This window comes from Microcella pacifica, from assembly GCF_009371975.2.
Lineage (GTDB): Bacteria > Actinomycetota > Actinomycetes > Actinomycetales > Microbacteriaceae > Microcella > Microcella pacifica.
In genome coordinates, this window is the sequence record NZ_VIKT02000005.1 from 1 (window position 1) to 56,530 (window position 56,530).

At 69.9% G+C, this 56,530-nt stretch carries 54 protein-coding genes and 2 pseudogenes (1 of these 56 cut by a window edge); 40 read left to right on the forward strand and 16 right to left on the reverse strand.

Features of this window, described 5'->3' with window-relative positions; all coding sequences use genetic code 11:
• The first annotated feature begins 395 nt into the window (after positions 1-395).
• The 6 genes from FK219_RS03945 to FK219_RS03970 all read left to right on the forward strand — a co-directional run bounded on the left by FK219_RS03945 (position 396) and on the right by FK219_RS03970 (position 7,920).
• Positions 396-1,421, forward strand: coding sequence for a LacI family DNA-binding transcriptional regulator (locus FK219_RS03945; protein WP_152583140.1), 1,026 nt, complete (start codon positions 396-398; stop codon positions 1,419-1,421).
• Positions 1,414-2,946: a sugar ABC transporter ATP-binding protein gene (locus FK219_RS03950; protein WP_152583141.1), complete on the forward strand. Its 1,533-nt coding sequence runs from the start codon at positions 1,414-1,416 to the stop codon at positions 2,944-2,946. The genes FK219_RS03945 and FK219_RS03950 overlap by 8 nt, the downstream gene beginning before the upstream one ends.
• Positions 2,947-3,108: 162 nt before the next feature.
• Positions 3,109-4,095: a substrate-binding domain-containing protein gene (locus FK219_RS03955; RefSeq protein ID WP_152583142.1), complete on the forward strand. Its 987-nt coding sequence runs from the start codon at positions 3,109-3,111 to the stop codon at positions 4,093-4,095.
• Between the two features lie 173 nt (positions 4,096-4,268).
• On the forward strand, positions 4,269-5,807 hold the full coding sequence (locus FK219_RS03960) for a sugar ABC transporter ATP-binding protein (RefSeq protein WP_152583143.1): 1,539 nt from the start codon (positions 4,269-4,271) through the stop codon (positions 5,805-5,807).
• Positions 5,804-6,871: an ABC transporter permease gene (locus FK219_RS03965; protein WP_152583144.1), complete on the forward strand. Its 1,068-nt coding sequence runs from the start codon at positions 5,804-5,806 to the stop codon at positions 6,869-6,871. Before FK219_RS03960 ends, FK219_RS03965 begins: the two co-directional genes overlap by 4 nt.
• Positions 6,868-7,920: an ABC transporter permease gene (locus FK219_RS03970; RefSeq protein ID WP_152583145.1), complete on the forward strand. Its 1,053-nt coding sequence runs from the start codon at positions 6,868-6,870 to the stop codon at positions 7,918-7,920. Before FK219_RS03965 ends, FK219_RS03970 begins: the two co-directional genes overlap by 4 nt.
• Before the next feature lie 504 nt (positions 7,921-8,424).
• Here FK219_RS03970 and heR read toward each other — a convergent pair.
• The gene (gene heR / locus FK219_RS03975) at positions 8,425-9,228 is read right to left on the reverse strand and encodes a heliorhodopsin HeR (RefSeq protein WP_152583146.1); all 804 of its coding nucleotides are present in this window, start codon (positions 9,226-9,228) and stop codon (positions 8,425-8,427) included.
• Between the two features lie 80 nt (positions 9,229-9,308).
• Between heR and FK219_RS03980 the strand changes: the two genes are divergently transcribed.
• On the forward strand, positions 9,309-9,956 hold the full coding sequence (locus tag FK219_RS03980) for a DUF998 domain-containing protein (protein ID WP_165638040.1): 648 nt from the start codon (positions 9,309-9,311) through the stop codon (positions 9,954-9,956).
• On the opposite strand, the gene FK219_RS03985 is transcribed toward FK219_RS03980, so the two are convergent.
• Both FK219_RS03985 and FK219_RS03990 read right to left on the reverse strand, forming a co-directional pair.
• On the reverse strand, positions 9,938-10,822 hold the full coding sequence (locus FK219_RS03985; RefSeq protein WP_152583148.1) for a ribokinase: 885 nt from the start codon (positions 10,820-10,822) through the stop codon (positions 9,938-9,940). The two genes, FK219_RS03980 and FK219_RS03985, sit on opposite strands and share 19 nt — an antisense overlap.
• Positions 10,819-11,328, reverse strand: a complete 510-nt coding sequence (locus tag FK219_RS03990; RefSeq protein WP_152583149.1) for a DoxX family protein — start codon at positions 11,326-11,328, stop codon at positions 10,819-10,821. Before FK219_RS03990 ends, FK219_RS03985 begins: the two co-directional genes overlap by 4 nt.
• Positions 11,329-11,381: 53 nt before the next feature.
• Here FK219_RS03990 and FK219_RS03995 point away from each other — a divergent pair, with 53 nt between their 5' ends.
• Positions 11,382-12,194, forward strand: a complete 813-nt coding sequence (locus FK219_RS03995) for a carbon-nitrogen hydrolase family protein (RefSeq protein WP_152583150.1) — start codon at positions 11,382-11,384, stop codon at positions 12,192-12,194.
• 12 nt (positions 12,195-12,206) lie between these two features.
• Here the strand turns inward: FK219_RS03995 and FK219_RS04000 are convergent, their stop codons facing one another.
• Both FK219_RS04000 and FK219_RS04005 read right to left on the reverse strand, forming a co-directional pair.
• Positions 12,207-13,409: an aminotransferase class I/II-fold pyridoxal phosphate-dependent enzyme gene (locus FK219_RS04000; RefSeq protein ID WP_152583151.1), complete on the reverse strand. Its 1,203-nt coding sequence runs from the start codon at positions 13,407-13,409 to the stop codon at positions 12,207-12,209.
• A 31-nt stretch (positions 13,410-13,440) separates the two neighbouring features.
• On the reverse strand, positions 13,441-14,088 hold the full coding sequence (locus tag FK219_RS04005; protein WP_152583152.1) for a TetR/AcrR family transcriptional regulator: 648 nt from the start codon (positions 14,086-14,088) through the stop codon (positions 13,441-13,443).
• Between the two features lie 156 nt (positions 14,089-14,244).
• Here FK219_RS04005 and FK219_RS04010 point away from each other — a divergent pair, with 156 nt between their 5' ends.
• The 4 genes from FK219_RS04010 to FK219_RS04025 all read left to right on the forward strand — a co-directional run bounded on the left by FK219_RS04010 (position 14,245) and on the right by FK219_RS04025 (position 18,221).
• The gene (locus FK219_RS04010) at positions 14,245-14,790 is read left to right on the forward strand and encodes a hypothetical protein (protein ID WP_152583153.1); all 546 of its coding nucleotides are present in this window, start codon (positions 14,245-14,247) and stop codon (positions 14,788-14,790) included.
• A gap of 59 nt (positions 14,791-14,849) precedes the next feature.
• Entirely contained in the window at positions 14,850-15,611 is a 762-nt protein-coding gene (locus FK219_RS04015; protein ID WP_210416767.1) for a hypothetical protein, read from the forward strand.
• Positions 15,612-15,745: 134 nt separating this feature from the next.
• Positions 15,746-17,152, forward strand: coding sequence for a S1C family serine protease (locus FK219_RS04020; RefSeq protein ID WP_210416768.1), 1,407 nt, complete (start codon positions 15,746-15,748; stop codon positions 17,150-17,152).
• A gap of 19 nt (positions 17,153-17,171) precedes the next feature.
• Positions 17,172-18,221 (forward strand): glycosyltransferase family 2 protein, encoded by a 1,050-nt coding sequence (locus FK219_RS04025; RefSeq protein ID WP_152583155.1) that lies wholly within the window; start codon positions 17,172-17,174, stop codon positions 18,219-18,221.
• Between the two features lie 26 nt (positions 18,222-18,247).
• Here FK219_RS04025 and FK219_RS04030 read toward each other — a convergent pair whose 3' ends face one another.
• Complete coding sequence (locus FK219_RS04030; protein ID WP_165638041.1) at positions 18,248-19,294, reverse strand: CDP-glycerol glycerophosphotransferase family protein; 1,047 nt, start codon at positions 19,292-19,294, stop codon at positions 18,248-18,250.
• Entirely contained in the window at positions 19,207-21,006 is a 1,800-nt protein-coding gene (locus FK219_RS13615; protein ID WP_210416769.1) for a CDP-glycerol glycerophosphotransferase family protein, read from the reverse strand. Before FK219_RS13615 ends, FK219_RS04030 begins: the two co-directional genes overlap by 88 nt.
• 110 nt (positions 21,007-21,116) lie before the next feature.
• Here FK219_RS13615 and FK219_RS04040 point away from each other — a divergent pair, with 110 nt between their 5' ends.
• Positions 21,117-22,415, forward strand: a complete 1,299-nt coding sequence (locus tag FK219_RS04040) for a CDP-glycerol glycerophosphotransferase family protein (RefSeq protein WP_152583157.1) — start codon at positions 21,117-21,119, stop codon at positions 22,413-22,415.
• On the opposite strand, the gene FK219_RS04045 is transcribed toward FK219_RS04040, so the two are convergent.
• From FK219_RS04045 to FK219_RS04060, 4 genes are all read right to left on the reverse strand, one after another.
• Positions 22,351-23,130, reverse strand: coding sequence for a hypothetical protein (locus FK219_RS04045; protein ID WP_152583158.1), 780 nt, complete (start codon positions 23,128-23,130; stop codon positions 22,351-22,353). The genes FK219_RS04040 and FK219_RS04045 overlap by 65 nt on opposite strands.
• Complete coding sequence (locus FK219_RS04050; RefSeq protein WP_152583159.1) at positions 23,127-23,888, reverse strand: ABC transporter ATP-binding protein; 762 nt, start codon at positions 23,886-23,888, stop codon at positions 23,127-23,129. The genes FK219_RS04045 and FK219_RS04050 overlap by 4 nt, the downstream gene beginning before the upstream one ends.
• The gene (locus FK219_RS04055) at positions 23,888-24,685 is read right to left on the reverse strand and encodes an ABC transporter permease (RefSeq protein WP_152583160.1); all 798 of its coding nucleotides are present in this window, start codon (positions 24,683-24,685) and stop codon (positions 23,888-23,890) included. Before FK219_RS04055 ends, FK219_RS04050 begins: the two co-directional genes overlap by 1 nt.
• A gap of 82 nt (positions 24,686-24,767) precedes the next feature.
• Entirely contained in the window at positions 24,768-25,460 is a 693-nt protein-coding gene (locus FK219_RS04060) for a phosphocholine cytidylyltransferase family protein (RefSeq protein ID WP_152583161.1), read from the reverse strand.
• A 183-nt stretch (positions 25,461-25,643) separates the two neighbouring features.
• On the opposite strand from FK219_RS04060, the gene FK219_RS04065 reads away from it, so the two are divergent.
• The 5 genes from FK219_RS04065 (at position 25,644) to ftsY (ending at position 30,602) form a co-directional block, all read left to right on the forward strand.
• Complete coding sequence (locus tag FK219_RS04065) at positions 25,644-26,618, forward strand: ABC transporter ATP-binding protein (protein ID WP_165638042.1); 975 nt, start codon at positions 25,644-25,646, stop codon at positions 26,616-26,618.
• Positions 26,594-28,147 (forward strand): hypothetical protein, encoded by a 1,554-nt coding sequence (locus FK219_RS04070; protein ID WP_152583162.1) that lies wholly within the window; start codon positions 26,594-26,596, stop codon positions 28,145-28,147. The genes FK219_RS04065 and FK219_RS04070 overlap by 25 nt, the downstream gene beginning before the upstream one ends.
• A 34-nt stretch (positions 28,148-28,181) precedes the next feature.
• Positions 28,182-28,451: a DUF3039 domain-containing protein gene (locus FK219_RS04075; RefSeq protein ID WP_152583163.1), complete on the forward strand. Its 270-nt coding sequence runs from the start codon at positions 28,182-28,184 to the stop codon at positions 28,449-28,451.
• Between the two features lie 154 nt (positions 28,452-28,605).
• The gene (locus tag FK219_RS04080) at positions 28,606-29,580 is read left to right on the forward strand and encodes a hypothetical protein (protein WP_152583164.1); all 975 of its coding nucleotides are present in this window, start codon (positions 28,606-28,608) and stop codon (positions 29,578-29,580) included.
• A 143-nt stretch (positions 29,581-29,723) separates the two neighbouring features.
• On the forward strand, positions 29,724-30,602 hold the full coding sequence (gene ftsY, locus FK219_RS04085) for a signal recognition particle-docking protein FtsY (protein WP_152583165.1): 879 nt from the start codon (positions 29,724-29,726) through the stop codon (positions 30,600-30,602).
• Between the two features lie 96 nt (positions 30,603-30,698).
• On the opposite strand, the gene FK219_RS04090 is transcribed toward ftsY, so the two are convergent.
• Entirely contained in the window at positions 30,699-31,217 is a 519-nt protein-coding gene (locus tag FK219_RS04090) for a gamma carbonic anhydrase family protein (RefSeq protein WP_152583166.1), read from the reverse strand.
• Positions 31,218-31,308: 91 nt separating this feature from the next.
• Here FK219_RS04090 and ffh point away from each other — a divergent pair, with 91 nt between their 5' ends.
• From ffh to FK219_RS04125, 7 genes are all read left to right on the forward strand, one after another.
• Positions 31,309-32,901 (forward strand): signal recognition particle protein, encoded by a 1,593-nt coding sequence (gene ffh / locus FK219_RS04095; RefSeq protein WP_152583167.1) that lies wholly within the window; start codon positions 31,309-31,311, stop codon positions 32,899-32,901.
• A 34-nt stretch (positions 32,902-32,935) separates the two neighbouring features.
• Entirely contained in the window at positions 32,936-33,724 is a 789-nt protein-coding gene (locus tag FK219_RS04100; protein WP_152583168.1) for an LLM class F420-dependent oxidoreductase, read from the forward strand.
• 170 nt (positions 33,725-33,894) lie between these two features.
• Positions 33,895-34,452, forward strand: coding sequence for a 30S ribosomal protein S16 (rpsP, locus tag FK219_RS04105; RefSeq protein WP_152583169.1), 558 nt, complete (start codon positions 33,895-33,897; stop codon positions 34,450-34,452).
• A gap of 6 nt (positions 34,453-34,458) precedes the next feature.
• On the forward strand, positions 34,459-34,695 hold the full coding sequence (locus FK219_RS04110; protein WP_100822335.1) for an RNA-binding protein: 237 nt from the start codon (positions 34,459-34,461) through the stop codon (positions 34,693-34,695).
• On the forward strand, positions 34,692-35,288 hold the full coding sequence (gene rimM / locus FK219_RS04115; RefSeq protein WP_152583170.1) for a ribosome maturation factor RimM: 597 nt from the start codon (positions 34,692-34,694) through the stop codon (positions 35,286-35,288). Before FK219_RS04110 ends, rimM begins: the two co-directional genes overlap by 4 nt.
• A gap of 9 nt (positions 35,289-35,297) precedes the next feature.
• The gene (gene trmD, locus FK219_RS04120) at positions 35,298-36,014 is read left to right on the forward strand and encodes a tRNA (guanosine(37)-N1)-methyltransferase TrmD (protein ID WP_152583171.1); all 717 of its coding nucleotides are present in this window, start codon (positions 35,298-35,300) and stop codon (positions 36,012-36,014) included.
• Positions 36,011-36,475 (forward strand): hypothetical protein, encoded by a 465-nt coding sequence (locus FK219_RS04125; protein ID WP_152583172.1) that lies wholly within the window; start codon positions 36,011-36,013, stop codon positions 36,473-36,475. Before trmD ends, FK219_RS04125 begins: the two co-directional genes overlap by 4 nt.
• A 23-nt stretch (positions 36,476-36,498) precedes the next feature.
• On the opposite strand, the gene map is transcribed toward FK219_RS04125, so the two are convergent.
• Together map and FK219_RS04135 are read right to left on the reverse strand one after the other, a co-directional pair.
• Entirely contained in the window at positions 36,499-37,266 is a 768-nt protein-coding gene (gene map, locus FK219_RS04130) for a type I methionyl aminopeptidase (protein WP_152583173.1), read from the reverse strand.
• Entirely contained in the window at positions 37,267-37,917 is a 651-nt protein-coding gene (locus FK219_RS04135; RefSeq protein WP_165638043.1) for a TetR family transcriptional regulator, read from the reverse strand.
• Positions 37,918-38,154: 237 nt separating this feature from the next.
• On the opposite strand from FK219_RS04135, the gene rplS reads away from it, so the two are divergent.
• The 9 genes from rplS to FK219_RS04180 all read left to right on the forward strand — a co-directional run bounded on the left by rplS (position 38,155) and on the right by FK219_RS04180 (position 48,225).
• Entirely contained in the window at positions 38,155-38,502 is a 348-nt protein-coding gene (rplS, locus tag FK219_RS04140) for a 50S ribosomal protein L19 (RefSeq protein ID WP_152583175.1), read from the forward strand.
• Positions 38,503-38,603: 101 nt separating this feature from the next.
• On the forward strand, positions 38,604-39,335 hold the full coding sequence (gene lepB / locus FK219_RS04145) for a signal peptidase I (RefSeq protein WP_152583176.1): 732 nt from the start codon (positions 38,604-38,606) through the stop codon (positions 39,333-39,335).
• Positions 39,332-40,006 carry a ribonuclease HII gene (locus FK219_RS04150; RefSeq protein WP_152583177.1) on the forward strand — a complete coding sequence of 225 codons (675 nt, stop codon included), beginning with the start codon at positions 39,332-39,334 and terminating at the stop codon, positions 40,004-40,006. The genes lepB and FK219_RS04150 overlap by 4 nt, the downstream gene beginning before the upstream one ends.
• Positions 40,007-40,016: 10 nt before the next feature.
• Positions 40,017-40,340 (forward strand): DUF2469 family protein, encoded by a 324-nt coding sequence (locus FK219_RS04155; RefSeq protein WP_152583178.1) that lies wholly within the window; start codon positions 40,017-40,019, stop codon positions 40,338-40,340.
• A 130-nt stretch (positions 40,341-40,470) separates the two neighbouring features.
• Positions 40,471-43,956, forward strand: a complete 3,486-nt coding sequence (locus tag FK219_RS04160) for a spermidine synthase family protein (protein ID WP_152583179.1) — start codon at positions 40,471-40,473, stop codon at positions 43,954-43,956.
• Positions 43,957-44,054: 98 nt separating this feature from the next.
• Entirely contained in the window at positions 44,055-44,405 is a 351-nt protein-coding gene (locus FK219_RS04165) for a YraN family protein (RefSeq protein WP_152583180.1), read from the forward strand.
• On the forward strand, positions 44,405-45,931 hold the full coding sequence (locus FK219_RS04170; RefSeq protein WP_152583181.1) for a YifB family Mg chelatase-like AAA ATPase: 1,527 nt from the start codon (positions 44,405-44,407) through the stop codon (positions 45,929-45,931). The genes FK219_RS04165 and FK219_RS04170 overlap by 1 nt, the downstream gene beginning before the upstream one ends.
• Before the next feature lie 8 nt (positions 45,932-45,939).
• A complete protein-coding gene (gene dprA / locus FK219_RS04175; protein ID WP_235923749.1) occupies positions 45,940-47,256 on the forward strand; it encodes a DNA-processing protein DprA in 1,317 nt (438 codons plus the stop codon).
• A 33-nt stretch (positions 47,257-47,289) separates the two neighbouring features.
• Complete coding sequence (locus tag FK219_RS04180) at positions 47,290-48,225, forward strand: phosphodiesterase (protein WP_152583182.1); 936 nt, start codon at positions 47,290-47,292, stop codon at positions 48,223-48,225.
• On the opposite strand, the gene FK219_RS04185 is transcribed toward FK219_RS04180, so the two are convergent.
• A complete protein-coding gene (locus tag FK219_RS04185) occupies positions 48,226-48,816 on the reverse strand; it encodes a MarR family winged helix-turn-helix transcriptional regulator (protein ID WP_152583183.1) in 591 nt (196 codons plus the stop codon).
• Between the two features lie 196 nt (positions 48,817-49,012).
• Between FK219_RS04185 and FK219_RS04190 the strand changes: the two genes are divergently transcribed.
• Both FK219_RS04190 and FK219_RS04195 read left to right on the forward strand, forming a co-directional pair.
• Positions 49,013-51,139: an MMPL family transporter gene (locus FK219_RS04190; protein ID WP_152583184.1), complete on the forward strand. Its 2,127-nt coding sequence runs from the start codon at positions 49,013-49,015 to the stop codon at positions 51,137-51,139.
• Between the two features lie 51 nt (positions 51,140-51,190).
• Positions 51,191-52,114, forward strand: a complete 924-nt coding sequence (locus FK219_RS04195) for a tyrosine recombinase XerC (protein WP_407941882.1) — start codon at positions 51,191-51,193, stop codon at positions 52,112-52,114.
• A 153-nt stretch (positions 52,115-52,267) separates the two neighbouring features.
• Here FK219_RS04195 and FK219_RS04200 read toward each other — a convergent pair.
• Positions 52,268-52,771: pseudogene (locus FK219_RS04200) on the reverse strand (peptidoglycan DD-metalloendopeptidase family protein); the annotation flags it as partial.
• 139 nt (positions 52,772-52,910) lie between these two features.
• On the opposite strand from FK219_RS04200, the pseudogene rpsB reads away from it, so the two are divergent.
• The 4 genes and pseudogenes from rpsB to FK219_RS04220 form a co-directional block, all read left to right on the forward strand.
• Positions 52,911-53,891 (forward strand): annotated as a pseudogene (gene rpsB / locus FK219_RS04205) (30S ribosomal protein S2); the annotation flags it as partial.
• A 252-nt stretch (positions 53,892-54,143) separates the two neighbouring features.
• A complete protein-coding gene (tsf, locus tag FK219_RS04210; protein WP_152583186.1) occupies positions 54,144-54,971 on the forward strand; it encodes a translation elongation factor Ts in 828 nt (275 codons plus the stop codon).
• Positions 54,972-55,093: 122 nt separating this feature from the next.
• Positions 55,094-55,807 (forward strand): UMP kinase, encoded by a 714-nt coding sequence (gene pyrH, locus FK219_RS04215; protein ID WP_152583187.1) that lies wholly within the window; start codon positions 55,094-55,096, stop codon positions 55,805-55,807.
• A gap of 84 nt (positions 55,808-55,891) precedes the next feature.
• Positions 55,892-56,530: the 5' portion of an EamA family transporter gene (locus FK219_RS04220; RefSeq protein WP_152583188.1), read on the forward strand. The gene runs 255 nt beyond the window's last position; only the first 639 of its 894 coding nucleotides appear in the window; its start codon is at positions 55,892-55,894; its stop codon lies off the right edge, out of view.

The window sequence follows — 56,530 nt, forward strand, 5'->3', positions numbered from 1 at the left end:
CGCACCTCGGCGACCATACGGACTGCGCGCTCACGAAGCTCGCGCGGATACTTGTTGGGTCGTGCCATGAGACTGATCCTTCCAAGGAATCGAGTCTCCGAACACGCCGGGGGGATTCAGGTCTCCTCCGGGATCTTCTTGGGCATGATGAACATTTTCCTTCCAGACTCGAAAGGAAACGGCATCAAACCGGGGACGGTTCAGCCCTCGAACCCACAGGTTCGGGGGCTTCTGTCCTCGGGGCGTGCTCACGTCGACGATTTTTGGCGCTGATGTCTCTCTCCTGCACGAGCTCCTGCACGAGGCAGGCATCCGCGGGCCGAATCAGATCGCCCTACAGTATGAGTACTGTCCTCCGCGCCAGGAGGCCGCCGAGTCGGTGAAGGGGTCGCAGTGTGAGCACGGAGTCGAGCGAGAAGCCGAATATTCGGCAGGTTGCCTCGATCGCGGGCGTTTCGCACATGACCGTCTCGCGCGTTATCAACGGTCACCCCAGCGTCCGGGAAGAGACGCGCCAGCGCGTGCTCGACGTGATCGGCAAGCTCAACTACCGCCCGAACAGCGCCGCTCGCGCGTTGACGACGAACCGGACCCGCCGGATCGGGGTGGTGATGGAGAGCGCGGTCGAGTTCGGTCCGACGAGTACTCTGCGCGCCGTCGAGCTCGCGGCGCGCCGCGCGGACTACTCGGTGACCTCGATCGCGATCTCCGATGACGAGACGCTCTCCTCGGCAGAGGCAGTCGACACCCTCATCGGCCAGGGGGTGGATGCGCTGTGTATCATCGCGCCCCGGTCGTCGTCGGTGTCGGCGATCCGCAAGATCTCCATATGCATCCCCGTGCTCGTGGTCAAGGCGGAGCGCGACGCCACATTCCTCACCGTCTCGGTCGATCAGAAGCTCGGGACAGAGTTGATGGTGGATCACCTCGCGGGCCTGGGCCACCGCGACGTGCTCCACATCGCCGGCCCGCTCGACTGGCTGGATGCGCGGAGCAGGGAGAGGAGCTTCCATGTTCGCGCGGCGTCGTGGGGCATGCGCGAGCGACCGATCGTGGTCGGCGATTGGACCGGAGACTTCGGGTACCACTTCGCTCGTGGCTTGAGAACCACGCCCGAGTACACGGCAATCTTCGCGGCGAACGACGAAATGGCGCTCGGCGTCATCCACGGACTCCGTGAGCGGGGAATCCGCGTGCCCGAGGACATGAGTGTCGTCGGATTCGACGACCTGCCCGTCACCCGTCACTTCTCGCCACCGCTGACGACGATCCGGCAGGACTTCCACGCGCTCGGGCTGAGCGCGATGGATGTTCTGCACGCCGCTCTCGACGGTCGAGAGATTCCCCGCCGGACCAGGATTCCCGTCGAGCTCGTCGTGCGCGAGTCGTCGGCACCACCGCGGGAGGGGCGTCATGGTTGAGGCTGTCGCGCCGGCGGTCGAGATGGTGGGCATGTCGTTGCGCTTCCCGGGGGTCCATGCTCTCGACCACGTCGATTTCACGCTGCGCAGCGGCGAGGTGCACGCACTGATGGGCGAGAACGGCGCGGGGAAGTCGACCCTCATCAAGGTCCTCACGGGGGCATACCCAGCGGACGACGGCGAGCTGCGCGTGCAAGGCGCGCGCAGGGACTTCTCCAGCATTGCGGAGGCGCAGGCGGCAGGCATCTCGGCGGTGTATCAGGACGTCGATCTGTGCGGGAACCTGAGCATCGCGGAGAACGTGATGCTGGGCAACGAGGTGCGCAGCTGGCGCGGTATCGATTGGCGACGAACCCGGGAGCGGGCGCATGCAACGCTGTCGGAGCTCGGTCTCTCGTCGCTGGACCTGCGGACACGCCTCTCCGACCTCTCTCCGGCCGTGCAGCAGCTCGTGGCCATCGGCAGGGCGACGGTCGTGCATCCGCGGGTTCTCGTGCTCGATGAGCCGACGTCGAGTCTCGATGATCGCGAGGTCGCGATGCTCTTCGCGGTGATCCGGCGACTCCGTGACTCTGGGGTGGCCATCCTGTTCGTCTCGCACTTCCTCGAGCAAGTCTTTGCGATCAGCGACCGCATGACGATCCTCCGCAACGGTCGCAACGTCGGCGTGCACCCCACGCACGCGCTCGATCGCGCCGAGGTCATCTCCATCATGATGGGCAAGGATCTCTCCACGCTTCGCAGGCTCGGCTCAGAACGCGTCGTGCATCGACGGGAGCCGGCGGGCCTCCCCGTTCTTCGTGCCGAGGATCTCGGCCGACGCGGCGTGTTCGAGCCGACCAAGCTGGAGCTGCACCGCGGCGAGGTAGTCGGGTTCGCCGGGCTCCGGGGGTCGGGCCGCACCGAGCTCGCTCGCTTGCTGACGGGAGTCGATCGGGCGGACTCTGGTGAGACTTGGATCCGCGACGAGCCGGTGGTCATCTCCACGCCCCGTACGGCGCTGCGCCACCGCATCGCGTTCACCGCAGAGAACCGTCGTGAGGAGGGCGTCATCGGAGAGCTGAGCGTCCGAAAAAACATCACTCTCTCGCTGCAGGCTCTGCGTGGCTGGACACGCCCGCTCTCACGGCGCGAGCGCGACGACATCGTCGAGCGCTTCATCGAGGAGCTCGGAATCGTGCCCGCGGACCCCTCGGTCCTCGTGAAGAACCTCTCGGGCGGCAATCAGCAGAAAGTCCTCCTCGCCCGCTGGCTCGCCGTCCGCCCGAGGGTCCTGGTGCTCGACGAGCCGACACGAGGCATGGACATCTCCGCCAAGGTCGACATTCAGGCGCACGTCGCACAGCTCGCGGCGGAGGGGGTCTCCATCGTCTTCATCTCGTCGGAGTTCGAGGAGGTCTTGCGCCTGAGCGACCGCATCGTCGTGGTCAAGGATCGCCGCAAGATCGGTGAGATCAGCAACGGTCCGGGTCTCAGCGTGGATTCGATCGTCGAACTCATCGCGGCCGACGCGGGCGAGGACTGATCGGACGAGCGCGTCAGAGGGGCCATCGCGCGGGATCAACCGGCTTCTTGCGTCGCTGCCGTGTTACCGGTAACATTTCGGCCAGCACCACAAGGCGGTGCCCGCTCGGGCGCTGCCTGGACCGGATCGATGGACGCTCCGGGCTCTCAAGGAGGAGATCACATGCTTAGCAATAAGAGGCTCGCCCCAGCACTCGCTCTCGTGGCCGCAGGCGCTTTGACGATGGGCCTCGCGGCCTGCTCGTCCGACGCGGAGGCGCCCGGTGGGGGAGACGAACTGGTCACTGTCGGCTTCGTGGCAGTCGGACCCGAAGGTGCCTGGCGTGAGGCCAACGAGGCCAACGTTCAGGACACGTTCACGGAAGAGGCCGGCTACGAACTCAAGTACGCGCCGGCTGCCAACCTCGACCAGAAGTCGCAGATCGACGCCTTCACGGCGTTCGTCGACGAGGGTGTGGACGTCATCCTGCTCTCCGCGACGGAGGGCTCCGGCTGGGAGGACTCGCTCGCGCGGGCCCAGGAAGCCGAGATCCCCGTCGTGCTCGTCGATCGCGGAATCGAGCCAGACGACTCCAGCCTGTACGTCTCGCGAATCGCGCCCGACAACGTCGTCGTTGCGGCGTCGATCGCGGAGTGGGCGAACGCCGAGTGGCCGGAAGGGGCCAATTACGTCACGCTCGAGGGTCCTGCGGGGGTCGGTGTCGTGAACGAGCGCAACCGCGGGTTCGACGAAGCGATCAACGACAACTTCACCAAGCTCGAGGCACAGACGGCGAACTGGTCGGCTGACGAGGCCAAGGGCGTGTTCGAGACCATGCTGAAGTCGTATGACAACGACATCCAGTTCGTCTTCGCTCAGAACGACGAGATGGGCCTCGGCGCGGCGCTCGCCGTGGAGGAGGCCGGTCTGACGCTCGGCGAGGACGTCAAGATCGCGACGATCGACGGAACGCGCGGCGCCATCGAGGCCCTCGCCGACGGCCGACTCAGCTTCGTCGCCGAATACAACCCCCTGTTCGGCGAGACGCTCGTCGACGTGGTCGAGGCCGCCTTGGCCGGCGACACCGTCGAGTCCTACATCATTGTTCCGAGCCTGACGTTCGACTCGCCCGAGGCTGCCGCCGAAGCGCTTCCCGACCGCCAGTTCTAGAGGACCGATCGGCTCACCTCACGCGGGTGAGCCGATCGCCCTCGCCCCGTCGCACGGGTGCGAGGCCCCGCCTCGGCAGGGGCCTCGCACCCGATTCGTCGCACAGCGGTGCGATACTGCGATGCGGCAGCACGTTCCGTCTTCATGCACCTACAACGCCGTTGGGACCCCTGATGAGTGAGCCATTGCCGATCGTCGAGATGGAATCGATATCGATCTCGTTTCCCGGCGTGAAGGCCCTCGACAAAGTGGACTTCCGACTCTTCCCGGGCGAGGTCCACACCCTCATGGGTGAGAACGGCGCGGGGAAGTCGACCCTCATCAAGGCGCTCACGGGCGTCTACAAGATCGACAGCGGCGACATCGTCATCGCGGGTCAGTCGCGGCGGCTCACCGGCACCGCCGATGCGCAGGCCGCCGGGATCGCGACCGTCTATCAAGAGGTCAACCTGTGCGCCAATCTCAGCATCGGCGAGAACGTGATGCTGGGCCATGAGGTGCGCGGGCCTCTCGGCATCAACTGGAGTGCGACCCATCGTGCGGCGCAGGCCGCACTCGACGGCATGGGACTCGGGCATCTGGACCCGCGGCAGCCTCTCGCGACTCTGTCACTCGCCGTGCAGCAGCTCGTCGCGATCAGCCGAGCCATGGTGACGAAGACGAAGGTGCTCATCCTGGACGAGCCGACGTCGAGCCTCGACGCCCATGAGGTCGCCGGTCTCTTCACCGTGATCCGCCGGCTGCGCGACCAGGGCGTCGCGATCCTATTCGTCTCGCACTTTCTCGACCAGGTCTACGCCATCAGCGACCGCCTCACGGTGCTCCGCAATGGTCAGTACGTGGGCGAGTACTCCACGCGTGAACTGGATCGCTCGATGCTCATCTCGAAGATGATCGGCAAGGACGTCGAGACGCTCAGGGGGATCGGCTCCGAGCGCCGCGCGAATCATCGCTCGCCGGGCGACGAGCCCCTCCTGCGTGCTGAGAAGATCGGGCGCAAGGGCTCCATCGAGCCGACCGACGTCACCCTCCACCGTGGGGAGATACTCGGCTTCGCCGGGCTGCTCGGGTCAGGCCGTACCGAGCTCGCTCGCCTGCTGTGCGGGGCCGATCGACCCGACACCGGCAGGGTCTGGATGCGCGGCAAGCGCACAGAGGTTTCGAACCCCAAAGCCGGGCTGGACAACCGGATCGCATTCTCGAGCGAGAACCGACGTGACGAGGGGATCATCCGCGACCTGACTGTGCGTGAGAATCTGGTGCTCGCCGTCCAGGCGAAGCGAGGCTGGGCGCGACCGATCCCGCGACGCGAGCAGGATGCGCTGGTGAGCAAGTACATCACCGCGCTCAACGTTCGGCCCGCCGACCCCGAGCGCCCGATCAAGAATCTCTCCGGTGGCAACCAGCAGAAGGTGCTTCTGGGGCGGTGGCTGGCCACCCAGCCGGACCTCCTCATCCTCGACGAGCCGACCAGAGGCATCGACGTGGGAGCGAAGGCGGAGATCCAGTTGACGGTCGCCCAGCTCGCCGATGACGGCGTGAGCGTCGTCTTCATCTCATCGGAGCTGGAGGAGGTCGTGCGCCTCAGCGACCGGATCCTCGTGCTCAAGGACCATCGCAGGATCGCGGAGCTCGAGAACGGGCCCGGAGTCAACGCGGACACTATCGTCGACATCATCGCGTCCGAAGTCCAGGAAGAGGTCGGAGCATGAACGAGTCGAAGTCGAACCTCGAACGTGTTCGCGCGATCATCCGCAGTCAGTACTTCTGGGGCATCGTCGCGATCTTCCTCCTGCTGCTCATCAACCTCATCAAGGACCCGAGCTATCTGAACCTCAGCTACAACCCCACTACCGGAGCGTTCGTCGGAAATATCATCGACATCCTTCGTGCCGCCGCGCCGATCCTGATGATCGCCGTCGGCGTGTGCCTCGTCATCGCGACCGGTGGAATCGACCTCTCCGTCGGCTCGGTCATGGTGGTGTCCGGAGCCGTCACCATGGAGTTCCTCAGCGCGGCGAACCAGCCCGACTCGATCGGAGCCGCCGCACTCGCCATCCTGCTCGCACTCCTGCTGAGTACCGTGCTGGGTCTGGTCAACGGCGTGCTTGTCGCCTTCGTAGGGCTGCAGCCCTTCATCACGACCCTCGTCATGATGCTCGCCGGTCGCGGCATCGCGAAGGTCATCACCGAAGGGCAGAACACCAGCGCGACGAACGAGCCGGTGCGCTGGATCGCGAATGGCTACGCTTTCGGCCTCCCCGTGGTGTTCCTCATCGCGGTCGCCGTGATCGTCGTCGTGTCGATTGTCGTGCGCAAGAGCGCCCTCGGGCTCATGATCGAGGCCATCGGCATCGATCCGAAGGCCAGCCGTCTCGCAGGCCTCAACCGACGGGGCCTTCTGCTCACCGTCTACGCCATCAGCGGGCTGCTGGCCGGGATCGCGGGCATCTTTGCGACGGCGAGCGTCATGACCGTCGACGTGTCGCGAACCGGCTATCAACTGGAACTCGACGCCATTCTCGCGGTCGTGATCGGCGGCACGTCACTCGCCGGCGGCAAGTTCTCCATCGGCGGCGCCGTGATCGGTGCGCTGCTGATCGCGACGCTCGACAAGACGGTCCTGTTCCTCGGTGTTCCGTCGTCCGCCACACCGGCGTTCAAGGCGATCGTCATCATCGCGCTGTGCCTCTTGAGCTCAGAGCGAGTTCGCTCCCTCTTCCGTCAACGTCGCCTGACGACGCCCCTCACCCCGAAGGAGACGGTGCCGTCATGACGCAGACACCGGAACGCGCGGCCACGTCGACGTCGGGTGGCGCTCGGATCGTCGACTTCCTCGACGCCGTGCAGCGGAAGGTTCAGGAACGGGCGTCAACCCTGCCGACCGTGGCCGCCCTGATCATCTTCGTCGCGATGATCGTGTACGGAGAGATCGCCTACGGGCGCATCGTCCAGTTCAGTACCCTCTCGAACCTGCTTATCAACAACGCGCACCTGGTGATACTCGCGGTCGGGCTGACGTTCGTGATCCTGACCGGGGGCATCGACCTTTCCGTCGGCGCCATCATCGCTTTCAGCAGCGTGGCCGGTGTGATGCTGTCCAACGCGGGCTGGAACCCCTACGTCGTCATCCTGCTGATGATCCTCATCGGGTCGGCGATGGGTCTGGCCTCGGGCATACTCATCCAGTACTTCAACGTCCAGCCGTTCATCGCCACTTTGGCGATGATGTTCCTGGCACGAGGTCTCGCGTCGATGCTCAGCACCGTACCGGAGCGCCTGGGCGATGACTCGGCGATCCGCGCCTTCGCGACGCAGTGGAAGATCATCGATGGTCCGAAGGTCAACGACCTCGTGGTGACCCCCGGCGTGCTGATCGCTGCGATCGTCGTTGCCATCGGTTTCTTCGTGCTGCACCGCACCCGCACGGGTCGCACCGTGTACGCGATCGGCGGCTCGGAGCAGTCTGCCGAGCTGATGGGACTCCCGGTTCATGTCACCAAGCTGTGGATCTACGTCATCAGCGGCACTCTCGCCGGCATCGCTTCCGTCGTCTACACCTCGCGACTCGGAATTGCGCAGAACATCACCGGGATCGGATGGGAACTCGATGCGATCGCCGCTGTCGTGATCGGCGGCACTCTCCTGACGGGAGGGGCCGGATACGTGCTGGGATCCGTGGTGGGCGCTCTTGTTCTGGGGCTCATGAACGTGCTCATCACGCGTGACGGCGGCATCCGCCCCGAGATGACGACGATCATCACCGGCTCGATCCTGTTCATCTTCGTCATGTTGCAGCGCGGGGTCATCGGCCGAGGACGATAGTGGCACTATGCGCACATGCCGAGAGTGCATCGAGCTGGTGGCCTGGGTGATGTCGGACACGATGCGAACGCCGGAGAGTGTGGGCCCGCCTCCGTTTGCGACGCGGCCTTAGCGTTCACGCGTCGCGAGGTTGCGCCTCGCCGTCAGATCTGGCGCGAAAGGGCGCTTGGGTCGCGCTGACACCACACTTTGAGGCGAATCTGGGCGCGCGGGCGCAAGGGCGCGCGGTCGCGACGAAAGGGCGGGACGCGAGGTGCTGCTCGGGGCAGAGCCGGCCTCGCCACGCTTCCCGCATTCGCATTGCGCACACGAGCGCGTGGCGCGAGCCCCCAGAGATCGCCTGATCCGCCACGATAGGGGGGCCGGGGCACGAGGGCCCGCCTCCGCTGTCGACGCCCCCCTTCAGGATCCTGTGTCGCCAGCACCCCGGCCGGCCGATGTTCAGACGGATTCGGGTTCTGGCTGAACATCGGCCACCTCACGCGTGAGACCGCGGCGCTCGGCTCAACTCGCGATGGCGGGGATGATGGCGCCGGAGAACACCTGCCACGCAAGAGCCGTCTTCGCCACGAGGCTCAGCGTGATGTAGGTGCGCTCGCCCTGCAGGTAGCTCTTCCACTTGCCTACCTGCTTGTACTGCAGCCACTGGTTGACGGCGAACGTGTTGAAGAACACGAAGAGCGAGATGACGATGCCGACGACGAAGTCGGGCGCGGCGACCTCGCTCTCACTGCCGGGGCGCAAGAAGTAGATGAGCACGAGGATCCACGGCACGATGCCGACCATGGAGCCGAAGATGAAGGGCAGCATGCCACCCGACCCGGGCTGCTCGTACTTCTCCTGCAGGGCGCCGAACAGGATCATGGCTGCGTTGACGGCGAAGATCGCGAACAGGGCGCCGATGTCGGTCACACCGTTGATGGCGAGAATGAGCCAGATCATGATCGACGAGCTGAGCGAGTACTCCGTCCAGCGGAAGTAGTTGCGGTTCGCCAACAGGCCGCCCTTGTAGCGGCCGAAGAACCACGGGCTCGAGATGAGGAAGTGGAAGAAGGCGCTCAGGGCGAGGAATGCGACGACGCCGATGCCGATATTGACCTCGAACAGGGTCACGCGCTCCGGAGGCAGAGGAACACCGGGAGGGCCCGCGAGGTAGTCGGCGGTCACGGCGAACAGCACCTGGGTGCTGAGCATCGTGAGCACGATCGCGAAGCCGATCGCCTGCAGCAGGTGCAGACTGCCGGCGACGAGGTTGTAGACGCGCAGCCGGTCGATCTGCTGGTCGGGGGTGTAGGTCTTCTTCGCCATCGTGCGCTCCTTCGGGCTGGACGGGTTCGCCGCTGACGCTAGCAGGCGCCGCCCCAGCCATGGCCCGCTACGGTGAGAACGTGACAGACACGAAGCCACCCGACCGTCGACTGGTGAGCCGGCCCGCGCTCGTCTCGTCCTTCCTCGCCCCCGTGTTCTTCATCGGCGGCACGATCGTCGCCGAGCTCGCCTGGCCGGGATTCGATCCGGTCGCGATGACGATCAGTGAGCTGGCGGCGGGGGATGCCCCCACGCGAGTCTTCATGACCCTCATGTTCGTGCTCACCGGCGTCTGCCACCTCGTCACCGCGGCGTTCGCGCGAGGTCTCGCGTGGCCCGGGCGTGCGGCCCTGGCACTCGCGGGCGTGGCGCTCTTCGCGGTCGCCGCATTCCCCCTGCCCGCGGTCGGCGAGTCGAGCCCCGAGCACCGCTACTCGGCCATGGCCGGGTTCGTGCTGCTGGCCCTGTGGCCCGTGCTGAGCATGCGCTTCTCGCCCCGGTACCCGTGGCTCGTGCGCCCGCTCGGGGCGACCCTGAGCACCCTCGCGGTCGGCGCGGCCTGCGTGGCGTTCGCGTGGATCGAGGCCTCGCCCGACCCGGCTCTCCTCGGGCTCGCTGAACGGGTGGCGGCCTACCTCGAGTCGCTGTGGCCGGCCGTGGTCGTGCTCGCCCTCGCTCTGCGCGACCGCCGCGTGTCAGCGCGTGAGTCTCACCTGCGCGGCGGCTGAGCGCCGAGCCACTGCACAGCCGCGGCGCCCGCGGCGACCCCGCGCTCGACCGCGGCCTTCAGGGCAGCACCGTCTGCGAGCTCGGCGCACACCGCACCCACGAAGGCATCGCCTGCCCCCGTCGTGTCGACGACGGTCACGCGCGGTGCGGGCACGTGCCCGCTGCCGGTCGGGCTCGCGAACACGGCACCCTCCCCGCCGAGGGTGATGATGATGCTGCGGCAACGGTCAAGCAACGCGGTGGCGGCAGCGGTCGCGTCGTCGACCGAGTCGACGGTCGCCCCGGCGAGGTCGTGCGCCTCGGACTCGTTGACGACGAGCGGGTCGCAGAGCGTGAGCAGAGCATCCGGAATCTCCCGGCTGGGGGAGAGGTTGAGCACGACGCGCCCGCCCGCCGCGTCGACCGCCTCGGCGGCGGCGACCACGACCTCGAGGGGAATCTCGAGCTGGGCGAGCAGGACGGTGCGGGGGCCCGCGAGCTCGCGCACGATCGGCACGATCGACTCGACGCTGAGCCGGCCGTTGGCGCCGGGCGCCACGACGATGGTGTTCTCGCCGTCGCGCGAGACGGTGATGAGCGCCACACCGGTGGGCGCATCCTCGAGGGTGAGCGTGCGGGAGACGTCGATGCCGCCCGAGCCGAGGGCGTCGAGCATGGCGCGACCGTTCGCGTCCGCGCCGACCGCGCCGAGGAGGACGGGCAGGGCGCCCGATCGTGCGGCCGCGAGAGCCTGGTTGGCGCCCTTGCCGCCCGTCGCCGTGACGAGGTCACCGCCCATGAGCGTCTCGCCGGGCTGCGGGTGGCGATCGACGAGCACCGTGAAGTCGGTGTTCGCCGAGCCGAGAACGATGAGGGTCGCGGTCATCCCCTCATCGTGCCAGAGCGGTCGCCGCGGCGACCAGCGCGCCACGAGCGGTAGGCAGACCACGCCCCGGTCGACCACAGCGCCCAGGCGACGAGGAGCGGTTGGAACAGCAGCCGGATGCCCCGGGCCACGTCCGTCGTGAGGCCGAAGCCGTCCCGCCCCTCCGTGAACTGCGCGATGTTGCCGGGGAAGATGGCGAGAAAGAACAGGGCGACGAGCCAGCCCACGGGCACGCGCCAGCGGCCGAGCACGAGCAGCGCGAGCCCGAGGGCGATCTCGACTATGCCGGAGGCGACGACCACGACGTCGCCGTCGATCGGCAGCCACGGCGGCACCTGGTTGAGGAACTCCTCGCGACCGACCGTGAGGTGGCTGAGCCCCGCGAGCAGCAGCGCTGCGCCGAGCAGCCAGCGCGCGAAGCGCTGCGGCCACGACGTGCCGGGCGGGCGCGGCGCGGCCGGGTCGGTGGGGGCGGTGCTGGGCGGGGGAGCGGAGGGGTCGCGCATGGTGCCCAGTCTGGCACTGCGGCCCGCTGAGCGGCGGGCCGTAGGCTGGTCGCATGAGCACTCGCACCGCCGTCGCCGTCGCCGTCGCCCAGTGGGGCCCGGGAGCCGACCGGGACGTGAACCTCGCCGAGCTGCGCGAGCTCGCGCAGAAGGCCGTCGATCAGGGTGCCGGGCTCGTCGTGTTCCCCGAGTACTCGGCCTACTTCACCCCGAAGCCCGACGAAGGGTGGGTCGCGAACGCGGAGCCGCTCGACGGCCCCTTCGTCTCGGGGCTCTCGGCGATCGCCGCCGAGCTCGAGGTCATCATCGTGGCGGGGCTCCTGGAGGAGTCGTCGCAGCCCGAGAAGTGCCGCAACACGATCGTCGCCGTCGGCGCAGACGGCTCTCTGCTCGCGACCTCGCCCAAGCTGCACCTGTACGACGCGTTCGGCGCGCAGGAGTCGCGGTGGGTCGAGCCCGGCGAGATCAGCGCGCCGCAGCTGTTCGAGTTCGCGGGGCTGCGGGTGGGCATCCAGACCTGCTACGACCTCCGCTTTCCGGAGGTGACGCGCCGGCTTGCGGACGCGGGGGCGGACCTCGTGCTCGTTCCCGCCGAGTGGGTCGCGGGCCCGGGCAAGCGTCACGCATGGGTGACCCTCGCCGCGGCGCGCGCCATCGAGAATACGGTCTACCTCGCCGGCGCCGACCACCCGCCGCCCATCGGTGCGGGGGCGAGCCTCATCGTCGACCCGCTGGGCGCGCAGCTCGCCTTCCTCGACGACGAGGTGGATGTTGCGGTCGCCACGCCCGATCGGGCCCACCTCGACGAGGTGCGCCGCATCAACCCCGCCCTGCAGTTGCGCCGGTTCGGGGTCGCGCCGCTCTGACCCCCGCGAGCCCTAGCGGGCGGCGAAGGTCCGGAGGCGTTCGCTCGCATCGGCGATCGCGGCCTCGGTGCGGCAGAACGCGAAGCGCAGCGAGGAGCGCACGACGGGGTCGGTCGAGCGCGGGGCGAATGCCTGCAGAGGAATGGACGCGACGCCCGGGTCGAGCGTGAGCTCGCGCGCGGCGACGGCCCCGTCGTTGATGCCGAGCGGGGCCGCGTCGGCGACGACGAAGTAGGAGCCGCTCGAGGGGCTCACGCGGAAGCCGGCTGCCCGCAGCCCGTCGCTCAGCAGGTCGCGGCGGTTCTGCAGAGACACACGCTGCTCGTCGAAGTAGCTGTCGGGCAGTCCGAGACCGACGGCGACGGCTGGTTGGAAGGGCGCGCCGTTGACGTAGGTCGTGAACTGCTTGACGGCGAGCACGTGGTCGATGAGCTCGGCGGGGCCGGTCATCCAGCCGATCTTCCAGCCGGTGACGCGGAACGTCTTCGCGGCGCTCGAGATGGTCAGCGTGCGTTCGCGCGCGCCCGGGATGAGCGCCGCGGGCGTGAACGGCGCATCGTCGTACACGAGGTGCTCGTACACCTCGTCGCTCACGATGACCGCATCGTGCGCGGCGGCGCGCGCCACGATGCGCTCGAGCAGCTCCGGGCGGATCACCGAGCCGGTGGGGTTGTGCGGGTTGTTGAGCAGCACGACCCGCGTGCGCGGCCCGATCGCGGCGTCGATCTCGGCGGGCTCCGGCTGAAAGTCTTCGCCGCGCAACGGGATGGTGCGATGCGTGGCGCCGCTCAGCCCGATCATGGCCGCATAGGAGTCGTAGTACGGCTCGAGGGTCACGACCTCGTCGCCGGCCCCCGCGAGGGAGAGAAGGGCGACGGCGATGCCCTCGGTCGCCCCCGTCGTCGCAATGACCTCGGTGTCGGGGTCGACCGTGTCGCCCCAGAAGCGCTCGCGATGCTCGGCGATCGCCTGGCGCAGCACGGGCATGCCCCGGCCCGGAGGGTACTGGTTGACCCCGGCATTGATCGCCTCGATGGCGGCGTCGAGCACCTCGCGCGGAGCATCCTCGTCGGGGAATCCTTGCCCCAGATTCACGGCGCCGTGCTCCGTGGCGAGGGCGGAGATCTCGGCGAAGATGGTGGAGCGCACCGTGCCGGCCTCATCGACGAGGCCGGCCGCGTCGACGGTGCGCAGCCACGGCGGTGGGGTGCTCATCACTCCACCCTAACGACCGGCGCTGAGCGGGTCAGCCCGTCGACTTGGGCAGGGTGAGGCTCGTCGCCCACTCGTAGAACACGCTCTTGCCGGGGGAGGTGTCGGCGACGTCGGCGTCCACCGAGCGGTGCAGCAGGTCGGCGATGGCGCGGATCGTCGTGTCCAGGTCGTCGTGCGGTGCCGTGATGGCGAGGCCGGCCGAGCAGACGGAGAGCACGCTCGACACCATGCGCGCGTCGATATCCGGCCGCACCATGCCCGCGTTCTGCAGGTTCTCGATGAGGTCGGCCCGCACCCCGATATTCGGCAGGTAGACGAAGCCGTTGGCGTTGCGCATGATCTGATGCAGAGCATCCCGATCGATCACGAACAGGGTGCGTGCGAGGGGGCGCTCGTATACCGACGACAGGATGTAGGTGTACATGCGCGAGAGCAGGCCCCCGCGAGGGTCGCGCTCCACGTGGTCGACGATGCTCGCGTACATGAGGCTGAACTCGCGGTTCAGCATGCTCACGAGAACATCGTTGGGGGTATCGAAGAGGCTCTCGACCTCGTCGCGCGGGGCGCCGGAGCGCTCGGCGATCGCCGGGAACGTGACCGCGTTGTAGCCGTCGTGCATGATCAGGTCGGCTGCGGCGGAGAGGATCTGGTCGATATCGGTGACTGGGGGGTGGGTCATCGAGTACTCATCACGGTTCGGGGGTCAGGACGGTGATTCGGGGTGGAGCACAGTCTGAGTGTACGTCGACCGACAGACAGGTGGGTACACCCCATTCGGGTGCGGCATGTGGAGAATTCGAGGCGGGATGCTGCGCTCGCGCCTACCGTGAGCGCCATGCCGAGACGCCCCCACGCCCTGGTCGCGCCCCTGCTCGTGCTCGCGCTGGTCAGTTGCACCCCGACCACCGTCATCCCGCCCGCCAGCCCTCCGAGTGAGGAGGCTCCCCTGTTCGCGAGCGACGAGGAGGCGCTCGCCGCGGCGACCGAGGCGTACGAGGAGTTCCTCGCCGTCTCCAGCCAGATACTGCAGGACGGAGGGGAGGATCCAGAACGCGCACGCACATACTTGAGCGATTCTGTGTTCGCCGAGGAGCTGGCTGGCTACGAGCAGTTCTCCGAGAGCGGGTTTCGACTGATCGGTCAGTCGCGAATCACCAACTCGGTACTCCAACAGTGGTCTCAGTACGAAACGAAAGCGGAGATCATCGCTTACTTCTGCGTGAGCCTGGAAGGGACCGACGTAGTGAATGGTTCTGGAGAGTCAATCGTGACTGCAGATCGGCCAGAACAGAGCGTCTTTGAGATTGTGTTGACAGGATCACGAAGTGACCTCGTGATTGAAAGCAAGCAAGTTTGGTCAGACGAGTCCATATGTGGGTGAGGAACGCTACAGCCGCAATACTCCTCGGCACTATTTCGATCGTCATCATCGCCAGCCCTGTGAAGGCCAGCAGTATTTGCACTGACTCAAGTTGGTACGTCGGTGGGTGCCCGAACATCGGCGGCGAGCTCGGCGACGACGAGGCGCTTCTCACGGGAGACCTGGACGGCCCCGGCGGCGGTAACGGGGGAGGCGGCGGGAACGGCGGCGGCGGTGGCACTCCGGGCATCCACGTGCCGAGTACTCCCCGCCTCTACGAGCCCTGCATCGACATCTTTGAGGGCTTCTGTGCGGGCATTCGGCCGGGAGCCCCTGGTGAGCCCGGCGAGGATTCCGACCCGATCACGCTGAGCGACGTCGAGGCCTTCCGCCCCACGCCGCCCGTGCAGTTCATGCAGCCCGACGGCTGGATGGTCGTCGGCCTGCCGACGAACTTCTACACGACCACGTCGGCGCACACCGTGGACGGTGAGCTGCTGGGCCTCGCGGCGACCGTGCGCTTCACGCCGTTCTCCTACCGCTGGCGCTACGGCGACGGCTCGAGTGCCGTGCTCTCCACGCGGGGTGCACCGTGGAGCACTCTCGGGCTGCGGGAGTTCGACGCGACGGCGACGAGCCACATCTACCGAGCATCCGGCACCTACGTCATCGACCTCGACGTCGACTACACCGCCGAGTACCGGATTCAGGACGGTGCGTGGCTTCCCATCCCGGGCTCATTGCGGCTGCCCGCCAACCGCCTCACCGCGACGGCGGGCGACGCCGTGACCGTGCTCGTCGACCGAGACTGCGCGACCGCGCCGAGCGGCCCCGGCTGCTGAGACCGCGCCGCACCCCGCACGAGTCGCGGCGCGCTGTGGAGGCGCAGTGCGAAGCGCCGGGTCGCGTTCAGGCCGCGTAAATGCGACGCACAGGTTGGCGGAGCACGCTGGGCGCAGCTGAAAGGATCTAGCTCATGAACTCCACGCCATACGGCGCTGCACCCGGAACCCCCGACGACTCCCGCACGGCCGAACCCACGGGCGCACCGACCGCCGGCGCACCGACCGCCGGCGCCGCGCCGCAGTCCGCGCCCGCGGCCCCTGAGCACGCCGCCCCGGAGCAGACCATACCCCAGCAGCCCGCACCCCAGCACGTCGCGGCTCAGCAGCCCGCTCCCAAGCGCTCGGGCGCTCCCCTCATCGCCGCCCTCGCCGTGGGCGCCCTCATCGGCGGTGCCGCCGGGGGTGGCGTCGTCGCGGCAGTCATGTCGAACACTCCCTCGGTCGTCTCGGGCGTCACCGGCACGCCCTTGAGCATCAGCGTCAACGACCCCGGCAATGCCACGCTCGTCACGAGCGTCGCCGCGACCGCGCTGCCCTCCATCGTGACCATCCAGGTGGCCGGCGGCGGAGCGAGCGGCAGCGGCTCGGGGGTCATCCTCAGCGACGACGGCTACATCATCACCAACTCGCACGTCGCCACTCTCGACGGCGCGACCTCCGACCCCGACCTGCGGGTGACCCTGAGCGACGGCCGCATCGTCGACGCGACGCTCGTCGGCGCCGACCCGCTCGCCGACCTCGCCGTCATCCAGGTCAGCGAGACCGACGGCCTCGTGCCGATCGAGTTCGCCGACTCCGACGCCCTCAACGTCGGCGACAACGCAATCGCCATCGGCGCGCCCCTCGGGCTCTCCAACACGGTCACGAACGGCATCATCTCGGCCCTCAACCGCTCCATCACCGTGCAGTCGTCGGCTGTGCCTGAGGCGCCTGGCGACTCGCTGCCCGACGGCGAGGATGCCCCCTTCGACTTCTGGAACTTCGACAGCCCCGGTGACCCCGACGATCAGGAACTGCCGCCGCAGCGCCAATCGTCCACGATCTCGCTGCCGGTCATCCAGACCGACGCCGCCATCAACCCCGGCAACTCGGGGGGCGCACTCCTCAACGACGAAGGCCAGCTCATCGGCATCAACGTCGCCATCGCCACAGCGGGCGGTTCAGGAGGCCAGGCCGGCAGCATCGGCGTGGGCTTCTCGATTCCCGCCAACTATGCGCAGCGCATCGCCACCGAGCTCATCGCCACGGGTACCGCGAGCCACGGGCTGCTCGGGGCGACCGTGACGAGCGCGGCGACATCTTCCGACAGCGATGTCGTCGGAGCGCTCATCGACGGCGTCTCGCCAGGAGGCGCCGCCGACATCGCGGGTCTGCGCTCCGGCGACGTCATCACGGTCTTCAACGGCGTTCCGATCACCGACCAGATCGACCTCACCGCCCAGGTGCGCGTGCTCGCCGGTGGAGAGAGCACGACGCTCGTCTATGTGCGCGACGGTGTCTCCGACGAGGTGACCGTCACGCTCGGCGAGCTCGGCTGACCCGCTAGCCTCGGGAGCTATGGCGCCCTCCGAGACCGCACCCCCCGGCGTGAGCTACGTCATGCCGGTGTTCAACGAGGCCGCCTACATCGACGACGCGGTGACGAGCGTGCTCGCCCAGCAATACGAGGGAGAGCAGGAGCTCGTCATCGCGCTCGGCCCGTCGACGGACGGCACGAGCGAGCGCGTGCGCGCCCTCGCCGAGCAGGATGCGCGCATCCGCATCGTCGAGAACCCCGAGATGGCCATCCCCATCGGCCTCAATCGCGCCATCCGCGCCGCGCACCACGACGTCATCGTGCGCGTCGACGCCCACACCGAGCTCGACCCGCTCTACACCGCGGTCGGAGTGGCCACCCTCCAGCGCACGCGAGCGGCGAGCGTCGGCGGGGTCATGGTCGCCACCGGCCGCGGGCGGCTGCAGTCCGCGATCGCCCGCGCCTACAACAGCCGACTCGGCCTGGGCGGCGGTCCGTACCACGGCGGCGCCTCCGAGGGCCCGGCCGAGAGCGCGTACCTCGGGCTCATGCGCCGCGAGCCCCTCGAGGCTGTCGGGCTGTACGACGAAGGCCTCAAGCGCGGCGAGGACTGGGAGCTCAACCTGCGCCTGCGCCGAGCGGGGCACCTCGTGTGGCTCGATCCGCAGCTGCAGGTCGTCTACTGGCCCCGCGACACATGGGCGAAGCTCGCCCGGCAGTTCACCGCCACCGGCATCTGGCGCGGCGAGCTCGTGCGTCGCGCGGGAGGCCGTCACCCGCTGCGGTACTTCGCACCGCCGGCCCTCCTCGTGGCGAGCGCGCTGAGCCTCGTGCTGCTCGTGCTCGAACTGACCAGAATCGTGACGGGCCCGCTCGCCCTCGTACTCTCCCTCGTCTACCTCGCGCCCGTGCTCTACGCTGCCCTGCTCCTGGCTCTGCTACTCCTGCGCTCGAGCGGCGAACGGCTGCGCGACCGCGCGACCTTCGCCATGGTCATCGCCGTCATGCACTACAGCTGGGGTGCGGGCTTCCTGCGCGGCGTGCTCCTCGGGGCGCGCGACGCCGTCGACCGCTCCCGCATCGAGTCGTAGGGCGCGCGTCGCCGAGCTGTGCGCGCTCAGTCGAGCAGGCCTTCGGCGAGGATGCGCGCCACGACCCGCTCGCCCGCGCGGCCGTCGTCGAGGGGCGTGAAGCGCTCGCGCCACGCGGCGCGCTGCGACGGCAGCGTGCCAGAGCTGCTCGCGTCGATCGCGTCGAGCAGAGCATCCCGTGACGCGACGACGGGGCCGGGAGCGTCCGTCGTGACGTCGAAGTAGAAGCCGCGAAGCTCGTCGGCGTAGCGGTCGAGGTCGGGGGTGAAGAGGATGACCGGGGTGTCGGTGGCCGCGAGGTCGAACATGATCGAGGAGTAGTCGGTCACGACGACGTCGGCGGCGAGCAGCAGATCCGCCACATCGGGGTAGGTCGTCGCGTCGATGATGCCCGGCCCGTCGAGGTCGCGGCCGAACCGGAGTGTGCGACTGTGGCCGCGCACGACGAGCACCGCACGCGGGTCGCGCTCGCGCAGCTCGGCGGCGAAGCTCGGCAGGTCGAGGTAGTCGACGAGCTCGGTGCGGTCGTCGCGCCAGGTGGGCGCGTAGAGCACGGCGCGGTCCTGCGCCTGCAGTCCCAGGCGGGCGCGCACCCCCGCGCGGTCGCCGGCGATGAGTGTGTCGCTGCGCGGGTAGCCCTCCACCCACAGCGGGCCGCGGAACGCGTACGCCCGACGCAGGATGCTCGCCGCGTACTCGTTCTGGGCGAGCAGAATGCTCCACCGAGCGCTCTCGCGCCGCACGGCGATGCGCGTGCGCAGGCCCACGCGGTCCCGATCGAGGGCGAGGCGCTTGAGCATCGTGCCGTGCCACGTCTGCAGTACGGTCTGGTGCGGCCGGGGCATCCACCGCTTGCGCAGCCAGTCGTTGACGACGAGCACGCGCGCGTCGGCGCGCACGCGCCACCACTCGGCCGAGCCCTCGACGATCGGCACCGCCCCTCCGGGTACGGCGATCGAGCGGTCGACGACCGACCAGTAGCGCGTCACGTCGGGCCTGATGCGGGCGAGCTCGCGGTCGATCGCGAGCGGATTGCACGCGACCGTCTGGCTGTAGAAGCTCTCGAAGAACACGGCGGTCTCAGGGCGAGCGGCGCGGCGGCGGTAGTCGCGCTCGAGGCGCTTCTGGGCGGATGCTCCGCGCTCGTCCTCCCGCAGCGGAGGCTCGACGCGCAGCAGCAGGGTGCCGTCCTCGGCGAGCAGCCGTGCGCGCAGAAGCTCCTGGTCGAGCGGCGGCGGCACCTCGGCGTGCACCGCCGCGCGGGCCGTGCGCGGCGATCCCTCGAGCACGGTCTCGAGCCGGTAGTCGCCCGACCGCGGCGGCAGGCACGCCGCACCCCAGCGCTCCCCGAGCAGCGGGAAGGTCGCCGTGAACGACTCGCCGTCCTGCTCCACGACCCCCGCGATCGTGTGGCGGGAGCCGGCGAGCGCGAGGTCGAGCATCCTCGTCGCGGAGCGTCCCCGCACGCGCAGGCACGGTGCACCCTGGGCGGGGGGGGGGCCCCCCGCGGGCCCCCCACGGCGGGGGTCGCGGTGTCGGTGGCGTGCTCGCCGAGCAGGGTGAGCACCGCGTCGAGCACGCGCCCGGTGGCCCGACCGTCGAGCAGATCGACGTGCTCGTCGCGCAACCAGGCCGCGTGCGCGAGCGCTGCGGCCCGACCCTCCCCGAGCGCGGCGTCGAGACGCTCGAGCGCCTCCGCCCACGTCGTGGCCGGGTCGCCCCCGCTGAACTCGCGGTACGGCGTGTACAGCCCGCGCGTCGCCAGGTACCGTGCGAGGTCCGGCGCGAAGAACACCGTCGGCACACCGCCGATCGCCGCATCGAAGGCGATCGACGAGTAGTCGGTCACGACCACATCGGCGGCGGGCAGCACCGGCGTCACATCGGTGAGCACGTCGCTGCCGAGCAGGCGGATGCGCGGCGACTGCTGCGCCCCCGCCGCGTACGAGCCCGCCCCGAGCGGGTGGGAGCGGATGAGCAGCACAGCGCCGGCGCGGTCGGCCCAGGCCGCGATGGCCTGCCACTCGTCGCGGGTGGGGATCGCGGCATCCTCATCGCCGTCCCGCCACGTCGGCGCGTACAGCACGACCGGGCCCTCCTCGGGCAGTGCACCGCAGGCGTCGGCGACCGTCGCGCGGGCGCGCACGCGGCGCTCGTCGGTCGTGCCGCGCAGCAGCACGTCGTCACGGGGGTCGCCCGAGACGAGGATGCGCGCCGCATCGAGCCCGAACGCGCTGCGGATGCGGCCCGCCACGAGCGCCGACGCGACCGGGAAGAGCGCGATCTGCGCCCCGGCCCGGCGGTACAGCGCGCGCATGAGGCGGCCGACCCCGGGCAGGGACCCGATGAGAGGCAAGCGCAGAGCGGCCGCCGAATCGAGGTGGAGCCTCTTGAGCGGGATGCCGTGCCACAGCTGCACGACGCGCGCGCCGCTCACCCCGAAGCGGTTGACGTCTCCGAAGCCGTGGGTCACGACAGCGACACCCGCGCGCAGCGTCGCCCACAGGCCGCGCGGCCCCCGCTTGGGCAGGGCGCGCATGCCGCGCGCCCGCGCCGCGTCGAGCTCAGCGCGACTCGACGCGAGCCACGTGAGCCGCCGCTCGGGCTGGCGCTCGCGCGCGAGGTCGTGCAGCGCGAGCGCACCCTCGCCGAGACCGGCTCCCGAGCCGAGCACCCACTGGCGGGGGCTGCGCGGCACGAGGACAGCGACGAGCGCCCCGAGCGCGTAGAGCGGGGCGCGGGCGAGCACGCGCGCGTTGCCGGCGCTGAACGTGAAGCGGGCCATCCCGAGAGATTCTGTCACCTCGCGCCTGCGCCGCACACAGTTGCGAACAAGTCGGTAACGGTGTGGCCGAATCGTCAGGGGCGCTGCAGAGGCGCTGGGAGGATGGACTCATGGGGCTCTGGGGGCAGGCAAAGGCAGCGCGGCGCATCGCGCGCAACCTTCTGCGCTCGCGCCGCAACCGCGCCCTGCTCGCCGAGCGGCTCGAGGGCGTGACGCCTCCCGACCCCGGGTCGATCGAGATCGCCGTGTACTTCGCCGACACGCGCGTGAACCTGTACCAGATCAGGCAGTGGTACGCGCCGCTCGCCGAGCTCGCGCGCGAGCATCCGGTCGCCATCATCAGTCGCAGCCCCGGCACGATGATGACGCTCCTCGATGAGGCGCCCGTGCCTGCCGTCTACCTGCGCAGGGTGACCGACCTCGAGCGCTTCGTCGCCGAGCAGCCCCTGCGCCTCGTGCTCTACGTGAACCAGAACACCAAGAACTTCCAGATGTTCCGGTACGGCCGCATGTGGCACGTGTTCGTCAACCACGGCGAGTCAGACAAGATGTACATGACGACCAACCAGTACAAGGCCTACGACTACGCCTTCGTCGCCGGTCAGGCCGCCAAGGATCGCCTCGCGCGCAAGCTGTGGAACTACGACCTCGATCGCCGCGTGCTCGAGATCGGGCGACCGCAGGCCGACCACTTCGCCGGCCAGCTGCCGTTCACCCCCGACGACCGCACGGTCGTGCTCTACGCGCCGACCTGGGAGGGCGACCGCCCGGCCGCCGCGTACGGCTCGATCGCGAGCCACGGGGAGAGGCTCGTGGATGCTCTGCTCGCGACCGGCCGCCACCGCGTCATCTACCGGCCGCACCCGCGCAGCGGTGTCGTCGACCGCGGGTATCGCGCGGCGCACCAGCGCATCGTCGCGGCCCTCGCACAGGCGAACGCCGCCGACCCTTCCGCCCACCACCTCTACGACTCGGGCTCGTCGCTCGGCTGGCAGCTCGTCGCAGCCGATGTCGCCATCACCGACATCTCGGCGATGGTCTACGACCGACTCGCGACCGGCAAGCCGCTCATCGTCGCGCGACCGGCCTCGGCTGCCGCCGAGATCGACGAGTCGGGCTACCTGAGCGCGTGCGAGTGGCTGAGCGCCGAGCAGGCCGATCAGATCGTGCCGCTCGTCGACCACGTGCTCACGAGCCCGGAGGCGCACGATGCACTCACCGCCTGGGTCACGCGGTACTTCGGTGACACGACGCCGGGTGCGGCGACGGCGCGGTTCCATGCCGCCGTGGAGACCCTCATCGATGAGTGGGAGCGTGCGGCGGCGGCGCACGCCGCCGACCCCATCACGAGCGAGTCTGACCCCCTCGATGACCTGGAAGACGAAGACGCCGTTCCGGGCGAGGACTGATCGCCTCGAGCTCGGCCACCCAGGCGAGCGGTGCCGGCCCGAACGCCTGACGTGCGGCGGTGACGACGCGACCGCCGATGATGCGGTTGCTCGTGCCGCCGATGACGGCGCCGATGCCGAACGGGATGAAGCGGCCGGCCATGCCGGCTCCCTGCGCGACGGCGAAGCGCTTGGCCAGTTGCTCGCGCAACGCCCTGTTGAGGTAGCTCGTGACCGCCTTCGGCATGGTCGCGGTGATCGTCTCTCCCCAGTACTCGACTCGGTCGCCGCTGCGCGTGCCGGCCTGTCGCAGGAACTGCTCGAGGAGCTCCTTGCCCGGCCCACCCAGCAGCAGCGCCATGACGAGGGTGTGGGCGCGCTCCTCGTCGTCGACGACGATGCCGTGAATCTCGGCGACCGATTGGGCGAACAGCGCCGTCATCTCGAAGAACAGCACCGTCTCGGCGCCGATGACGGTGAGGGTGATCGCGGTGCCGACCCCGGGAATGACCGAGGCTCCGCCGCTGCCGGCGCCGCTCAGGGTGACGCTCGTGAGGAAGCGCTTCTCGAGAATGCGCACGACCTGCTCGGGGGACGCGGCCGGGTGCTGACGGCGGATGCTGCGGATGTGCGCGAGCACGGCAGGGCGCTGCGCCGACATGGCGGCGCGCAGACCGCGGATGAGCGCGGGATCGGCGTGAGCCCGGGGCTCGTCGTCGTGCGGTACCAGGCTCACGTCACGCTCCCATAGTCGGCGTCGTATGCGGCGAGAACCTCGCCGATCGGACCGTCGAGCTTGAGTTCGCCCTTGTCGAGGTAGAGCCCGCGCGTGCAGAACCGCTTCAGGTCGCGCTCGTTGTGCGATACGAAGAAGAGGGTGCGGCCGGCCGAGAGCAGCTCGTCGATGCGCCGATAGCACTTGGCGCGGAAGGCCTTGTCGCCGACCGCGAGCACCTCGTCCACGAGCAGGATCGGCTCTTCAAGCCGTGAGATGACCGCGAACGCGAGCCGCACCTTCATGCCGCTCGACAGGTGCTTGTACGGGGTGCCGACGAAGTCGCGCAGCTCGGCGAAGTCGATGATCTCGTCGTAGCGCGCGACGATCTCGGCCCGGGGCATCCCGTGCAGGCCCGCCGTGAGGAATACGTTCTCGCGCACCGTCAGGTCGTCGACGAACCCGCCCGTGATCTCGATGAGGGGGGCGACGCCGCCGTGCACCTCCACGGTGCCCTCGTCGGGCAGCATGACTCCGGCCACGAGCTTGAGCAGGGTCGACTTGCCCTGGCCGTTGCGGCCCACGACGCCGATGGCCTCGCCTTCGTGCACGGTGACGTCGACGCCGCGCAGCGCCCAGAACTCCCCGGGGCGTGCGCGGCGGTCACGGCCGGCGAACAGGTCCTTGAACGATCGCCGTCCTGTGCGGTTGCGACGGAACCGGATGCCCGCTCCGCTGGCCCGGATGACGGGCGCGCTCGTCGACTCGGTCGTCTCCATCAGATCTCCTTGAGCACTGAGCGCACCATGCGCCGGAAGACGAGAATGCCCGCACCCAGGAAGAGCAGACTCATCGCCGCAGCGATGAGGACGGCCGTTGCATCGACCTGCTCGGGGAAGAAGCTCGCCCGGTACAGCGAGATGATGCCCGCCAGCGGGTTGAACGACGCCCACAGGTCGAGGCCGCCCGGTAGGTCGGAGAGGCCGTAGATGATGGGCGAGCCGTAGAACAGGAAGCGCAGGATGAGCTTGACCGCACGCTCGAGATCGCGGAAGAAGACGACGAGCGGGGCGATCATGAGGGCCAGCCCCACCGTGAGCACGGTCTGCATCAGCACCGCGAGCGGCAACCACAAGACACCCCAGGTGAGCGTCGCGCCGAAGATGATCGCGAAGACGACGATGACAGGGATGCTCGCGAGAAACTCGATGCCCTTGGCGAGCACGATGCGGGTGACCCACACCGTGTGGGGGATGCGCGTGGAGCGCACGAGCTTCGCGTCTTTGATGAAGGCGCGCGTCGCGTCGCCCACGGCGCCGTTGAACCACATCCAGGGCAGCAGGCCGGCCAGCAGGAACACGATGTACGGTTCCGCGCCGATCGAGCGCTGCACGATCTGCGTGAAGACGAACCAGTAGATGACCGCCATGACGAGCGGCTCGAGCACCGACCAGAAGTAGCCGAGGAACGATGTCGAGTACCGCACGCGCAGGTCGCGACTCGTGAGCAGCCAGAGCGACTGGCGATACGCCTCGGAGCGCGAACGCGCGCGGCGCGGAGGGAGGGCGGTGGTCACGCGGTCAACGGTAGTCGTACCACCGCGTGCCGGGGTGGAGGGGACCGCCGGCGGAGGCGGAGGGGAGGGCGGCCCCGATCGCTCAGACGAAGAGGTTGGCGCGCTCGAGGTCTTCGGCGAAGTCGACCTCGACGGCGTACAGGTCGCTGATGTCGACCGGCTCGATGCGCACGCGATCGTGCTCGATCGCGAGCTCGATGCCGCGCTCGAAGTAGTCCTGGTCGGCGCAGCGGGTGAGGTGGTGCACGAGCGCAGCCTTGTCGCGGCTCGAGACGTAGTTGATGCCCACAGCCTCGCCGAGCCCGCCGACGACGGTCTTGGAGAGCTTCTCGATGAAGCCCTCGGCATCGACCGTGTACTTGACCTCCTCGTCGCTCACCGTGGAGGTGTTGACGCTCACGAAGGAGCGGTCGGCGTGCACGAGCTCGGCGGAACGGACGAGGGCCTGCGGGTCGAAGACGACATCGCCGTTCATCCACAGCACTCCGTGCTTGCCGGTGGCCTTGAGGGCACGCAGCAGGCTCTTGGAGGTGTTGGTCTGGTCGTACTGCTCGTTGTACACGTACTCGACGTCGGGGAACGCGTCGATGATGTGCTCGAGCTTGTAGCCGACGACGGTCGTGATGGTCACATCGGTGCCGAACGCGGCACGGATGTTGTCGTGCTGCTGGCCCATGATGGTGCGGCCGTCGCTGAGCTCGGTGAGCGGCTTGGGAAGCTCGCGGCCGAGGCGGCTGCCCATGCCCGCGGCGAGGATGACGATCTGAGTGGTCATAAGAGATGCTCCTGGTGTAGTCGAAAGGGACACACCGTTGTGCACCCCTCGATTTTAGCGGCGCGACGTTGAATCGTCACGCTCTGTTCACCCTTCGTTTCCCAATCGTGACGGGATTCACGAATGAGATTCACCTGATGGGCGGGTGTGAGGGGTAGTGCCCCGCGTTGGTAGCGTTGAGCCGTGGAATCCTCGTCGTCGGCCGCTCAGGGCTCGAGCTCGTCCCGCAAGCCCGTGAAGCAGGCGAAGCCCGCCACACGGCGCACGGGCAAGCCCGAGGTCACCGCGCCCGGCGCGAAGAAGCCCGCGGGGGTCGCGCCGGGTGCGAAGAAGGCGGCCCCCTCCACGGCGAAGGCTCCCCGGGCTGCGCGCAGCCCTCGCGCGAAGCCCGAGCCGCCACCCGTCGTCGTCGAAGTCACCTCCCTGCGCAAGACATACGGCTCCACGGTCGCCGTCGACGACATCGACCTCACGGTGCGTCGCGGCTCGATGTTCGGGGTCGTCGGGCCCAACGGCGCGGGCAAGACCACGACGCTGTCGATGATCACGGGGCTCCTGCGGCCCGACTCCGGCACTGTGCTCGTCGCCGGTTCCGACGTCTGGCGCGACCCGATCGCCGCCAAGAGGGTCACCGGGGTCCTGCCCGACCGCATGCGACTCTTCGACCGGCTCACGGGCGCGCAGCTGCTGTACTACTGCGGCATGCTGCACGGTCTCGACCGTTCGACAGCGTCATCCCGCACGGAGGATCTCGGCGTTGCTCTCGGCATCGAGGGCTCGCTCAACCGACCGGTGCGCGACTACTCCATCGGCATGGTCAAGAAGATCTCGCTCGCCGCGGCGATGATCCACTCTCCGCGCGTCCTCGTGCTCGACGAGCCCTTCGAGTCGGTCGACCCCGTGTCGACCTCGCAGGCTATCGATCTGCTGCAGCGCTATACAGCCAGCGGGGGCACGGTGCTGCTGTCGAGCCACAACATGGCCCTCGTCGAGCGGGTGTGCGACAGCGTCGCCGTCATCGTCGATGGCTCCGTGCTCGCCGTCGGCACTCTCGACGAGGTGCGCGGTAAGCAGTCGCTCGAAGAGCGCTTCGTCGAGCTCGCCGGGGGTCGCGTCGCGGTGGAGGGTCTCGAGTGGTTGACCACATTCTCCGACTGAAGCTCGCACTGCTCGGCTCGGCCTTCCGGGGCGCTGCGAGCGCCGTGCGCGCTCTACTCGTGCTCGTCCTGGCGGGAGGCGTCGGCGCGGCCCTCATCCTGCTCGCGCGTGAGGTGCAGGTCGATCGCGCAGACCACCGCGCGGCGCTCATCATCGTCGCCTCGGCGATCGCGCTGGGCATCGTCGTGGCGCCGTTGAGCGCGGGGCTGGGCTCCGCACTGGAGCCGCGACGCTTCGCGGCGTTCCCCGTGCCGCGCGGGCAGCTCGCGCTCGGCCTCATGCTCGCCGGCGTCATCGGCATACCCGGCGCCCTCGCGGTCACTCTCGGCATCGCGTTCGAGATCGCCTGGGCCGACACCGACAAGGCGGGCCTCGCGATTCTCGCCGGGGTGATCGGCGCGATCGTCCTCGTCATGGTCTCCCAGTACCTGGTCGCGGTGACCGCGCAGCTCGCCGTCTCGAGCGCGGCTGTGCGCATGATCACGGCGGCGGCGCGACTCACGATCGCCCTCGCCCTCGGGGCCGCCGCGATGGCCGTCCTTCTCGTGCAGAGCGGCGACGACACCGAGGGTCTCATCGAGGTCGCCAGCGTGGTCGCGGCCACACCCCTGGGCTTCCTGTGGGCCGCACCAGGCGGTGTCGACGCCGAGATCGCATGGCGACTGTTCGGGGGTGCTGTCGCGGTCGCCGCCCTGGTCGCCGCCTGGCCGTGGGTCGTGAGCCGCATCGTGGAGGCGCCGCAGCGCATCCGGTCGGCACCCGCGATCCGCGGGCTCGGCTGGTTCGATCTCGTCCCCGCGACCGCGTCCGCCGCCATCGCCGCGCGCAGCCTGCTCTACTGGACGCGCGACGCGCGCTACCGCGCGGTCATCATCGCCTTGCCCGTCGCCCCCGCGCTCATGATGGTCGCGCTCGCCCTCGCGGGGGCTCCTGTGCCCCTGCTGTGGCTCATCCCCGTGCCGGTGTTCGCCCTCTTCCTCGGCTGGTTCAGCCACAACGACGTCGCCTACGACCACTCGGCGATGTGGATGCACGTGGCCGCACCTCTTCGCGGGTTCTCCGACCGCTGGGGGCGCGTGGTGCCGCCGCTCCTCATCGGCACGCCGCTCATCCTGCTCGCCTCGCCGCTCGCGGCGCTGTGGTCGGAGGTGCCCGACGTGTATCCCGCCGTCGTCGGCACTGGTCTCGGCCTGCTGCTCACGGGGCTCGGAGTGTCGAGCGTCTCCTCCGCGCTGACTCCCTACCCGGCCGCGCGTCCCGGCGCGGGCCCGTGGGATCAACCACCGCTTATCGGCGCCGCCGCGGGATGGGTCCAGTCGTTCACCCTGCTCGCGATCCTCGCGTTCATGTCGCCCTCCCTCACCCTCGCCGTCATGGGCCTGCTCGACGAGGACCCCGAGATGCTCGAACTGGCAGGGTGGGCCGGTGGGGCCACGGGGTTCGGGATGCTCGTGCTGGGCATCCTCATCGGGGGCTTCGTCTTCCGCCGCCGCGCACCGGAGCTCCTCGGCCTCCTCATGCGCACCTGAGCGCAGCCCGCCCCGCCGTCGTAGACTGACCCTCATGGCGACACTCGACGAGCCCGGCCAGGGTGGCGGCACCGACGTTCTCGACCGCGAGCTCGAGAAGCTGCTGGAGGACCGGCAGCTCGACGACGGCGACCACGAGCGGTTCTCGCACTACGTGCCGAAGGACAAGATTCTCGAATCGGCGCTCACCGGCAAGCCCGTGCGCGCGCTGTGCGGCAAGAAGTGGACTCCCGGGCGCGACCCCGAGAAGTTCCCGATCTGCCCCGACTGCAAGAAGATCTACGAGACGCTTCGCGACAAGTAGCCCGCCCCGCCCGCACCGCCCCGCGGTGCGGTGCAGTGCGCCAGATCTGGCGCGAAAGGGCGCTCCTCCTCCACACTCGGCCCCATTTGCGGCGAATCTGACGTGAATGCGCGCGGGTCGTGCGCGAGCATCCCTGTCCTGCACCCTCTCGTGCATGACCCGACCCGCACGGCCCCTTCCCGATCACCTCCGCGACGAGACGATGTCCACGGCAGAGGCGCTTGCCCGCGGTGTGGCCGCCGATCGGCTGCGCCGCGCCGATGTTGTTCACCCCTTCCACGGTGTCGTCATGACGGGAGGTCGACCTCGGTCGATCGCCGACCGCGCGTGGGCCTTCGCTCAGGTGATGCCCGCCAGCGGGTGGTTCTCGCACACGACCTCTGCCCGGCTTCTGGGGCTTCCTCTTCCTCGATCCCACGAGAAGGGGCCGCTGCACGTCACGGTCAATCGGGGCACACGCGCTCCGCGAGGAGCGGGCGTTGTCGGTCATCAGCGCGAGTTGCCGCCGCCCTCGTGGTCGACTCTCCTCGTGCCCACGAGCACTCGCGAGCTCGTTCCGCTTCGAGTCGCGACCCCCGGCGCGGCGGCACTCACGACCGCCTCATTGCTCTCGCTTCCCGACCTTGTCGCCCTCCTTGACGCTCTGCGGCTGGTCGACGACTCCACGGCCCTTCGAGACATCGACCGGATGCTCGACCACAGTGCCCGCCGCGCAGGCGCCGCGGCATTGCGTCGGGCCCTCGCACTGTCGGAGCCCGGTGTGCGGTCGAGAGCCGAGACGCATCTACGGTTGACGCTCGCCGCCGCTGGATTGCCGCGCGCCCACGTCGCCCCCGCCGTCGCGACGCCACTCGGCGAGCTGCACCCGGATCTCGCCTGGCCGGAGTTCCGTGTGCTCGTGGAGTACGAGGGCGACCACCATCGAACGGATGCACGCCAGTTCGCCTCCGATCTTGCGCGGTTCGACGCGTTCGCCGACGCGGGCTGGTATCCCGTGCGTGCGACGAGGGACGACGTGTATTCGAGTTCACATCGGGTGGTCTCGACGGTGGCACGTCGGTTGCGAGGTGCCGGCTGGCCATCGAGAAGGCCAGTGCGTCACCTCCCCACCCCGATCGCCACGCCGTAGCTCGCAAGGCGTCCCACGACGACGCGAACCATCCCAGATTTGTCCCAAACTGGGTCCCGCCGTGTGCTCAAGCGCCCATGTGCGCCAGATCTGGCACCGCTAAGGGCCTGCGGGGAGCCCGCATGCCCCGGTAGCCTGGGGGCATGGCGGAGAGTGCGGGGGGCTGGCGGCTCGGGGGAGCGATGCGCGGTCTGTTTACGCGCCCGACGATCGACGAAGGCACGTGGGATGACCTCGAGACGGCGCTCATCGGCGCCGACTTCGGCCCCGACGTCACGGACGAGATCCTCGATCAGCTGCAGGAGCAGGTGAATCGGTTCCGCACGACCGACCCGGCCGACCTGAAGCGGATGCTGCGCGAGGCTCTCGAGGAGCGTCTCGCCGCCTTCGACCCGACTCTGACACTCAGCGATCGCCCCGCGGTCGTTCTGGTGGTCGGCGTCAACGGCGTTGGCAAGACGACGACGATCGGCAAGTTCGCCCAGTTCCTCACCAGCCGAGGTCGCAGTGTCGTCGTCGGTGCGGCCGACACCTTCCGCGCCGCGGCCGTCGACCAGCTCGCCACGTGGGCCGAGCGCGCGGGAGCCGACGTCGTGCGCCCCCAGCAGCAGGGCCAGGACCCGGCGAGCGTCGCCTACCAGACGGTCGATCACGCCACCCGTACGGGCACCGACATCGCGATCATCGACACGGCGGGCAGGCTGCAGACCAAATCCGGCCTCATGGATGAACTGGCCAAAGTGCGCCGCGTGGTCGAGAAGCTCGGCCCCATCGCCGAGGTGCTCCTCGTGCTCGACGGCACGACCGGGCAGAACGGAGTCGCCCAGGCGGAGGCGTTCATCGAGCACGCGGGCGTCACCGGGCTCGTCGTGACGAAACTCGACGGCTCGGCCAAGGGCGGCTTCGTGCTGCGCGTGCAGCAGCAGACGGGCATCCCCATCAAGCTCATCGGCCAGGGAGAGGGCATCGGCGACCTCACGGGCTTCACGCCGCACGTCTTCGCGGCCAGCCTCGTCCCCTAAGCCCGCGCCTCTTTGCGCCAGATCTGGCGCGAAAGGGCGCTCACGTCCAGACTCAAGCGCCCATTCGTGCCAGATCTGGCGCAAAACGGGCGCGGCTTACTCGGCGTCGCGGGCGGCGGCGTGCTCGGTGCCGAGCATCCGGTACGTGTCGGCGTTGGCGCGGATCGCCGCCACCTCGTCGTCCGTCAGCTCGCGACGAACCTTGCCGGGCACGCCGGCGACGAGTGAGCGAGGCGGCACGATCGTGCCCTCGAGCACGACGGTGCCGGCGGCGACGAGCGACTCGCGGCCGATGACGGCGCCGTTGAGCACGGTCGCGCTCATCCCGATGAGACAGTCGTCCTCGATCGTGCACCCGTGCAGCATCGCTGCGTGACCCACGCTCACGCCGCGACCGACGATCGTGGGCTTGCCGGGATCGCCGTGCACCGACACGTTGTCCTGCAGGTTGGAGCCCTCGCCGAGCTCGATGCGGTCGCGGTCGGCGCGCAGCACGGCGCCGTACATGATGACGGCGTGCCCGTGCACGTGCACATCGCCGATGAGGGTCGCGTTGTCGGCGATGAAAGCGGTGGGGGCCACCTCGGGCGTGTGGCCGAAGATCGTGCGGCGCATGGGTGCTCCTCGACTGCTCGGCGGCCGATGCCGGGTTCGGCCCGACCGCACCCCAGTCAAGCAGAGTCGTCGCACCTACAATGGGGGCACCATGGCAACTTTCGGCACGCTCTCCGACCGGCTCACCTCGACCTTCAGCGCTTTGCGCACGAAGGGCAAGCTCAGCCCGGCCGACGTCGACGGCACTGTGCGCGAGATCCGTCGAGCTCTGCTCGATGCCGATGTCGCTCTCCCGGTCGTCAAGGACTTCACCGCCGCGGTGCGCGAGCGCGCTCTCGGCGACGAGGTCAACAAGGCGCTCAACCCCGCGCAGCAGGTCGTGCAGATCGTCAATGACGAGCTCGTCGGCATCCTCGGCGGCGAGCAGCGCCGCCTGCAGTTCGCGAAGACCCCGCCGACGGTGATCATGCTCGCGGGCCTCCAGGGTGCGGGCAAGACGACGCTCGCGGGCAAGCTCGCCAAGTGGCTCAAGGCCGACGGCCACACGCCGATCCTCGTCGCGGCCGACCTGCAGCGCCCGAACGCCGTGCAGCAGCTGCAGGTCGTGGGCGAGCAGGCTGGTGTCGCGGTCTACGCCCCCGAGCCCGGCAACGGGGTCGGCGACCCCGTGAAGGTCGCCAAGAACGCGATCAAGCACGCTCGAGACAAGCAGCACGACGTCGTCATCGTCGACACGGCCGGCCGCCTCGGCGTCGACGCCGAGCTCATGAAGCAGGCCGCGAACATCCGCAAGGCTGTCGACCCCGACGAGGTGCTGTTCGTCATCGACGCCATGATCGGTCAGGACGCGGTGAGCACCGCGAAGGCCTTCCAGGAGGGCGTCGACTTCACGGGCGTCGTGCTGTCGAAGCTGGATGGCGACGCGCGCGGCGGCGCCGCGCTGAGCGTCGCGAGCATCACGGGCCGCCCGATCATGTTCGCCTCGACCGGCGAGGGTCTCGACGACTTCGAGCCGTTCCACCCGGATCGCATGGCGAGCCGCATCCTCGACCTCGGTGACATCCTCACGCTCATCGAGCAGGCGCAGAAGTCGTTCGACGAGGAAGACGCGAAGCGCACGGCCGAGAAGTTCGCGACCGACAGCTTCACGCTCGAGGACTTCCTCGCCCAGATGCAGCAGCTCAAGTCGATGGGGTCCCTGAAGGGCATGCTCGGCATGCTGCCCGGGGCGCGCGGCATGAAGGACCAGCTCGAGAACTTCGACGAGGGCGAGCTCACGCGCACGGAGGCGATCATCCAGTCGATGACGCCCAAGGAGCGCCAGCTGCCCAAGCTGCTCAACGGTTCGCGCCGCCTGCGCATCGCCCGCGGTTCGGGCACGACGGTCACCGAGGTCAATGCGCTCGTGAACCGGTTCGAGCAGGCCGCGAAGATGATGAAGACCATGGCGAAGGGCGGCATGCCGCAGATGCCCGGCATGGGCCCCATGCCCGGCATGGGCGGCGGCGGGGGAGCGGCGACGGCCCGCAAGGCTGCGGCCAAGAAGAAGGGCAAGGGCAAGTCGCGCTCGGGCAACCCGGCGAAGCGCGCCGCCGAGGAGGCCGCTCGCGCGCAGGGACTGGGCTCCGGCGCTGGTGCGGGCGCATCCGGCAGCAGTTTCGGCCTTGGCGGCGGAGCGCCGGCCGGCGACAAGCAGCCCACCGCGGAAGAGCTCGAGGCCCTGCAGAAGTTCCTCGGTCGCTGAGAGCGGCCCGCGCGACAGTCGTAGGCTGGAGGGAATGACGACTCGACCCGTGCGCCTCGGCGTGCAGCTCGCCCCGCAGCACGCGCCCTACGAACTGATCCGCGACACGGCGACCGAGCTCGAAGAGCTCGGCGTCGACATCCTCTTCAACTGGGACCACTTCTTCCCGCTCAGCGGCGAGCGCGACGGCCTGCACTTCGAGTCGTGGACGATGCTCGCGGCCCTCGCCGAGCAGACCCACCGCGTCGAGCTCGGCGCGCTCGTCAACTGCAACAGCTACCGCAACCCGAGCCTGCAGGCCGACATGGCGCGCACGATCGACCACATCAGCGCGAAGGGCGGGGAGGGGCGCTTCCTCTTCGGCACTGGCTCGGGCTGGTTCGAGCGCGACTACGTCGAGTACGGCTACGAGTTCGGCACGGTGGGGGAGCGACTGGATGCTCTCGCGCGAGATCTGCCGATCATCCGGTCGCGCTGGCAGGCCCTGAACCCGCGGCCGACGCGCGAGATCCCCATCCTCATCGGCGGGGGTGGCGAGAAGAAGACGCTGCGCCTCGTCGCCGAGCACGCCGACATCTGGCACTCCTTCAGCGACGTGCCGACCCTCGAGCGCAAGCTCGGCATCCTCGCCGAGCACGGGCGCGCGGTCGGCCGCGACACGAGCGAGATCGAGACCTCGGTCGAGCTGCGCAACCGCACGACGGCCGAGGCCGATGAGCTGCTTGCGGCAGGCGCGACGCTCTTCACACTCGGCATCACGGGGCCGAGTTACGACCTCGCCATGGTGCGCGAGTGGCTCGCCTGGCGGGACGACCAGCGCTGAGCATCCCGTCGCGGTCACAGAGCCCGCGAAAATCTGCCAGAATAGGCGGTCGAGTGCTCGCGCGCCCGACCCTCTAATCAGGCGCTGCGAGAAACCATCACGAGCTTCCGCGCCGAGTGTGCCCCACGCAACCGGCTGCGGCTCACTTCCTTCACACATTTCGGAGAAACGTGGCTGTCAAGATTCGTCTCAAGCGCATGGGCAAGATCCGTGCACCGTTCTACCGCATCGTCGTGGCCGATTCGCGCAAGAAGCGCGACGGCCGCGTGATCGAGGAGATCGGCAAGTACCACCCCACCGAGGAGCCCTCGTTCATCGAGGTGCAGTCTGAGCGTGCCCAGTACTGGCTGAGCGTCGGCGCCCAGCCGAGCCCTCAGGTGCTCGCCATCCTCAAGCTCACGGGCGACTGGGGCACCTTCAAGGGCGAGAAGGGTGCGAAGAGCACCGTTCGCACCGCCGAGCCGAAGGAAGCCTTCAGCGTCGACGAGAAGAAGAAGCCGGTGCTCAAGCCGAAGGCCGAGAAGCCTGCGGAGAAGCCCGCCGAGGAGCCCAAGGCCGAGGACGCGCCCGCTGCCGAGGCACCTGCCGAGGAGGCGCCCGCCGCGGAGAAGCCCGCTGAGGACGCTCCCGCTGCTGAGGCGCCCGCCGAGGACGCCAAGGCTGAGGATGCTCCTGCCGAGGCCCCTGCCGCCGACGAGGCCCCCGCGGCCGAGGCCGACAAGGCCTAGTGACTCGTGCTCGCTGACACTCTCGAACACCTCGTCAAGGGGATCGTCGATCACCCGGACGACGTCGAGGTCGTCGCGCAGAGCTCTGCGCGCGGCGAGGTCCTCGAGGTGCGTGTGCACCCCGAGGACCTCGGCCGCGTCATCGGCCGCGGCGGTCGCACCGCCAAGGCCCTGCGCACGGTGATCTCGTCGCTCGCCGACGGCCGCCGAGTGCGCGTCGACGTCGTCGACACCGATCAGTGAACGCCCCCACCGCAGAGCGTCCACAACTCCGGGTCGGTCGGCTCGTCAAGGCTCACGGGCTCAAGGGCGCCCTCAAGCTCGAGCTCTACACCGACGCGCCCGAGCGGCGCTTCACGCCGGGCGCGAGCTTCTCGCTACAGGTGCCCGAGTCGTCCGAGTGGCACGGCAAGACCCTCACCCTGACCGAGCTGCGCTGGTACAACGCGCAGCCGGTCGCGTTCTTCGAGGGCGTCGACGATCGCACGGCGGCCGAGTCGCTCGTCAAGGCGATCCTGTGGATCGACCAGGTCGACGACGAGCCGGCGGAGGATGACGCCTGGTACGACTTCCAGCTCGTCGGCCTGCGCGCCCTGCGCGACGGGGTCGAGGTGGGCACGATCGTGCGCGTCGACCACCTGCCCGCGCAGGACCTCCTCGCCGTGCGCACGCCGCAGGGTGAGGTTCTCGTGCCCTTCGTCGGTGCGATCGTGCCCGTCGTCGACATCGCCGCAGGCACCGTGACCCTCACGCCGCCGCTCGGTCTCTTCGAGGAGCTGCCCGACGCGCCCGACGAAGCGTCCGCAGAAGACGAGTCGAAGGATGCGCCCGCCTAGGCTGGGGCTGTGCGCTTCGACATCGTCACGATCTTCCCCGAATTCTTCGGGGCCCTCGACGTGTCGCTGCTAGGCAAGGCTCGACAGGCGGGAGTGATCGAGGTCGGTCTGCACGACCTGCGCGACTTCACGCACGATCGGCACCGCACGGTCGACGACACCCCCTACGGCGGTGGTGCGGGCATGGTCATGAAGCCCGAACCGTGGGGCGAGGCCCTCGACAGCGTCGTGCGCGAGGACAGTGTCATCGTCGTTCCGAGCCCTGCCGGGCATCCCTTCACGCAGCGCGAGGCTCGAGAACTCTCCACACGCGAGCATCTCGTTTTCGCGTGCGGTCGCTACGAGGGCATCGACCAGCGCGTCATCGACCACTACGCTGACCGCAACGAGGTGCGCGAGATCAGTCTCGGCGACTACGTGCTCAACGGAGGGGAGGTGGCGGCGATGGCGATCATCGAAGCGGTCGGCCGCCTTGTTCCCGGCGTCGTCGGCAATCCGGCGAGTCTCACCGAGGAGAGCCACGAGGATGGCCTGCTCGAGTACCCCAGCTACACGAAGCCCGCACTCTGGCGCGAGCGGGCGGTGCCTGCCGTGCTGCTGAGCGGCCACCACGGGGCTGTCGCGCAGTGGCGCCACGAGCAGCAGCTCGAGCGCACTCGTCGCGTGCGCCCCGACCTGCTGAGCCCCGACCTGCTCAGCACCGACGGTTCCGGGGAGTCGACGTGACCACCGCGGAGCGCTGGTGGCTCTGGTCGCAGCCTCTCGTTGCCGCGATCGCCTTGCTCGCGGGAATCGCGGCCTGGATCCTTCAGGCGATCGACCAGTACGCGCTCCTGCCGTCGGTGCAGAGCGTTGTCACCGGCACGTTCGTGCTACCCGGTCTCGGGGTCTCGCTGGCCCTCAACCACGTCATCGTGCTGCGTCGTGCGGTGCCGGTTCTCACGAGCGGGGAGAAGCTCCTCCTCGTCGCCCAGTACGCGCTCGCGATCATCGTCGTCGCGACCTCACTCGACCCGGCGGCGCTCCTGCTGGGCTACCTGCTGTGGCCCCTGCTCATCGTCGCCGCCGTGTCGGCGTGCGTCGTTATGGCGCGCACGACGCGCGCAGACCGGCGCGGCGAGCCGTGGCGCTCTCCGCTCAGCACCTCGACCGACGAGGTGCCGCTCGTCGATTCGTCAGCGCACTAGCGCAGCATCTGCGGCCACGGCGTTCAGTCGCGCGCGGTGAGCACGAGCGGGCCCTCGGGCGTGATCGCGACGGTGTGCTCGGCATGCGCGGCGCGGGAGCCCGTGCGCGAGCGCAGCGTCCATCCGTCGGGGTCGGTGTAGATCTCGTCCGTATCCGGGATGAACCACGGCTCGATCGCCATCACGAGCCCCGCACGCAGCTTGAGGCCGCGTCCCGCTCGGCCATCGTTCGGCAGGTGCAGGTCTCCGTGCATCGTGCGGCCCACACTGTGGCCGCCGAAATCGAGATTGACGGGCATCCCCGCCTCGTGCGCGACGTCGCCGATCGCGCTCGAGATGTCTCCCAGACGACCACCGACGCGCGCTCGCTCGATGCCGGCGGCGAGGGCCCGCTCCGTGGTCGCGATGAGCTCGAGGTCGCCGGGGCGCGGTTCACCCACGACGAAGCTGATCGCCGAGTCGCTCACCCAGCCGCCCACGGAGGCGGCGAAGTCGAGCGTGAGCAGGTCGCCGTCCCGCAGCACGTAGTCGTGCGGAAGGCCGTGCAGCGCCGCATCGTTGACCGAGGTGCAGATGACCTTCCCGAACGGCGAGGCACCGAACGAGGGGTGGTAGTCGATGTAGCAGCTCTCCGCGCCCTCGGCGCGAATCATGTCGTGCGCGAGCGCATCCAGGTCGAGCAGATTGACCCCGACGTCGGCGGCGGCGCGCGTCGCCGTGAGCACGCTCGCCACGAAACGACCCGCCGGCCGCATCTCGTCGATCTCGGCCGGGGTGCGTAGCTCGATCATTCAGCTCCTGGGTAGGGGGACGTTGGTGCGCAGGTAATCGCCGCACAGGGTACGGGTCGCCTCGATGAAGCGCGCGTCACCATTCTTGTCCAATTGGAACGCTCGCGTGAGGAGCCCGCTCGCCATCTCGACCGCGACCTCGTAGTGGAACACGAGCTCGTCGTCGGGTTCGAAGCCGTAGGTGGCACCGGTCTGCTCGGCGAAGCGGCGCGCGAGGATCGAGTTGTTGCTCAGCTCGGGGTTGATGAACCGCTGGTCGATGACGTCGCCGAAGCGCAGAGCGCGAAAGCCCGGCTCGGTGCGGACGAGCTCCACGAACACGTCGAGCGTCGAGTCGAACGACGACCAGGGCTCGGGCCCCGAGCTCTCGATGCCGTGCCACACCTTGGCGAGGTAGCGCTCGAGGTTGCGGGCGGCGAGCGCGCGCAGCAGTGTCTGGATGTTCGGGAAGTACCGGTAGACGACGCCGACGGAGGACGCTGACCGCTTCGCGACGGCGCTCGTCGTGACGCCGTCGATGCCGTGGTCGTCGATGAGCGCGGCGGCGGCGTCCAGCAGCAGCTCGATTCTCTCCGAGCTGCGGCGCTGGATGGGCTCGGTGCGCATGACGACCTTGTCGGTCGCGAGCGCGGTGGTGGTGGTCGTAGTCATGAGTGCTCTCCCCCCCCCGAGAAGCGGTGTTGCGCGAGTGTAACGGCCGTACGATGATTCCCCGTCGGTATTCTCGCAGAAAGTTGGCTGAGCATACCCCCATATGGCATGATGAGCGATTGTGCCTCGGCACGGTTCTGCCACAGGGGAGCCGTCATCCTGCGAGGCTGCAGCACCGGTACGACTCCCTCTTACTCCCCGCATTCGACCTGTGGCGGTTGCAGAAAGCGATGCATCATGCACATTCTCGATCACGTCGACGCAGCGTCTCTTCGCTCCGACATCCCCGACTTCCGCCCCGGTGACACCATCAAGGTTCACGTCAACATCGTGGAAGGCAGCCGCTCGCGCATCCAGGTGTTCCAGGGCGTCGTCATCGGCCGCTCCAACGAGGGCATCCGCGAAACCTTCACCGTCCGCAAGGTCAGCTTCCAGGTCGGCGTCGAGCGCACCTTCCCCGTGCACTCGCCGGTCATCGACCACATCGAGGTCGTCACCCGCGGCGACGTGCGTCGCGCCAAGCTCTACTACCTGCGCGCTCTGCGCGGCAAGAAGGCCAAGATCAAGGAGAAGCGCGAGAGCTGAGCTCCCGCTCCTCACGACGAAGGCCCCGCCGATCTCTCGGCGGGGCCTTCGTCGTTCTGCGACCGGGCGATGCCTAGACTGGAGCCCGACCCTGGGGAGCAATGACCGAGCACACAGCGCCGCCGGCAGCGGCATCCGATCCTGCGCCCGAGCGCCCGCGCTCGCGCCAGCGCAGCGCGCTGCTCTTCCTGCGCGACGTCGTCGTCATCGTCGCGGCGGCGCTCATCATCTCGTTCCTCATCAAGACGTTCCTCATCCGCTCGTTCTACATTCCGAGCGAGTCTATGGAGAGCACTCTTCTCGTCAACGACCGCATCATCGTCAACCAGCTCGTGCCCGACCTCGTGGCCGTCGAGCGCGGCGACGTGATCGTGTTCCGCGACCCCGGCAGCTGGCTGACGCCGGTGCCCGAGCAGCCGCGCTCGCCTCTCGAGGAGGGTGTCGACACGATTCTCGCCCTGGTCGGCCTGAGCGCCTCCGACAGCGACGAGCACCTCGTCAAGCGCGTCATCGGCCTGCCGGGCGATCGCATCGTGTGCTGCAACGATCTGGGCCAGCTGAGCATCAACGGGGTGCCGCTCGATGAGCCCTACGTCGTGCTGCCCGAGGGGCGCGTCGACGTGAGCGGCAGCGACTTCCAGCAGGACATCCCGGCGGGGCAGCTGTGGGTCATGGGCGACAACCGCTACGACTCGAGCGACTCGCGCATCAACGGCCCCGTGCCGATCGACGACGTCGTGGGGCGCGCATTCGTCGTCAGCTGGCCGATCGAGCGCTGGGGCTGGCTCGACAACTACCCGCTCGTCTTCGACGGGGTCGACCCCCGGCCGTGACCGTCGCCGACCCCACTCTCGAGGTCGAGAGAGCGCTCTTCGCCGAGGGCGCCCCCGTCGTGATCGGCTGCGACGAGGTCGGTCGCGGTGCGATCGCGGGCGTCGTGGCCGTGGGCGTGTGCGCGATCGTCCCTGGTGGGGATGCCCCTCCCGCGGGCCTGCGCGACTCCAAGCTGCTCAGCCCCGCCAAGCGCGAGCTGATCGCACCCCTCGTGCACGAGTGGGCGGCCGCGGTCGCCGTGGGGGAGGCCGAGCCGGGAGAGGTGGACGCGCACGGCATCATCGCGGCTCTCGGGCTCGCGGCGCGCCGCGGGCTCATCGCCCTGCACGAGGCGGGCATCGACGTGGGTGCCTCGACGGTGCTGCTCGACGGCAGCCACGATTGGCTGACGCCGGCGCTCACCTCGCCTCCGAGCATCCGGGTCAGGCCGAAGGCGGATCGCGACTGCGCCTCGGTGGCGGGCGCTTCGGTCGTCGCGAAGGTGCATCGGGACGCCCTCATGGTCGCCGATGCGACGCGGTGGCCGCAGTTCGGCTGGGACGGCAACAAGGGCTACGGCAGCCCCGCGCACCTCGCCGCGGTCGCGGAGTTCGGGCCGAGCCCCCGGCATCGGGTCACGTGGCTCAAGCTCCCCGCGACGGCCGACGGCGCGCCCGACACGACGGTCTAGACTGCACCCGATGGACGACGACGATTTTGACGACTACGACCGCGAGGTCGAGCTCGCCCTGTACCGGGAGTACCGCGACGTGGTGTCGCAGTTCCAGTACGTGGTGGAGACCGAGCGACGGTTCTACCTGGCCAACGAGGTCGAGCAGGTCGTGCGCGAGGTCGCGGGAGACTTCTACTTCGAGCTGACCCTCACCGACGTGTGGGTGTGGGACGTCTACCGCGCCGACCGCTTCGTCAAGAGCGTGCGCGTGCTGACGTTCAAGGACGTCAATGTGGAGGAGCTCGGCAAGAAGGACCTCAAGCTGCCGCGTGAGCTCGCGATCGACGAGTAGCGGTATCGGGATGCGCCCCGCGCTCCCGAAAAAACAGTTAACCCGCGCGAAACAGATCCGGCGTACTGTGAGCTTGACGCTGACCCGAACGAGCGTCACCTCCGTCCTCCTACCCGAGGGGCACACCGCTGTGACCACCCGTTCCCGCGGCGCTCGCGCCGCCCTCGCCAGTGTGCTCGTGGCCGCCTTCGCGGCGGCGAGCGTCGTCGCCGTGAGTTCTGCTGCGCAGGCCGCGCCTCTCGCCCCCGTCATCTCCGCGGCCGCGACCGACATCACGGGCTCCGTATCGGTGTCGGTCGACCTCGAGGACGGCATCGAGCAGACGGTGACGGTGTGGGCCGAGTACGTCGAGACAGGCGCCGTCACCGAGGGATGCGTCTTCACCGACACGGTCGATCGCGACTGCACGGCCGTGCTGCCCGCCGGCCAGTACGGCGACTACGAGCTCTTCGCGACGTCGACCGACGTCGACGGCACGAGCCCGGAGAGCAACAGGGCCACGGTGAGTTACGGGTCACCGGCGAGCGATCTCGTACTCGCGTCGCCCTTCGACCTCGACGCCTTCACGATCCCGACCCTCTCCGCTGAGGTCACGGGCACAGGCCCCGCGCTCGGCACGGTCGAGGTCTTCGCCTACCGAGTCGATGTCGGCATCGGCAGCGAGACGTCCCTGTGCTTCACGGGTGTGCCGGCGTCTGGCGCCTTCTCGTGCACGGTGCCATTCGGCGACTACGGCGTGTGGGCCGTGCGAGTCGTGGCCACCGACCTGGAGGGCGGCACGGCAGAGCGGCCGGGCGGCGAGCCCGACGCGATCGCCGTGAACGTCGCCCCGCCGCAGAACGGAATGTCGATCGCGACGGCACCCGGGGCTCTGACGGCCACCGCGACGGGCCTGGCCGAGACCGACGTCTCCGTGAGCTTCATCGTGGACTGGTTCGGCACCGGCTCCCTCGGTGCGCGGTGCCCGGCCGGATGGACGGGCGACTACCAGGAGCCTCCGACCGACGGCCCGACGGTGGTGTGCCTCGCGGAGAGCGTGCCTGCGGGCATCCACTTGTTCTCCTCCGTGCAGTTCATCAACGAGACGTTCTCGAGCGACCGCGGCGATGCCGTGTACGTACCGGCGACACCGACGGTCGCGGTCGACGCGGTGCCCGGCGGCGCGATCTTCAGCGGCTCGGTGGACACGCTCGCGGCCGAGCTCGCCGAGTCGGGCACGCTCCTGGACTACGTCGAGGTGCTCGTCCGAGACTCCGAGTCGACGGTCGTGTGCGCCGATGACGTCGACGCCGCCACCGGGCAGTGGTCGTGCACCACGGCCCTCGCCACCGGCGAGGAGACCTTCACCGCCGTCGCGCAGAGCGTCGGGTTCTCGGACGACCCCGGGGCGCCTGGTCAGGTCGTCGACTACTGGGACGGCATCTCGGCTCTCTCGGCCCCGGTCGCCGCGACGATCCCTCCCGGAGTCGTGCCGCCGCCTCCCACCATGACGTACGAGCTCGGCGCCGCCTCCGTGGGCGTGACGGCCGAGGGACTCGAGGGCTCGAGCGTCGGGGTCGAGGTCTACGACGTCGAGCCCGACGGCGAGGGCGGGTACTCGTTCGGCTTCCCGGTGGCCTCGTGCGGAGACCTGCCGGAGGGCGAAGGCGGGGGTGAGGGCGGAGGCGGCTTCGAACCGGAGTCTGCGCCCTTGTCGCCCGCGACCGTCGAGGAGTGCGTGTTCGACGAGCTCGAGCCGGGCATCTGGAACTTCTACGCCGTCCAGTCGTACTACTTCCAGCAGAGCGAGTACCAGGACGACTACGTGCTCATCCCCGAGGTTCCGACCTTCTCGGCCGCCCCGGGCTCCAACGGCCGGGTTCTCGCGAGCGGCGAGGGCGAGCCCGGATTCCGGGTGCTCGTGCGCGAGCTCGGCGGTGCGGGAGCCTGCACCGCCATCGTCGACACCGAGGGCGCGTGGAGCTGCTCGTTCGCCGGCGCATCGGGCCCCACGCTCGTGCGCGCCCAGCAGCAGTCGCAGGGCTTCGCCGCCGACCCCGGCCTTTACTACGAAGGGCTGGGCGACTCGTTCGACGGGTTCTCGGCGTACACCGCCGCTATCGAGGTCGTCGTGGCCGGGCCGGCCGCGCCTCCCGCGCCCATTCCGACGCCGACCCCGGCGGTCACTCCCGCTCCGTTCTCGTGGACTCTCGAGGGCTTCGACGGGCAGAACCTGCGACCCGGGCAGCGGCTGTCGCTCTCCGCGCGCGGGCTGCCTCCCGGCACGTCCGTCACGATCCAGATCTTCTCGACGCCGCGCACGCTCGGCACCTCGGTGGCGGACGCGAGCGGGCTCTTCGCCCTCGACGTGGTCGTGCCGGAGGATCTCGAACCGGGTGAGCACACGCTCGTCGCGACCGCGACGCCGCCGGGGGGCAGCCCCTCGGAGATCTCGACCCCGGTCATGGTCGAGCCGGCTCTCGATCCCGCGGGGCAGCCGCTCGAGGAGGGTGTCGACGAGGAGGCGGAGGAGAACTCTGGCGTCGGCGAGGGCGCTGGCGGAGCATCCGGATCGATCGCTCGCGACGACCCCGCCGCACCGTCTGAATTGACGAATGCGATTCCCACGGCCGCCGAGATCTTCCGCAGCCCCATCATCACGGTGACCGCGGGAGGTCTCGCGCTCGCGATCCTCCTGCTCGTGGCGTTCCCGACCGAGCTGCTCAACTCGACCCTCTCGGCGAACACGCGCCGGTTCGGGCGGGGCTTCGCCGCCTTCGAGCGCGGCGTCGATCGCGTGACCGACTGGTTCGCCGCGGTCACGCGCACGCGCGCCGCGGCCGCCGCCGTGCTCATCGTGCTCACGAGCGTCATCTTCGGCTTCATGGACCCGTCCTTCGGGTTCGACGCGGTCTCTCTGCGCCTCACCCTCGCGCTCGCGATCGGCCTCTTCCTCGTCACCTACATCTCGTCGTGGATCAGCGGGGCGATCATCTGGCGCGCGTGGCGCATCGAGACGAGCATCGGGCTGCAGCCGGCGGCGCTCGTCTTCGCGCTCATCGGCGTCGTCATCGCGCGCCTGCTCGAGTTCTCGCCGGGCTTCCTCATCGGCCTCGTCATCGGCCTCGAGATCGTGACCCGCGTCGGGGCACCGCACCGCGTGCGCGCCGTGCTCACCCAGCTCGGCGTGATGGTCGGCATCTCGGTGCTCGCGTGGGTCGGCTACTCGATCCTCACCGACGCGACAGCCGGCGACCTCGACTGGGTGACGGCGCTCGCGCTCGACTCCCTTGCTGCGGCGACCGCGGAGGGCCTCACGGCGGCGGCGGTCGCGATCCTGCCCCTCGGGTTCCTCGAGGGCCGCGAGATCTTCCAGCGGTCCAAGGCGCTGTGGGTCGGCGCGTTCCTCGTGACCGCCACGCTCTTCGCACTGCTGGTTCTCCCGACCGAGGACGGGATCGACGACATCTCGAACGTGGGCACCTGGTTCGTCGTGCTCGTCGCGTTCGCGGTCGTCACGCTCGCGCTGTGGGCGGTGCTGCACTACACGAACCCCGACCGGCACGCGGACGACGACGGTGCCGAGCAGGAGGGCGCCGAGCCCGGGGGCGCGCAGATGGAGACCGCCCCGCGCTGACGCTGCGCGTCTCCCTCACAGGCGGGTGAGCGGTAGGGGATGCCCCCGGTCGTCTCGAGGACGCTCCTGGCGCCCGCGCGCTCGGCATTCTCGGGGGCATGACACGCACGCAAGCGCTCGGTCGCAGCGGGGAGGACCTCGCGGTCGACCACCTCGAGGCCCAGGGCTACACGATCCTCGACCGCAACTGGCGGTGCTCGATCGGTGAGGTCGACATCGTCGCCCGGGAGGGCGCGACGACCGTGGTCGTGGAGGTCAAGACGCGGTCGGGGGCCGGGTTCGGGCATCCGCTGGAGGCGATCACGCACGCCAAGCTCGCGCGGCTGCGTCGGCTCGCGGCGGCGTGGTGCGAGGCCCACGGGCCGGTCGACCGCCTGCGGGTCGACGCCATCTCGGTGGTCGCCGACCGCGACGGCGTCGTCATCGAGCACGTGCGGCAGGTGTGCTGATGCCCGTGGCGCGCACGCTCGCGGTCGCCCTGCACGGGGTGGACGGGGCGCTCGTGGAGATCGAGGCCGATCTCGCGAACGGCCTGCCCGCGTTCACGATCATCGGCCTGCCCGACGCGGCGCTCGGCGAGGCGAAGGATCGCGTGCGGTCGGCAGCGAGCAACTCGGGGTGCGACCTGCCGAATCGCAAGGTCACGGTCAACCTCTCGCCAGCGTCCCTGCCCAAGCACGGCTCGGGCTTCGACCTCGGCATCGCCGTCGCGGCTCTCGCGACGGCAGGCGTCGTCACAGCGGAGGCGCTCGACGGCGTCGTGCACCTCGGCGAGCTGAGTCTTGACGGGCGACTGCGACCCGTCGCCGGAGTGCTCCCCGCCGTGCTGGCCGCCCGACGCGCGGGGGCGAGAGCGGTCGTCGTGCCGAGCGGCAATGCGGTCGAGGCGGGCCTCGTCGGCGGAATCCGCATCGTCGGGGCAGCGAGCCTGCGCCACGTGCTCATCCACCACGGCGCCGAGCTGGAGCCCGTGCTCGTCGAGCCGCTCGCCGGGGCGACCGCGGAGGAGCCGGCGGGGGAGGAGGGCGATCTGAGCGACGTCGTCGGGCACCCGGAGGCCGTCGAGGCGCTGCAGGTCGCGGCCGCGGGCGGGCATCACCTCATGATGCTCGGCCCTCCCGGTGCCGGCAAGACGCTGCTCGCCACGCGCCTGGCAGGCCTCTTGCCCGACCTCGACCCCGATGCGGCCGTGGAGGTCTCCTCCGTCCGCTCGCTCGCGGGCCTGCCCGTCGGATCCACGCTCGTGACGCGGCCGCCGGTCGAGAGCCCGCACCACAGCGCGACCATGGCCTCCCTCATCGGGGGTGGCAGCGGTCTTGTGCGGCCCGGCGCTATCTCGCGTGCGGCCCACGGAGTTCTCTTCCTCGACGAGGCCCCCGAATTCAGCGCCGCGGTGCTGGATGCTCTGCGCCAGCCCCTCGAGACCGGCCAGATCACCATCCATCGCGCGCGAGCCGTGGCGCGCTTCCCCGCACGGTTCCAGCTCGTGCTCGCCGCCAACCCCTGCCCGTGCGGCCAGGCCGAGTCCCTCGACGGGGCGTGCACCTGCACCCCCATGATGCGTCGCCGCTACCTCGGGCGGCTCTCCGGTCCGCTGCTCGATCGCGTCGATCTGCGGCTCACCGTGCGTCGCGTGGGCGCGGCGCAGATGACGGCGGGAGGGGAGGGTGCGGTGACGACGGCGGAGGCGCGGGCACGCGTCGCGGGCGCGCGCGCCCGCGCCCGCGAGAGGTGGGCCAGCGACGGGTGGTCGCTCAATTCGGCGGTGCCGGGCACGGTGCTGCGGTCGCCGGCCTGGAGACTCGCGCCGCGCGATCGCGCCGCCCTCGATCGCGCCCTCGAGCGGGGAGCTCTCACCATGCGCGGCTACGACCGCGTGCTGCGCATCGCGTGGTCGATCGTCGACCTCGACGGGGCCGATCGACCGAGCGCCGACCACATCGGTCGCGCTCTCTACCTGCGACAAGGACTGTGAGGAGCACCATGATGGACGACACGACGGTCGACTGGGGTCTCGATGCCGAGCGCATCGCGGTGCTGCTGGCTCCCCTGAGACGCCGCACTGCGACAGTGCAGGAGAAGAGCGTGCAGGGAAAGAGCATGCACGCGAAGAGCGAGCAGGAGAGCGTCGAGGCTGCGCGCGCTCCCACTCAGGACGAGCTCTTCGCGCGCGTTCTGTGGAGCGTCGTCGTCGAGCCGGGCGACTCCGTCGCCGGGCTCCTCGTGCAGGCGCTCGGCGCGGTCGGGGCGGCACGGCTCCTGCTCTCGCAACCCACACCGGAGGCACTCGTGCAGGCGCTCGGCTCGGAGCTCGAGCACGCTCTCGAGCTCGATGACGCGCAGCATGCCCTCGGCCGCTGGGCCCCGCGGCTGCGCGGCGGGGACGTCGTGCGCGCGCTGGAGTCGGCGGCGCGCTGCGGCGCGCACCTTCTCGTGCCCGGCGACCCGGAGTGGCCCCTCGCCGTCGACGACCTGGGTATCCACCGCCCGCACCTGCTCTGGGTGCGCGGGACGGTCGCGCTCCTCGCCCGCCCCTCCGTCGCCGTCGTCGGCGCTCGCGCGGCGACCGGCTACGGCGAGCACGTCGCAATGGAGTTCGCCGCGGGGCTCGCGGGGCGCGACGTCGCCGTGGTTTCCGGTGGCGCCTACGGCATCGACGGCATGGCCCACCGCGCGGCCCTCGCGAGCGGGGGAGCGACCATCGCGGTGCTCGCAGGAGGCATCGACCGCCTCTACCCGAGCGGCCACGAGGCGCTCCTCACCCGTATCTCCCAGCAGGGCGCGCTCGTCTCCGAAGTGCCGTGCGGAACCTCGCCGACGAAATGGCGCTTCCTGCAGCGCAACCGGCTCATCGCGGCGCTCGCGCGCGCAACCGTCATCGTCGAAGCGGGCTATCGCTCGGGCGCGCTCAACACTGCGCGTCACGCCGACACCCTCAGCCGCGAGGTCGGCGTCATCCCCGGCCCCATCACGAGCGCCGCGAGTGCCGGCTGCCACCGCCTCCTGCGCTCCGGCGGCGCGCAGTGCGTGACCTCCGTGCCCGAGGTCATGGAGCTCGCCTTCGGCGGAGACGCCGTCCTCGACCTCGGCGATGCGGGGACTCCCGACAGCGCCCGGGAGCCCGCCGCCCACACGCGAGTCCTCGACGCGCTCCGACCCCGGCGCGCGCAGAGCATCGCCGAGCTCTCCCGAGAAGTTGGAGAGGAGGAGAGCCGCGTACGCGCCGCCCTCGGCTCGCTCGAACTCGACGGCCGCGCCGCTCTCACTCCCGGCGGAGGCTGGGTGCGCGCACGATCCTGAAGCCCGGTCACCGAGGGCCGCTACCATTCCCCCATGACGCAGTTGGGCCAGTATCCGCCACCAGGGCACGTCGTCGTGCACATCTCCGACACGCACCTCCTCGGCGAGGGCCGCGAGCTCTACGGCTCCGTGCCCGTCGAGCAGCGCCTCGCCGACGCCCTCCGCCGCCTCGAGGCGGGCCCCATCGACCCCGACGCTCTCGTCTTCACGGGCGACCTCGCCGACCTCGGTGAGCCCGACGCCTACGTGCGCCTGCGCGCCGCCGTCGAACCCGTCGCCGAGCGGCTCGACGCGCAACTCATCTGGGTCATGGGCAACCACGACGAGCGCGCCCCCTACGCGAGCCTCCTCTTCGACGAAGAACCCACCGACAAGCCCCAAGACCGCGTCTACGACGTGCGCGGCCTGCGCATCATCTCGCTCGACACCACCGTGCCCGGCTACCACCACGGCGAGATCACCGCCGAGCAGCTCGACTGGCTGCGCGGCGTCCTCGCCGAACCGGCACCGCACGGCACCCTCCTGGCCGTCCACCACCCGCCCGTGCCGACCCCCCTCGAGGTCATGGCCGTGCTCGAACTGCACGACCAGCCCGCCCTGGCCGACGTCATCGCCGGCACCGACGTGCGCGGCATCCTCGGCGGCCACCTGCACTACTCCACCCACAGCACCTTCGCCGGCGTCCCCGTCTCCGTCGCCGCAGCGACGTGCTACACCCTCGACCTCGCCGCCGACGCGCAGCGCCTGCTGAGCGGCGTCGACGGCGGGCAGTCCTTCGACTTCGTCCACGTCTACGACGACCGCATCGTGAGCTCCACCGTGCCCGTCGGCTCCTTCCCCGAAGCGACCGGGTTCGCCGCCACCTACCGGCTCATGATCGACGCCATGGCTCCGGCCGAGCGGCTCGAGAACCTCTCCAGCAAGCAGTCGCCGCTCAACCTCAACGAGGCCGCCGCGAGCGACGACTGACTACGGTACGACGCCGCGCGAGCCCCACGCGGTGTCACGGTCTGGTTCCGCCCGCTCGGTCGGCGCGGCTCCTGGGCCCGGCGCGGCTACTGGGTCCTGGGTGGCGCGGCCCTGCGCGACGCCATCGCGGGGCTCAGCGTGGTCGCGATACTGCTCGACGACGCGCTGCAGATACCGCGTGATGGCCGCCTGCTCCGCGTCGTCGAAGTCGTCGAGCACCGAATCCACGCCGGCGATCATCGGCATGATGCGCCCCATCGCGCGCGCCGTCGACGCCTCCGACGCCACCACGCGGATGCCCCTCCGATCGCTCGGGTGAGGCTCCCGCCGCACGTGCCCGAGCGCCGTGAGCCTGTCCACGACCGTCGTCGTCGCCGCCGACGTCACCCCCAGCCGGCGCGACAGCTCCGACGGCGACAGCGGCCCGCTCATGATGAGGTGCTCCATGGCGTGCAGGTCGGTCGGGTTGACCGTGAGCTCCGAGCCGAGGGCGCGCTCGAACTCCTCCGTGACGTCCAGCAGCGCGCGCAGCAGCACCGTCGGCGGCCGCACGGCGGCCAACGACGGGGCGGTGGGCTCGGACGATTGCATGACGAACAGTTTATGACTACTGTGACTCGAAGTTCTTGTAATAAGACGATCTAAGTAAACTCGCACCTGCTGATCTGAACCGCTGACCTGCACCGCCGACCCGCGCGACCGACCTGCACCACCGGTCTGCGCAGTCGCTCTGCAGCGTCGGCTCGACCGCTCGGCCCCTGCCTCCCCGCGAAGGATTCCCTCACTCATGCGCACTCTGCTCCGGTTCATCACCGCCGCCCGCACCTCGTGGATCGTCCTCGTCGTCGCCCTCGCCGCCTCCGTCGCGATCTTCGCGGCCGGTTCGGGCAACGACGAGGAGACGGCGCCGCCCGTCGGGTTGCCCGACAGTGCCGAGGCGGCCCAGGTCGAAGCGCTGCAGGAGCAGCTTCCCAGCGCGGACGGCACCTCCGCGCTGCTCGTCTTCACGCGCGAGTCCGGTGAGCTCGACGCCGACGACATCGCCGCGATCACGGAGCGCACGACAGACCTGGCCGAGCTCTCCTCCGAGGATTTCGTGCCGCCGCCCGCGGTGTCGGAGGACTCCACGGTCGCCCTCGTCGCCGTTCCCCTCGACATCGTCTCGGATGTCGGCGTGCAGGCCGAGCGCGCCGACGAGCTGCGCGCGGTCTCCGCGGAGGGGCTGTCGGGCATCGACGTCTACCTGAGCGGAGCGGAAGGCTTCGAGGTCGACATCGCCGCGGTCTTCGAGGGCGCGGACTTCACCCTGCTGCTGACGACCGTCATCGTCGTCGCCGTGCTGCTCCTCGTCACCTACCGCAGCCCCTGGCTCTGGCTCGTGCCTCTCACGGTCGTCGGCATCGCCGACGGCCTCGCGGGCATCATCGCCGCGCGCGTCGCGGCCGCCCTCGGCATCGTTCTCGATGCCTCCGTCACGGGCATCCTCTCCGTGCTCGTCTTCGGTGCCGGCACAAACTACGCCCTCCTCCTCATCGCCCGCTACCGCGACGAGCTACGTCTGCACGAAGACAGGCGCGAGGCCATGCGTCGTGCCGTCTTCGGCGCCGGGCCCGCGATCCTCGCGAGCGGCGGCACCGTCGCACTCGCCCTGGCGACTCTCGTCTTCGCCGAGCTCGCGGGAAACCGCGCCCTGGGCATCGCATGCGCCACGGGCATCATCGTCGCGATGATCTTCGCGCTCCTCGTGCTGCCGGCAGCCCTCGTGCTCTTCGGTCGCGGCCTCTTCTGGCCATACATTCCGCGCTTCGGGGCGCCCGACGCGATCTCGCGCAGCCCGTGGGGCCGCCTGGGTCGCGGCGTCAGCAAGCGCCCCGTCACCGTCGCGCTCGCCGGTTTCGTCGCGCTCGGAGCACTCGCGAGCGGGCTCTTGTTCGTGCAGGTGGGCCTCTCGCAGAACGAACGCTTCATCGAGAAGCCCGAGGCCGTCGTGGGGCAGGAGATTCTCGCGGAGGCCTTCGCCGCCGGCAGCTCCTCGCCCGCCGTGGTCATCGCGCCGGTCTCAGACGGCGATGACGTCGTCTCCGCGCTCGCTGATGTGGAGGGCGTGGACGAGGCGACGCTCGGCGAGTCCGCGGACGACATCGTGCAGGTGGACGTCGTGCTCGCGGCCGACCCGGAGAGCGCGGAGGCCTTCGCCACGATCGAGCGGATGCGCGCCGAGCTCGACACCGTGGGTGACGGCTCGGCTCTCGTCGGCGGTCTCGACGCCCGAGCCCTCGACGTCGCGAACGCGCAAGAGCGCGACCAGGCCCTGGTCATCCCGCTCATCCTGGTGCTCGTGTTCCTCGTGCTCGCGATTCTGCTGCGCTCGCTGCTCGCCCCGCTCCTGCTGCTCATCGCCGTCGTCGCGAGCTTCTTCTCCGCCGTCGGCGCAGCGTGGTTCCTGTTCCAGACCCCGCTATTCGGCTTCCCCGCGATCGACACGAACGTGCTGCTGTTCAGCTTCCTCTTCCTCGTTGCGCTCGGCGTCGACTACTCGATCTTCCTCGTCACGCGAGCGAAGGAGGAGGCCGAGCATCTCGGCGTGCGCGAGGGCATGATCCGCGGGCTCGCGGCGACGGGCGCCGTCATCACGAGCGCGGGCATCCTGCTCGCCGCGGTGTTCGCGGTGCTCGGTGTGCTGCCGCTCATCACGCTCACCCAGATCGGCATCATCGTGTGCATCGGCGTGCTCATCGACACCCTGCTCGTGCGCACGGTCATCGTGCCCGCGCTCGCGTTCATCTCGGGAGACCGCTTCTGGTGGCCTCGGCGCCCGACGCTCACGATCGCCGAGGCGGAGGCGCGGGGGGCGAACGCGCAGAGCGGCCTCCTCGAGGCCGAGCCCGAGCCTGAGTCGGTCGCCGCGCGCTAGCGAGACGTGTCGCGCCCCGGGTCCCTGGCCCGGGGCGGTCATGCTGGAGGCGTGCACGAGCCGACGACAGCACTGCGCGAGGCGATCGACGAGCATGTGCGCGCTCTCGAGCTCGAGCGCGGCGTCTCGCCGCACACGCTGCGCGCCTACCGGGGCGACCTGCTGACCCTCACCGAGTTCGTCGAGGAGTGCGGGGCCGAGCCCGACCCGGCGCTGCTCGACCTCGAGCTGCTGCGGGAGTGGGTGTGGTGGCAGAACGAGCAGGGGCTCGCCGCCTCGACTCTCGCGCGGCGCACCTCGACGGTGCGCGGCTTCACCGCCTGGCTCGCGCGCACCGGTCGTGCGCCGAGCGACGCGGGCGCGCGCCTCAAGTCGCCGCGCGCCGATCGGCACCTGCCGCGCGTGCTCAGTCGTGCGCAGGTCGACGCCGTGCTCGACGAGCTCGCGGCACGGGCATCCACCGATGACCCCCTCGCGGTGCGCGACCTCGCGATCGTCGAGCTGCTGTACGCGAGCGCTCTGCGCGTGAGCGAGCTCGTCGGTCTCGATCTCGACCGCCTCGACGCGCAGCGGCGCACCGTGCGCGTGCTCGGCAAGGGGGCGAAGGAGCGCGTCGTCCCCTATGGGCTGCCCGCCCAGCGCGCCCTCTCGGCCTACCTCGAGCGGGCCCGGCCAGCGCTCGCGACGCCTGCCTCGGGCGCCGCGCTCTTCCTCGGCCCCCGCGGTGCGCGCGAGTCGGCGCGCGGGGTCTACGCCCTCGTCTCCCGCCTGCTCGCCGACCGTGGCGGAAGCGGCCCGGCGGGCCCGCACACTTTCCGCCACACGGCGGCGACCCACTTGCTCGACGGCGGGGCCGACCTGCGGGCCGTGCAGGAGATCCTCGGCCACGCGAGCCTCGGCACGACGCAGATCTACACGCACGTGAGCGCCGAGCGACTCGCCTCGGTCTACCGCACCGCCCACCCCCGCGCCTGACTGAGCCCGCGTCGGGGCGAGCGAGGCTGTGGCCGATGCCGCAGGCTCGAGCGGCAGCAGCACGGCCCGCTGCAGCCCGCCCAGGTAGAGCAGCGGCGAGACGTACTCGCCTGCGAGCCTCACGCCGAGGTGCACGCAGGTCCGCGCGCAGTGCCCGGGCAGCAGCGTGCCGATGGTCTCGCCGGCCTCGACACGGTCGCCCTCCCTCACGACCGGGTCGACAGGCTCGACCGTCACGAGCAGCGCTCCCGACCGGATCGTGACGAGCGGCCGATCGACGACGACCCCGGCGAAGTGCACGACGCCGCTCGTCGCCGCGCGCACCGGCACCCCGCTCGCGGTCGCAGCGAGGTCGGCCCCGCGGTGGCCGGCGCCGTAGGGGGTCGGGGGAGCGAGGAAGGGCCGCAGGACGACGCGCGGCCCCTCGACGGGCCACGTCCATGCCCCGGTGCCGCCCGGCGCGTGCCCGCCCGCCACCAGGAGCACGGCGAGGACGCAGGCGAGCAGAGAGCGCATGGGGGAAGAGTGGCCCGCGAGCGGGCATCCGGGCCCCTGCATCGCGCACCGGTGGATGACCGGGCGCCGGTGCGTGCCGTGGGGGAGCGGTGATATGCTGGCCATCGCAACCGGCTCGTTCGGTTGACTTCGCGTGCCCATCCACGGCGCACACCTCCCTCAGTCCCACTCGGGCCCCGCTAGCGCGGGGCGTGAACCGTGCGGGTGGGAGGCAGCGCCGGGCACCAGGGCTCTCGCCAACCGGTCAGAGAGCAACAACTGAGATCAAAGGAGTACGGCCATGGCCGTCGTCACCATTCGCCAGCTGCTCGACAGCGGCGTGCACTTCGGGCACCAGACCCGCCGTTGGAACCCGAAAGTCAAGCGCTTCATCCTCACCGAGCGCAGCGGCATCCACATCATCGACCTGCAGCAGTCGCTCGCCTACATCGACCAGGCCTACGACTTCGCGAAGGAGACGGTCGCCCACGGCGGCACCATCCTCTTCGTCGGCACCAAGAAGCAGGCGCAGGAGTCCATCGCCGAGCAGGCGACGCGCGTGGGCCAGCCCTACGTCAACCAGCGCTGGCTCGGTGGCCTCCTCACGAACTTCCAGACGGTCTCCAAGCGCCTCTCGCGCATGAAGGAGCTCGAGGAGATCGACTTCGACGACACGACGCAGGGCTTCACCAAGAAGGAGCTGCTCATCAAGAGCCGCGAGCTCAAGAAGCTGCACAAGTCGCTCGGCGGTATCCGCAACCTCACGAAGACGCCGAGCGCCATGTGGGTCGTCGACCCCAAGCGCGAGCACCTCGCGATCGACGAGGCCCGCAAGCTGGGCATCCCCGTCATCGGCATCCTCGACACGAATGCCGACCCCGACGAGCTCGCCTACCCGATCCCCGGCAACGACGACGCGATTCGCTCGGTCTCGCTACTGACGCGCATCATCGCGGATGCTGCTGCCGAGGGTCTCATCCAGCGCCACCAGAAGCCCGAGGCCGAGGGCAACGTCTCCGCCGTCGAGCCGCTCGCCGAGTGGGAGCGCGAGCTGCTCGAGCAGGGCAAGGACGAGTCGGGCGACGCGGCGAAGGCGGAGACGCCCGCCGGTCAGACCGAGGGCGTGGGTGCGACGGTCGAGGAGAACGACGCCGACGCGGCGGTCGCCACGACCGAGCCGACGACCGACGCCGAGCCGGAGCACGCCCCCGAGGCGCCCGCCGAGGCCGAGGCGAAGATCGAGGCCGAGGCTGCGCCCGACGAGAAGGAGCCGGCGGAGAAGAAGCCGGCCGCGAAGAAGGCGCCGGCCAAGAAGGCCCCTGCTGCCCCCAAGGCCGAGGCTGCCGCGAAGGACGACGCTCCCGCGAAGGGCGACGCCGCCGCCAAGGACGACGCTCCCGCCAAGAAGGCTCCCGCCGCGAAGCCCGCGGCCAAGAAGCCGGCCGCCAAGAAGCCGGCCGCCAAGAAGCCGGCGGCCGAGAAGACCGATGCCGACGCTGCTGCGCCGGCCGACGAGAAGTAGAGGAGACCCTCCATGGCCACTGTCAGCCTGGAAGACGTCAAGACCCTGCGTGAGCGCCTCGGCACCGGCATGGTCGACACCAAGAACGCCCTCGTCGAAGCCGACGGCGACATGGAGAAGGCCGTTGAGATCCTGCGCCTGAAGGGCGCGAAGGGCAACGCGAAGCGTGCCGACCGCTCCACGAGCGAGGGCCTCATCGCCGCGCACGAGGCCGATGGCTACGCGGTGCTCATCGAGCTCGCGTGCGAGACCGACTTCGTCGCCAAGGGCGACAAGTTCGGCGCTCTAGGTGAGAAGGTTCTCGCCGCCGTGAGCGACGCTGGCGCCGCCACCCTCGAGGAGGCGCTCGCGGCCAAGGCCGGCGACCACACCGTCGCCGAGCTCATCGACGCCGAGGCCGCGATCATCGGCGAGAAGATGGAGTTGCGTCGCGTCGCCCGCGTCGACGGCTCCACGTTCGAGGTCTACCTGCACCGCACCAACAAGGACCTCCCGCCGCAGGTGGGCGTCGTCGTCTCCTACACGGGTGACGACGCGGAGACGGCGCGCGGCATCGCGCAGCACATTTCCTTCGCCGACCCGCAGTACCTCAGGCGCGACGACGTTCCGGCCGAGACGGTCGACAACGAGCGCCGCATCGTCGAGGAGATCAGCCGCAACGAGGGCAAGCCCGAGGCCGCTCTGCCGAAGATCGTCGAGGGCCGCGTCGGCGCCTTCTTCAAGCAGGTCGCCCTGCTCGAGCAGGACTACGCGCGCGACAACAAGCTGTCCGTCGCGCAGGTCGCGAAGGACGCCGGCATCACCGTGACGGGCTTCGCCCGCTTCAAGGTCGGCGCCTAGCTTCACTGAGCGTCTGAAAGGGGCTTCGTTCATCGCCGTCGCGACGAACGGGGCCCCTTCTCGTTGCCCGTCCGACCGATACTGTTGACTCGCACGACCCACGATCACCGAAGTGAGGCCCCATGACCGCCGACCGTCGCCGCGTACTGCTCAAGCTCTCGGGTGAGGCGTTCGGCGCCGGATCCCTCGGGGTCAACCCCGATGTCGTGAGCGGCATCGCGCGCGAGATCGCCGAGGCGGCGAAGGACGTCGAGGTCGCGGTCGTCGTGGGCGGCGGCAACTTCTTCCGCGGCGCCGAGCTCAGCCAGCGCGGCATGGACCGCGGCCGCGCCGACTACATGGGCATGCTCGGCACTGTCATGAACGCTCTCGCCCTGCAGGACTTCCTCGAGCAGGCCGGTGCGCCCGTGCGTGTGCAGTCGGCGATCCAGATGACGCAGGTTGCCGAGCCCTACATCCCGTTGCGTGCCGTGCGCCACCTCGAGAAGGGCCGCGTCGTCGTCTTCGGCGCGGGGGCGGGCCTGCCGTACTTCTCGACCGACACCGTGGCCGCGCAACGCGCACTCGAGATCAAGGCCGTCGAGGTGCTCGTCGCCAAGAACGGCGTCGACGGCGTCTACAGCGCTGACCCGCGCCACAACCCGGAAGCCCACAAGCTCGACAACATCACGTATCAGGACGCCCTCGTGAAGGGCCTCAAGGTCGTCGACTCGACCGCGTTCAGCCTGTGCATGGACAATGGCATGCCCATGGTCGTCTTCGGTATGGAGCCGGCGGGCAACGTCGCGCGCGCGATCCGCGGCGAGCAGATCGGCACGCGCGTCTCGACGCGGTGAGCGTCGGTCGTGTCTCGCGCGGTGAGCGTCGGTCGTGTCTCGCGCGGTGAGCGTCGGTGAAGGCTGACGCGGTGAGCGTCGACCGTGCCTGACGCGGGCATCGCAGCGCTCCTGATCGCCGGCGGCGCGGTCGCCCACGCCGCGTGGAACCTCGTCATCAAGGCGACGGGCGCATCCGGCCCCCACGTCGTGACGCTCGCGGTCGCCGTGAGTGTGATCGCGCTCGCGCCGTTCGGCGTGCCCTCGCTGCTGCAGAGCGCGCCATCCGTTCCCGCCTGGCCGGCGATCGCTGCTGGCAGCGCCGTCCTCCACGTCGCCTACTTCCTGCTCCTGCAGCGCGGATACCGGCTCGCGGATGTCGGCGTCGTCTATCCGCTCGCGCGGGGCACGGGGCCGCTCTTGAGCGTGCTGGGTGCCGTGCTCTTGCTGGCTGAGCGCCCTGGCCCCGTCGTGCTCTCCGGTGCGGCGCTCGTCGTGGCGGGCGTGGTCGTCATCGGCACGGCGGGCGCGCGGCGCCCCGCGAACGGCGAGGCGGGCGATGCGGCCGGCGCACGTCGGCGCACCGGTGTGCTCTACGGCCTCGCCGTGGGTGCCCTCATCGCCGCGTACACGCTGTGGGATGCGGCCGCCGTGACGACGCTCGCCTTCGAGCCCGTCGGCTACTTCTGGGCGAGCCTCGTCGGGCAGCTGCTCGTGTTCGCCGCGCTGTCGGCGCGGCGGCCG

Excerpts from the sequence above, each read along its gene's own strand:
- FK219_RS03950 (WP_152583141.1), top strand. The coding sequence starts at position 1,414 with ATGGTTGAGGCTGTCGCGCCGGCGGTCGAGATGGTGGGCATGTCGTTG.
- FK219_RS03955 (WP_152583142.1), top strand. The coding sequence starts at position 3,109 with ATGCTTAGCAATAAGAGGCTCGCCCCAGCACTCGCTCTCGTGGCCGCA.
- FK219_RS03960 (WP_152583143.1), top strand. The coding sequence starts at position 4,269 with ATGAGTGAGCCATTGCCGATCGTCGAGATGGAATCGATATCGATCTCG.
- FK219_RS03965 (WP_152583144.1), top strand. The coding sequence starts at position 5,804 with ATGAACGAGTCGAAGTCGAACCTCGAACGTGTTCGCGCGATCATCCGC.
- FK219_RS03970 (WP_152583145.1), top strand. The coding sequence starts at position 6,868 with ATGACGCAGACACCGGAACGCGCGGCCACGTCGACGTCGGGTGGCGCT.
- heR (WP_152583146.1), bottom strand. The coding sequence starts at position 9,228 with ATGGCGAAGAAGACCTACACCCCCGACCAGCAGATCGACCGGCTGCGC.
- FK219_RS03985 (WP_152583148.1), bottom strand. The coding sequence starts at position 10,822 with ATGACCGCGACCCTCATCGTTCTCGGCTCGGCGAACACCGACTTCACG.
- FK219_RS03990 (WP_152583149.1), bottom strand. The coding sequence starts at position 11,328 with ATGCGCGACCCCTCCGCTCCCCCGCCCAGCACCGCCCCCACCGACCCG.
- FK219_RS03995 (WP_152583150.1), top strand. The coding sequence starts at position 11,382 with ATGAGCACTCGCACCGCCGTCGCCGTCGCCGTCGCCCAGTGGGGCCCG.
- FK219_RS04000 (WP_152583151.1), bottom strand. The coding sequence starts at position 13,409 with ATGAGCACCCCACCGCCGTGGCTGCGCACCGTCGACGCGGCCGGCCTC.
- FK219_RS04005 (WP_152583152.1), bottom strand. The coding sequence starts at position 14,088 with ATGACCCACCCCCCAGTCACCGATATCGACCAGATCCTCTCCGCCGCA.
- FK219_RS04010 (WP_152583153.1), top strand. The coding sequence starts at position 14,245 with ATGCCGAGACGCCCCCACGCCCTGGTCGCGCCCCTGCTCGTGCTCGCG.
- FK219_RS04020 (WP_210416768.1), top strand. The coding sequence starts at position 15,746 with ATGAACTCCACGCCATACGGCGCTGCACCCGGAACCCCCGACGACTCC.
- FK219_RS04025 (WP_152583155.1), top strand. The coding sequence starts at position 17,172 with ATGGCGCCCTCCGAGACCGCACCCCCCGGCGTGAGCTACGTCATGCCG.
- FK219_RS13615 (WP_210416769.1), bottom strand. The coding sequence starts at position 21,006 with ATGGCCCGCTTCACGTTCAGCGCCGGCAACGCGCGCGTGCTCGCCCGC.
- FK219_RS04040 (WP_152583157.1), top strand. The coding sequence starts at position 21,117 with ATGGGGCTCTGGGGGCAGGCAAAGGCAGCGCGGCGCATCGCGCGCAAC.
- FK219_RS04050 (WP_152583159.1), bottom strand. The coding sequence starts at position 23,888 with ATGGAGACGACCGAGTCGACGAGCGCGCCCGTCATCCGGGCCAGCGGA.
- FK219_RS04060 (WP_152583161.1), bottom strand. The coding sequence starts at position 25,460 with ATGACCACTCAGATCGTCATCCTCGCCGCGGGCATGGGCAGCCGCCTC.
- FK219_RS04075 (WP_152583163.1), top strand. The coding sequence starts at position 28,182 with ATGGCGACACTCGACGAGCCCGGCCAGGGTGGCGGCACCGACGTTCTC.
- FK219_RS04080 (WP_152583164.1), top strand. The coding sequence starts at position 28,606 with ATGACCCGACCCGCACGGCCCCTTCCCGATCACCTCCGCGACGAGACG.
- ftsY (WP_152583165.1), top strand. The coding sequence starts at position 29,724 with ATGGCGGAGAGTGCGGGGGGCTGGCGGCTCGGGGGAGCGATGCGCGGT.
- FK219_RS04090 (WP_152583166.1), bottom strand. The coding sequence starts at position 31,217 with ATGCGCCGCACGATCTTCGGCCACACGCCCGAGGTGGCCCCCACCGCT.
- ffh (WP_152583167.1), top strand. The coding sequence starts at position 31,309 with ATGGCAACTTTCGGCACGCTCTCCGACCGGCTCACCTCGACCTTCAGC.
- FK219_RS04100 (WP_152583168.1), top strand. The coding sequence starts at position 32,936 with ATGACGACTCGACCCGTGCGCCTCGGCGTGCAGCTCGCCCCGCAGCAC.
- map (WP_152583173.1), bottom strand. The coding sequence starts at position 37,266 with ATGATCGAGCTACGCACCCCGGCCGAGATCGACGAGATGCGGCCGGCG.
- FK219_RS04135 (WP_165638043.1), bottom strand. The coding sequence starts at position 37,917 with ATGACTACGACCACCACCACCGCGCTCGCGACCGACAAGGTCGTCATG.
- rplS (WP_152583175.1), top strand. The coding sequence starts at position 38,155 with ATGCACATTCTCGATCACGTCGACGCAGCGTCTCTTCGCTCCGACATC.
- lepB (WP_152583176.1), top strand. The coding sequence starts at position 38,604 with ATGACCGAGCACACAGCGCCGCCGGCAGCGGCATCCGATCCTGCGCCC.
- FK219_RS04155 (WP_152583178.1), top strand. The coding sequence starts at position 40,017 with ATGGACGACGACGATTTTGACGACTACGACCGCGAGGTCGAGCTCGCC.
- FK219_RS04165 (WP_152583180.1), top strand. The coding sequence starts at position 44,055 with ATGACACGCACGCAAGCGCTCGGTCGCAGCGGGGAGGACCTCGCGGTC.
- FK219_RS04170 (WP_152583181.1), top strand. The coding sequence starts at position 44,405 with ATGCCCGTGGCGCGCACGCTCGCGGTCGCCCTGCACGGGGTGGACGGG.
- dprA (WP_235923749.1), top strand. The coding sequence starts at position 45,940 with ATGATGGACGACACGACGGTCGACTGGGGTCTCGATGCCGAGCGCATC.
- FK219_RS04180 (WP_152583182.1), top strand. The coding sequence starts at position 47,290 with ATGACGCAGTTGGGCCAGTATCCGCCACCAGGGCACGTCGTCGTGCAC.
- FK219_RS04185 (WP_152583183.1), bottom strand. The coding sequence starts at position 48,816 with ATGCAATCGTCCGAGCCCACCGCCCCGTCGTTGGCCGCCGTGCGGCCG.
- FK219_RS04190 (WP_152583184.1), top strand. The coding sequence starts at position 49,013 with ATGCGCACTCTGCTCCGGTTCATCACCGCCGCCCGCACCTCGTGGATC.
- tsf (WP_152583186.1), top strand. The coding sequence starts at position 54,144 with ATGGCCACTGTCAGCCTGGAAGACGTCAAGACCCTGCGTGAGCGCCTC.
- pyrH (WP_152583187.1), top strand. The coding sequence starts at position 55,094 with ATGACCGCCGACCGTCGCCGCGTACTGCTCAAGCTCTCGGGTGAGGCG.